Raw genomic sequence first — 57,671 nt, 5'->3', positions numbered from 1 at the left:
GACCTCCTTGGCACCAGAGCGCCCCGGCTCGGAGTGGTGTCCACGGCCGCGGCAGCTGGTACGCCAGGGTGTGCGCCATGCATACACAACTCGCCGCCATCGCCGCGTCCGGCGGAGCGTCGAACATCCCGGCGTTGATCACAGCCGCAGCGACGCTGGCCGCCTTCGCACTCGGCCAACTTTCCTCGGTGTGGCAGCAGAAACGCATTAGTCGGGGCGAGGCCCGCAAGCAAACGGAGGCCGTCACCGTCGAGCTGTTTGCTGCGGTGGATGATTTGCAGCGCGCGCTGCAGTTGATCGAGCCTCGGTGGACGTCACGGCGGTCGCGCAGCCTGGTTTTCGGAATGGCAGTGTTCGAGCTGTTGATCGGACGCGCCACCGGCGAAGTCGGACCGGCCGCACTGCGGGCGGTGCGCGGCGCCGCCGACTGGGATGACCGCGCCGGCCACGCGGTCGCCGGCGAACTCAGCGCCCCTGCGGCACGAGTTGCCACCGCCCTGTCCCGAGCCATGCTGCTGAGCGACCAAGACATCGTCAACGCCGCAGTTACGGTCGGTGAGAGGCTGCCTGCCCTCGCCGCCGCGTACAGCGACAACCAGTTGTTCCGGTCGCGGAAGAAACAGGCCGAGTTCCTCGCCGCCCGCGAGCGTGCCGATGCGGCCGTGCAAGAGGCGCTGGGCGACCTGATGACTGTGGCCCGACAGCGACTGCACGGGTCACCGCCGCGGAGGTGGCAGCGCACTCGGCCCAGCCGGCCGTCAGGCGAGCGATGAATGCAGTGCGGCCCCCAACCCGCGTCAGGTTGGGGGCCGCCGAACGCGGGTCGAACTGAGCTCAGCGTACCGGCTTCGCCCAGCACCAGAACCGCCCTGAGACCCGCTGGCAGTGCCTTGGGTAACGCGCCCTGCCGAAGATGCGGCTCAGCGGCCGTCCTCGGCGCCGGTGACCCGGGCCGCCCGCTCGTCATGCTCTCGGCACAACTCGACCGTTTCCCCCGCGATCCACCGCTCTCCGAAGATTCTCCCGGATCGGGCGACCTGCCACGCCGCTACCGGCACTCTGACGCAGCCGGCGACATCGCAGGAGGCATGTGGGCCGGGCCGACGGCCGGCGGTGAGGGTGATGACCGGGAGAGGCATACGCGGCAGGACTTCCAGCAACGGGGAGTTGGTCCTCCGAGGATACGAACCGACTTCACGGATCCCGGTGCAGATCCTTTGCCTGCTCCCGAGGCATGGAATGCCGTCCATGGCCGACTATAGGAACCAGGATCGCTGCACGCACCGAGCGCCCGCTGGCATCCAAACCCCGATCCTTCGCTACGCCGACATCGGCCAGTGCGTGATCCACCCGCAGCCGGCTAGCCTCGACCGCTGACGCCAATTCGCATTCGACAGCGATGAGGCTGTGTCGCGGCGTCGGATTGACCGGGGCGCGCGATAATTTCGGTGCCGTCCGATCGGGCGGGTGAGGGGAGGAGCCGGCTCATGCCGAAGAAGCGCACACCTCGTCAGCGACGCGCCGCTCAGCAGCGGACCCGTCTGCAGCAGCGGTTGGAGGTTGCCCGGCAGGAGCGGTTCCATGAGCAGCACGCCAGTCTTGTTCTCGACCGATCGGGAGACCCTCGGTTCGTGCAGCGAGTCACCGGCCCGGACGGCACAGTCAGTCTGACGTGGGATGCCGCGTCAGAAGCCGGCACGCAACTGCGTGACGGCTTTCAGGCCCAGTCCGAGGCGTTCCGGGCGAAGTTCGGCCGTGAACCCGGGCCGACAGACCCGGTGTTCTTCGACCCGGATGCTGACGAGCCGACGCCGCTGGGCCAGCACAACCTCGACGAGATGATGATCCAGTTACTGCAAGCCGCAGAAGACAGCGGGGCTGACCCGGCCCCCATTCATGCATGGCGCGAGGTCGGCTACCTCGTGACGCAGGAGAACCAGCATCTGTTCAGCGCGGCCGACATTCAGGCGTACGTCGCCGCGGTCGCCCGACACCGCGGCGGAGCCGTCGACGAGGACGACGACCTCGACTTCGGCGCTACGGTCGACCTGTCGGCCGACGGGCTTCGAGACCTGATCGACGAAACGATCACGAGCGGGATGGAGGAGCCTGCCTGGCGACTGGCCGAGGCCCGCGACCACACCGGCGACTCCGATGAGGCCGGGCTCGCTGGCGCCGCTTTGGTCTCCATCCTGATGGCCTGGCTGATCGGCGCCAAGGAGGCAGCCGTATCTGACCTTGCCGGCCCCGCCATGCAGTGGATCCGTGAGCACCTGGACGACGAACCGGCCGACCAGGCGTTCCAGCTCGCCGGCCTGTTGGGCAGCCCGCTGGCGCCGAACCTGACGATGGAGGAGGCCTTCGACCGGCTGGGCGACGCGTTCCTGCCGGCGCTGGTGTGGCTCGTAGCCGGCATGGTGGCCACCGCGGCTGATGGAGACGTCGAATGGCTCGTGCAGTTCGACCTCGATCTTGACGCGGCGGACTGACGGCCCGTTAACGGAGCCTGCGCCGTCCGCCCACCTGCTGCAACACACCGCAGGGCCCGCACGCGGCCCCCCTCACTCGCCAACAGCCGGCGACCCACCGCCAGAACTGTCGCTGGCCATCCGCGCGATCACCCCTGGCCCCGGCGACCCCGGCCACGGCCGCATTCGACAGCTTCAACACTGCCAGATCGCTTCGCTAGTACCGGGTTCTTGCGGCGGTCCTCGGTGAGGCTGCGGTGCCAGGCTTTGCGATCCTCGTCGTTGCCGGGTGGGGGCCCGAGGGCGACGACCGGGTCCTTCACCGCGTAGATGATGCGGTACATCAGCAACGACGCTGCTGTGTCGAGCCAGCGCTGGGTGCCGGTGGCGGGTGGCTGGTGGCCGAGCACGATCGTGAACCATGACGGTAGAAGCGCTGCGTCGGCGATCGCCGTGGACAGGCGTTCCCGCAGCTTGCCCTGCAGCGTGGCGCGGGCCGCATCGCCGGTCATCACGTTCGGCCCGTGTACTGCCCGCCGCTCGTCGTCGTTCTGCAGCGCTTGACCCGCCTGCTCGGCGGCTTCGGTCGTGGCGGTCAGCTGCGCGCTGGCCGTGGTCCACCCTTGGTGAGCGGCGCGGAAGGCGGCCCCGGCCTGGCGGTGCTCAGCGCTGTTGCGTGCGGTTGTGGCCAGCGTCGCGCTGTGTCGCAACGCGTCCTCGCCACTGGAACGGATGCGCTGCCTGAGCCGCCCGAGTGCCTCGACCTGGCGTTCGTAGATCGCTCTTTCGTGGGGCGAAAGAAGGACCGATGCGGATTGCCGGCCGCGCAGCGCGCGCTCGGCGAGGCCGCCACCAGCAGCGGCAGCAGCGCCAACAGCCAGATCGCCGACACCACCCGAAGCACCGCGACGACCACCAACGCGGCACCGGCCACCATGATGAGCGCGCCGACGGCCCGACTACGGTGCCCAAGGCGCTCAGCGCGCGGCTCGCTTAGCGTGATGACACCGGCCAGCAGACCCACCACGACGACCGGCACCAGGTACCAACGGCTGGACCGGCCATCCACGACGAGCCCACCCATGACGAGCATCGCCGCAAGCGCAACTGCGCCACCGACGTAGACGACGCGGCTACTGATCCGCCTGCGCCGCTCGTCGATCAACACCGGGATCCGCGCCTCGAAGTCCAGCAGTTGCGTCGTGGCGGCGAAAACTTCCGCCCGCTGCGTGCGGTAGCGGTCGTCCCGGACTCCGTCGCAGCAAGCTCTTCGTGGGTCGTACGCAGCGGCTGCTGGAGTCGCCCCGCTTCCCCATGATGATCCAGATCCGGTCTGCCCACGGGCTGCACCACCTTCGTCGATCACCGCCAAGGCCGGACGGGCGCCATTGGTCGATGTCACTCCAGGCAGTTACTCCGACACCTATCGACATGTTGATCAACGATCTGCTGCTGCCACCCCGTCGACCGTCGCCGAACCCAGCCAGCGGGACCTGATCGACCGTTCCCGGTGCCGGTGGTTCGGCTAAGAGCGCCGTCCGGACTCGGAGCTGGACGGCAGCGGGGGTGAGGAGATGCGGAGCCGTCGTGGTCTGTCGTCGGATGGTGGGGTGTAGCTCGGAGTGACGGATCGTGAAGGGCGCGGCAGTGTGGCGCTCGCAGCTCGCGGGGCCGCGATGGGGCTCGGCTCAGCGAGTGGCGCCAGCAGGTTGGTTGCCTCGGGAACGCTGGTAGGACCACTGCACGGCCCACCATGGACCGAAGACCGCTCGGAGCTCGTTCTTGTCTCACGATTCACGATAAGAAAATTGCTCGCAGCGCCGGACGAGCCTCCAGTTCTCGGGATGGCCGAGAGCCACGGATACCTCATTCGCTGTTTCTCCTCGCTTGAGCGCCGCGCCTCCTAAAATTGCGCCGTTGCTACGACACGGGGGTAGGCATGAGCGAGGCGTACGACAGCATCAGGGTCGGCAAGTTGTTGGAAGAGGTTCGCCAGGGGGTGTATGACGTCCCACAGTTCCAGCGAATGTTTTCGCGGCACCGGAGATGGGTGGAAGCCCTCATGGGAACGCTATGGAGCAGTGGGCGTATCGGCGCTACCCTCATCTGGCGGCCGACGGATGGCAGCGAGCGAATCGCCGGACGCTATCGCCGTGCGCCGAACTCGGCGCTGTGGATCGTGGATGGACAGCAACGCATCACTGCAGTCGCCGCTGCCTTTGGGGTGCAGCCTCCATGGATGTCAACGGAGCAGTGGGAGAGGTGCGGGGGGCCTTTGCTGCAGATGGGTATCACCAACGATCGCGACGGCAAGCCAGCCTTAGCGCGGCCACGCCAGCACGGACCCTACGTGTCGTTGGGGACAGTCTACGGGGCTTCCGAGAAGGAGATTGAGGGTGTCCTGGCTGCGGGCAACCTTCCGACCGAAACGGGTTTCGCACTGCAAGTTCAGGAGAAGGTGCGCCATATCCTCGATGTCGAGGTGCTGCGCGAGTGGCTGGACGGCGATCTTGAAGAGGCGTACAAGCACTTCATCAACCGCAACAAGAAGTCCACTCAGATCGGGCTTCGTCCCGAGGAACTCGCGCTGTCAATTCTTGCCCATTCTTTCGAACCGCTGCTGCCTGACTATATTGACCCGATGATCGAGTTCGCAGCGAAACATGACCTGAGTGTCACGGTAACGCTGCATCGGCTCAATCACATGCTCCAGCGGATGCTTCCCCAGACGGGGAGCGGTAAGGCCGCATTGTCTGTGGAACCGGCGGTCGTGGAGGACGCTGCGGACCGATTGAAGAGAGCAACGGATGCTGCGCTTCGGTACTTGGCGGCCCGTGGTCTCGACAGAGACGGACTGATCTCGTCACCCGCCGTCCTCAACGTGCTCGTCGCGCTCTTTGATCGCTTCCAGCATTCCCAGGTTGACGACTTCGCGTTCCGGTGGATCGTGCACACCATCGCCGGAGGACTGCAATTCAGTCGGCCGAGTCTTGTTTCGAGCGCCCTTGTAGCGGTCACCCAAGGCGGCTCGTACGAGGACGCCTGCTCCCGCTTGGCGGCCCTTTCGCCGCCCGGGCGGCCGTCGCCTTTCCCGGAGCCACGTATACACGTCGTCTCACGCTCAAAGCGGGGATGGGGGGCCGTGGGTTGTCTCTACGCCATGGCGAGCGCCACTGGTACGGCGGGCACCGTGCGGGACCTCCGCGACCCAGACATCGCCTTCCCTGACAGGAGGATGTCGCTGCTGCCCCTCTGCGAGAACGCAGTGCGAGGACGGCTGATCCATCACGCCTTCATGTCTGACGCCACCGCCGAGGTGATCGCAGCCCACCACGGCTGGACACGGGACGCCTACGACGAATTAGCGCCCGACAACGCGGCACGCGCGGCTCACCAGCTACCTATCCCTCCCAAGGGCATTAAACCCGACGAGGTCGCTGACTGGCTTGCCAAGGAACGCGGACCTCTGCTCGCCCGCACCATCGACGCTCTTCTGCAGGACATCGGCCCACTGTGGGATGAGAATCCACTCCCCCCAACGGGCCGTCACTGAACGGTAACGACATGCAGACGAACGAGCGGTGGCTGTTGCTGGTCAACGAAGACCAGCAACGCATCGTCGACGGCCTGGTCGAAGCCCTCTCGAAGGAGGTCGACAGCCGCGAACCGGTCACCATTGTCACCGCGCGCATGACCCTGCGTGGACTACTCCAACTTCTTCCCGCGTTCCGGCGACTTGCGCAATCAGGCACCGAACTACGGGTGCTCCTCGGAGTCGTCCAAGACGAGAGCGCCGCCGTCACGGCGCCGTTCGATCCGACCCAGACGCCAAACGACGTGGGTCCTCTGCTCGCGGCGGCTGACCGGACGATCCGAGCCGAGATCAACGAGATGCCACTGTCCAAGGCCGTAGCCCTCGCGATGATCGAATTGCTGGGCTTCCTTGATGCCGGACGGGTTCGATGTCGCCGTGAGGAACATCGGGTTCTCGACGCTACTGGTGTCGTGCTGCCGCACCAGAACACGGGGATGATCGGATCGGCGCGGCTAACCACCGCGGCGTTGACCAGCAACCGAGGCTGGCTCGGTGCTCTGACCTCAGCGGCGCAGCCCGAGATGGTTCATTGGGCTGACCAGTGGTGGACTCAAGCCGCCGAGTACGCCTTGGCCGACCAAATCAGGGTCAAGTTCCTGCCCCATCAGCCACAGCTCATCTACTTGCGCATGCTGCAACTGGCCTTCGGCGACCAGGTCAATGCCCCCTCATGGAGCTACCTGCGCGACGACCAGTGCGATGGGGTCGCCAAGGCACTATCCATCCTCGCCCGGATCAACGGTGCGCTGCTCTGCGACGACGTCGGCCTCGGCAAAACCGATCAGGCACTCGCCATCGCTCGACACGTCACCAATACCTATCCTGGGCGGGTCCTCCTGGTCTGCCCCGCCAGCCTCAAGCGCTGGTGGGAAGAGGGCGGTCAACGGTGGATGCTGCCCATCGACGTCATCAGCTACGAGAGCCTCACCCGCATAGTGGAAGCCGAAGCCGGTGAGTTCCACCATTACGCGCTGATCATCTGCGACGAGGCCCACCGGCTACGCAATCCCAAAGTCAAGAGGATCGCCGCCATACGCACAGTGATCTCTGCGCAGCCCGAGCCGCCCCGGCTCCTGCTGCTCACCGCCACCCCGGTCAACAACACCGGCCTCGACCTGTTCGAACTGCTGAGCCTCGCCGACCAGACGCTCGAGCCGCAGTGGAAGCCCGTCAAAGCCACCGCGCCGCAGCGAGCCCACGCTCGTAGCTCTGTCGCACGGCCTCTACTGAACGGGTGCCGAGACGCCCACACCTGGGCACCCGACTCAGGCAAGGTCCGCGGATTCCACGACGAACTCGACCGGCGGATGGTTCGCCGGACCCGGTGGCTGATTCAGCGCGAGTACCCGGGGTCGGCAAAATCCTTTCCCGAGCGACAACACCTCCGGGTCGAGTACACCCTCACGCCACGCCTACGCAGCCTCACCGCGGACGTCATGGACGCACTCGGCGCAGCGACCCTCTTGGCGCCCGAAACGGCACGCCAACTCCGGGAGTTGCGCGGCCCGAAACCACAAACTCGGCCACTCAACCTCGCCGCGTACCTGCCGCAGCAGTACGCCAACGAGCACATGCCGGCCATGCCGCTCGGCCCCATGGCAGCTCTCATCAAGATCATGCTGCTCAAGCGGTTGGAATCCTCACCCGCGGCCCTGGCAACCACCGCCCGGCGTATGGCCGCCCGCGTCGAACTCGCCCTATACGACCTAGACAACGGACGTGTCTGCCTGCCGCATCCCAGCCTCGCCCGCCGACTCCTAGCCGCGCTCGGGACCGGCCTACCCATCGACGAAGACGTAGAGCACAGCCTGCCCTACGCCGAGGACGACGACATCGATGGCCTGCTGCTCAACAATCTGGTACCCCCTGCCGCCCAACACGCCCTGCCCGCCACCGACTTCGACGTTGTCGCGTTCCGAGCCGCCCTCACTCATGACCGCGAGATACTCCGCAGGCTGTCAGCCGACGCCAGCCTGGCCGCTCGCGAAGACCCAAAGTTCCTGGCGTTCGCCAACCAGCTAGCCCAACTTTCCCGCGACCGGCCGGGCGAGAAAATCCTCGTCCTCATCAGCTCTCGGCACACCGCCGTCGACCTATACCACCGTCTCCAGCGCGTCGTAGCTTTCGACCCACGGCTGCGCCACCTTCAGGACCACATCGCTAACGCAGCGCCCCTGCCACCACTGAGCACCAACGAACTACTCGACCTCGTCGCCCGCTTCGCTCCGCGTACGGCCGCCCGCCCGAGACGCAGCGTGCGCCAACATCACTCGCCCAACCTCTACGACATGTTGATCGGCACCGACGTTTTGAGCGAGGGCCACAACCTTCAGCAAGCGTCTATCGTGATCAACTACGACTTGCCCTGGAATCCGCAGGCGCTGGAACAACGCATTGGGCGAGTCGACCGGCACGGTGCCGAACGCCCGACCGTCGCCTGCGTAACCCTGCTACCCGACGCCGGCCTGGACATCCTTCTCAATCTCTTGAAGACCCTTCATGGCAAGATCGCCATTGCCGCAGCACTCGTCGGCGTGCCCTCGGCAATCCTCCCCGGCACCCACGCAACACCCCTGGACTTCGCAAGTGCCCTCGATAGGCTCGACCAACCTCGTCCGACCACCGTCACCGAACGAGAGCACCAACGGGCCATCCTCGGTAACGCCCTGCGCCTCCCCGGAACCATTGAGGCACTCAACGCGCTTCCACTGCCAGCCGGAGCCGTTCACCCCGGACGACACCACCAACAGGGCGCGATCTTCTGCTTTCGGATCCACGGCGACGACGATTCATCTGACATCGTTTACTGCCACCTCGAAGACCGGCCCGACGCCCAAGCGGACTTCGACCAAGACCGGTGCCTGCGCCGCGCCCACCTTGACCTAAGCGGATGGACACCACCTACGCCGCAGCAGCTACTCCAACCGGTCGAGGACCCGTTGCTCTTCCAGCAGCTACTGCTGCGCCTGACCGGCCGAGCCCGCCGGCAGACCGCAGCCCGCCTGAATATCCCAACTGACGAAGCCGAAACCCGAATCCAACTCCTGGTCTGGTTCGCCATGCTCCGCCAGCACGCCGACGCCGTGTAAAGGAGAACACCCGGGCAGTGCCGCTGGCTCCTTGCGCTTTACCGCCCAGTGCCATGCCTGAATCGAGCCGCCGCCCAAGAAGCCTCGGCCGCCGCCGTGAAAGGAGCAGCGAGTTCGTCGCCGCCCGCGAGCGCGCCGATGCGGCCCTGCAGGAGGCGCTGAGCGACGGTGTGCACACGGTGCTGTCGCCCTCAACCGCCCGCGCCGCATGGCTTGAGGGCGACGCCATGGCGACGCTGACTGTGAATACGCGGCATCTCGGGAAGCAGTCGGCCCGCCACTACGAGCGCCGTTGAGATGCCTCTTCTCCCAGCGTGTGGCTGACGGTTCGCCAGCGCACGAACGTCGTGTCGCAGGGTCAAGCCGGACTCAGTGTGGTTAGACTCGGCGCTCGAACAAATGTGCTATTTCTGGGGGTGTACGTGTCCAGTGGGCCTGTGAACTTGGTCTGGATCTTCCGGCCCGACCGTGCCGAGACCGACCACGATCGGCCAGATGAGCACGCCGGTAAGCCGGTCCACGCCGTGGGGAGGCAGCCCGACGACGTTGGTCGGGTCGAGGTCGTGCTCGGGGACGGCGCTCGTGTGCAGGCGTACCGCCACGAGGTCGTCCTCGGATGACTCGGTGGCACCACGTTCCGGCATTCCGGTGACCGCGGCGGACACGCTCTACCGTTGGTCGGCGGGCCGCTCGTCAGGCGTGGCCAGCCACCCGCCGACGACGTTGAGGTCGGCGGTGAGCCCCTGCACCAGGGTGCAGGGGGCCCCGCCGGCCCGGTGTGGCTCCCCACATGGGCAAGCCCAGATACCGTCCGTGAGCCGTTCGATTGCGCGCGTCAGTACGGTACGCGAGTACACCAGTGTTATCCCGCTGATGGCCACCGGCTTGCCGTTCTTGCTGGTTCTGATCTCCGCGCCAATGCCGACGATCGCATCGGCGGCGTCGGTGAGGACGCCGGCGGCGTCAGCGGGATCCTCGCCGATTCGCTCGGTGGCCAGCTTGCACGCCATGCCGAGCGCGGCGACCACGCGTCCCACCTCGGGTCTGTCAAACGAACGGTGTAACCCGGGTTGTTGAGGGTTACTTGCGGCCTGCGGTCAGGCGTCCTTCGGAAGGCCATCTCGAAGGCGTTCAGGGCGGGTTTCCAGCGCATGGTCCATCGCCGGCGACCCTGCCCGGTCGGGTCCAGGCTCATCACCGCGAGGTAGACGCATTTGAGGGCGGCGGCCTCGTTGGGGAAGTGGCCGCGGGTCCGGACGGCTCGGCGGATCCGCGCGTTGACGGACTCGATGGCGTTGGTGGAGCAGATGACGGTGCGGATCTCGGCGTCGAAGGCCAGGAACGGGACGAACTCCGCCCACGCCTGCTCCCACAGTCGGATGATCGCCGGATACTTCCCGCCCCACGCCTGTGCGAACTCGGCGAAACGTTCCCGGGCGGCGGCCTCGGTCGCTGCCGTGTAGACAGGCTTGAGGGCCTTGGCGATGGCGTCCCAGTGCTGCCGACCGGCATAGCGGAACGACGCCCGCAGCAAGTGGATGACGCAGGTCTGCACGACCGCTTCGGGCCAGGTCTGCCCGATCGCGTCGGGCAGACCCTTGAGCCCGTCGCAGACCACCATGCACGCGTCCGCGACACCCCGGTTCTTCAACTCGGTGAGCACGCTGAGCCAGAACTTCGCGCCCTCACCGCCGTCGCCGGCCCACAGTCCGAGGATGTCCCGGTTGCCGTCGACCGTGACGGCCAAGGCCACGTAGATGGGCCGGGTGGCGACCTTCCCGTCGCGGATCTTCACGTGCACCGCGTCGAGGAAGATCACCGGGTAGACCGGGTCGAGTGGCCGGTTCTGCCACTCGGTCATCCCGTCGACGACCTTGTCGGTGATCGTGGAGATCGTCTGCCGGGACACGTCCGCGCCATACACCTCGGCCAGGTGGGCCTGGATCTCCCCGGTCGTCAATCCCTTGGCCGACAACGAAATCACCATGTCCTCGACCCCGGACAACCGGCGTTGACGCTTGCGCACGATCTGCGGCTCGAACGTGCCGTCCCGATCCCGGGGCACCTCGATCTGCACCGGGCCGACCTCCGTCAGCACCGTCTTGCCCCGCACACCGTTGCGGGAGTTCTGACCGTTGTTCCCGGCCGGGTCGCCCTTGTCATAGCCCAGGTGATCGGTGATCTCACCGTCGAGAGCGGCTTCCAGGACCCGTTTGGTCAGCTGCTGAAGCAGCCCACCTTCACCGGTGAGCTGCAGACCCGCCGCGCGGGCCTGTTCCACCACCTGGGCGACGAGCTGCTCGTCGACCCCGTCTCCCACCGGCCGCGCCGGTCCACGCTTCGCCACCTGGTCAGTATCGACCTCGGTAATCACGACATCCGTCATCAGGTGCTGCTCCTTGATCAGGAGTTACACCGTTCGTTTTACAGTCCCCGCCAATCGCGAAAAGCGCTCGCGCAAAGGGCGGTGTCGCTCGACGGCTGCCTGGCGCCGAGCGGTCATGCTAGATGTCAAAAGACGGATTGAGGGGGCGTTCATGGCGCGTGCGAGGAGGCTGGCCGTCGGGTCGGGCACGGCGTTCGCTGTTGGCGCGACGGCGGGGGCGGTGGGTAACAACCTCGGCAATGGGCCATGGTCTTGGGTGGGCTTCATGGCGTTGACCGTGGCGGGAGCCGGGCTGTCGGCGTGGTTGACCTACCGTGGCGCCACCAGCAGCACCTCGCCCGCAAGTACTCATCTGGGCGACAACACGGTCGGCAAGATCATGGGAGGTAGATCCGGGCCGGTGATCGGGGTGAATTACGGTGAGGCCCGTGGCGGAGACACTACGCGGGGCGCAAAGTGACGAGACCGTCTTATCGTCAAGCGTCCATTCAGGTCGGCTCGGTAGCGGGTGACGGGCCGACGGTCGGAGTCAACTACGGGACGGTCGCGGGCACGATCCTGGCCGGAAACGTCACCGGCCTGGCCGACGTGGTTCTTAATCCATCGTTGGTACCGCTGGAACTTGGCCTAACTTCCGGTGATGATCCGGTCGGAGGGTTCACCGGCCGCAGCTGGCTCGTGGAGACAATCGACGCACGGATCGCGCAGATTGCCGCCCGCCCGACGGGTGGATACGTACTGGTAGAGGCAGAGGCGGGACTCGGCAAGAGCGCCTTGGCGACGTACCTAGCCTTCTCTCCAACGCGGCAATGGCCCGCGCACTTCTCACGTGAGTCGGTCAGCCCGGAAGCGGCGCGAGCGAACCTCGCCGCTCAGATCACCTATCTACACGCGCCTCCCGACTCTCCAGATAGGTCCGGCTGGCTGCCGGGCAACTACAGCGACCCAGCGTGGTTCGCTCAAAGGCTGACGACGATTCAGGCGCAGCGACGCGCGGACGGTGAGGTCTCGCCTCTGGTAATCCTCGTAGACGGGTTCGACGAGGCGCCGACACCGTCGGCGGGCGAAGTCGCGTTCGGGCTTCCTCGAACGCTGCCGCCGGGAGTGGTAGTCGTGGCTACTACCCGTCCCGGGCATCCCTTACCAACTGGGGCGAGGGTCGCGCGGATCGATGTGACTGGGGAGGCAAACCTGGGCGATCTGCGCGAGCATGTCACCTTTCGGACGCGTAACGACGACGTGCTAGTACGCAGACTGGCTGCCAGTGATGTCACGCCTGAGGCTTTTATCTCGATGCTGCTGTCCGCCGCCGGTGGAGTGTGGATTTACGCACTGTCGGTGATGGATCAGGTCCGCGATGGCGACCTGCCCGCCGACCGCCTCGACGCTCTGCCTGCCGGGTTGGCCGGTTACTACAGCCAGAACCTACGGCGAATCCGGGAGCTAAACCCAAACCAGTGGGACGAAATTGTAGTACCGATTCTGGGTACGCTGGCTGCGGTCACCGAGCCGATAACGGCTAGCACGATCGCGGTTTGGTCGGGTAATTTGCCCCTAGGGCCAGCCCAGGACGTACTCGACGGCCCAATACGTCCGTTCCTCGCCCACCTAAGCGGCGATCGAGACGCAGTTGATCCGACTGGTTGGTATCGCTTGCGGCACCAGAGCCTACGCGACTTTCTGACTGGACAGGACACCAGCCACGAAGACCACACGGTGGTACAGCATTCAATGCGCTTCGCTCACACGACCCGGCAGGCCCACGCGAAGATCGCGGCTTACATCACACCTGTCCGCGACGAGACGGGCGTCCGCCGGTGGGAGGACGCCGACAAGTACGCCCTGGCACACCTGACCGAACACGCCGCCGCGGCGCAAGAACTTGATCGGCTGACCCTGGACCCCGGCTACCTCCTGTGGACCCCGCTGCCGCCGCTGCTGCGAGCCAGGAACACGGTCACCGACCCGCACGCCCGACGGGCGATCGCCGCGCGAGAATTGATGGGCGACACGAATGTCCTGAACCCGGGCGAGCATCTGCATTGGTTGCACGTGTGGGCGCTCAAGTACCGCAGCACCGCCCTCGCCGCTGCCTGCGCCATCGAACTCCCCCGCGATGCTCCGCGCGCTTACGGCGCGATCTGGCGAGGAGTCACCCATACCCCCCTGCACGGCAGTACCGGCGCGGTGCACGCGGTGGGCACCTGGATCCAACCCGACGGCACGACTCTGCTCGTCGCCGCCGGCAACGACCGGGTGGTACGGCTGTGGCACCCCGACAGCCTGCAACCCGCTGGCGAGCTCCACGGCCACGACGGCGCGGTGCGCGCGGTAGGAACCTGGACCCAGCCGGACGGCACGACTCTGCTCGTCACCGCCGGCAACGACCGGGTGGTACGGCTGTGGCACCCCGACAGCCTGCAACCGGCCCGCGCTCTTCACGGCCACAGCGGCGCGGTGCATGCAATAGCAACCTGGACCCAGCCGGACGGCACCACCGTGCTCGTCACCGCCGGTGAAGGAAACATGGTGCGGTTGTGGAACCCACACACTCTCCAACCCGCTGGCGAACTCCACCACGCAGGCAATGCGGTGCATGCAATAGCAACCTGGACCCAGCCGGACGGCACCACCGTGCTCGTCACCGCCGGTGAAGGAAACATGGTGCGGTTGTGGAACCCACACACTCTCCAACCCGCTGGCGAACTCCACCACGCAGGCAATGCAGTGCATGCAATAGCAACCTGGACCCAGCCGGACGGCACCACCGTGCTCGTCGCCGCCGGTGAAGGAGACGTGGTGCGGCTGTGGGACCCACAAACCCTGCAATCCGCCAACCGGCTTTACGGCCGCACCGACTGGGTGAACGCAGCGTGCACCTGGACCAGGCCGGACGGCACCACCCTGCTCGTCACCGCCGGTAACGACCGCGTGGTACAGCTGTGTCACCCCGACAGCTTGCAACCCACCGCCGAACTCCACGGCCACACCAGCTGGGTGAACGCAGCGGGCACCTGGACCAGGCCGGACGGCACCACCCTGCTCGTCACCGCCGGCAACGACCGCGTGGTACGGCTGTGGCACCTTGACGGCCTGCAAGACGTCGGCGAACACCGCGGCCATATAAGCCCCGTGCGCGCTGTGGGGACTTGGACCCGGCCGGACGGCACGACTGTACTCGTCAGCGCAGGCGAAGAGGCAGTGGTGCGGTTGTGGCACCCCGACAGCCTGCAAACCGCCGGCGAACTCCATAGCGACACCAACTGGAGGCGCACCAACTGGGTGTCTGCGGTGGAGACCTGGACCTGGCCGGACGGCACTGCTGTGCTCGTCACCGCAGGAAACAAAGAAGTCGTGGAGTTGTGGGATCCGACCACCCTGCAACTCGCTGGTGAACTCCAAGGCCACACCGACATGGTGAACGCGCTAGCAACCTGGTCCCGGTCCGATGGGACCACCTTGCTCGTCACCGCCGGCAACGACCGCGTCGTACGGCTTTGGCACCCCGACAGCCTGCAACCCGCCGCCGAACTCCACGGCCACACCAGCTGGGTGAATGCAGTGGACACCTGGACCAGGCCGGACGACATCACCGTGCTCGTCAGCGCCGACTTTGGTGGGGTCGTGCGGCTGTGGGATCCTCGCACCCTGGAATCCGCTGGCGAGCTTGTGGGCCAGAACGGCGTGTTGTTTGCGGTGGCAACCTGGACCCAGCCAGACGGCACCATCCTGCTCGTCACCGCGGGCAACGACCGCGTGGTGCGGCTTTGGCACCCCGACAGCCTGCAACCCGCCGGCGAACTCCAAGGCCATAACGGCGCAGTGCGCGCGGTAGGAACCTGGACCCAGCCAGACGGCACCACCCTGCTCGTCACCGCCGGCAACGACCGCGTGGTACGGCTCTGGCACCCCGACAGCCTGCAACCCGCCGCCGAACTTCACGGCCACGACGGCGCAGTGCGCGCGGTAGGAAGCTGGACCCAACCAGACGGCACCACTCTGCTCGTCACCACTGGCGAGGATGCGTGCATCCTGACGTGGACGATCGCGTCCAACGACGGCTCACCCGGAACATTGAAGCGACAGCAGCCGCCCGGCAGTCGCCCAGCGGTAATCGGGCCTGTACTTCGATGACGCGCATGCCGCCCCGGTCCGCTGCCACCGTCTGAACAGTCCATACACGGTCTGCCACGGCCCGTACTCCGCAGGCAGATCACGCCAGGGCGACCCGCTCCGGATCCGCCACCGGATCCCGTCGATCAGCAATCGACGAGCCACACCACCGGACGGCCACGAGCTGCCACGGCCGGCAACACCGGCTCCAACACCGCCCACTGCTCGTCCGTCAGATCACCGCGACCCACACGGCCAATCCTCGACCACCATCTACATCTAGATCAACTTATGAAACACGCCCTAGCTTGATCTTTAACCTGTCGGGCGGTGGCATCGACCCCGGCTGATCATGGGGACAGCCCTTGATCGATCATTCCTCTTGTCTAGGGAAGAAGATCGCAAACCAAGGGCTGTCTGGTGATCAGTGTGCACGATGCTGGAGCGTTCGACGCGGTCGGGCGGCTGGCCGCGTTCCGGCGCGAGTTCCACGCCTGTCTGACCGCTCGTGGGGATGCGTTGTTCGAGTTGGCAGACGCGTTGTTGTGCGGGGATGCGCCGGTGCGGTCGCTGGTGGAGTTGTCGCTGGTGGGTGAGCATCGCCGCGGTCACGGTTCGCTGTATGCGGCGTTGAATCGCGGCCGGATCGACGTCGAGCGGCTGCGGACCGCGGTGGCGGCGGTGCCCTTGCCGCGGGCCGCGGACGGGCGGATCGTCCTGGCGGTGGACGTGACGTGCTGGTTGCGGCCGGAGGCGCACACCTGCCCGCAGCGGGTGCTGTGTCACACCTACGGGCGCGGCAAGGACACCCACGTTGGGGTTCCGGGCTGGCCGTACTCGTTCGTCACCGCCTTGGAGGCCGGGCGCACCTCGTGGACCGCGCCGTTGGATGCCCGCCGGCTGGCGCCCGGCGATGACGCTGCCACGGTCACCGCCGGCCAGTTGCGCGACGTGGTGCGGCGGCTGATCGCTGCCGGGCAGTGGCAGCCCGGTGATCCGGACGTGTGGATCGTGGCGGACGCCGGCTACGACGGGCCCCGGCTGGCGTTCCTACTGACCGATCTGCCGGTTCGGGTTCTGGTGCGGATGCGCTCGGACCGGGTGCTGCGCCGGCCCGCGCCACCCCGGCTGCCGGCCACCACCGGCCGCCCACGACGGCATGGCGGCGAGTTCATCTTCGGCGACCCGGGCAGCTGGGGCGAGCCGGACGTCGCCACGAGCACCGACACCCGTCTCTACGGCACCGCGACCGCACGGGCCTGGCACCGACTGCACCCCAGGCTGACCCACCGCACCGCCTGGACCGCCCAACACGGCCCGCTGCCGATCATCGAGGGCACCGTGATCCTGCTGACCGTCGACCGGCTGCCATCAGGTGCTACCGCGAAACCGGTCTGGCTGTGGTGGTCGCAAGCAACCGCCACAGACGCCGAGGTTGACCTGCTCTGGCAGGCGTTCCTGCGCCGCTTCGACATCGAGCACACCTTCCGCATGCTCAAGCAAACCCTCGGCTGGACCAACCCGAAGCTACGAGACCCACACGCCGCCGACCGCTGGACCTGGCTCGTGCTGGCCGCCTACACCCAGCTACGCCTCGCCCGAGGCGCCGTCGCCGACCTGCGCCGGCCCTGGGAACGACCAGCACCACCCGAACGACTCACACCCGCCCGCGTCCGCCGAGGCTTTCGGCACCTACGCACCAAAGCCGGCAACCCCGCCCGCGCACCGAAACCCTCCCGGCCAGGGCCCGGCCGACCACCCGGACTACGCAACCGCCACCCGGCACCCCGCCACGACGTCCACATCGTCACCGCCGCCACCAGCACAAAAGCAAAAGGCGCCACGAAGAAAACGAAGACCCCGAACAACTCAAGGCCACGCCGCACAGGTTAAAGATCAAGCTAGTGGGGCGTGGCTCGGGAGACGGCCTAGGAGTTGACCATCCCACAGCTCGCCGCTGCGACAACGACACCCTGTTCGGCGCAGAGCGGCACACCTGACGTTCGGGCGACCTACCTTCGGACGAACCTTGACCTGCGATGCGCTCCCCGCGACGCCGGCGCGAGAATGAACAGGCTGGCGACGAGGATAGCCGTTGTCCCGCTGAGCAGAAAGATCATCGCGGTCTCTGCATCGATCTGACCTAAATAGACTGCCACACCGCCGCCAACGACTCCACCCGCGAATCCAACGCAGGCCACAGCGACGGCGTAACTCCCCAGGCCTGCCCCGCTGAGCGAACGCAGTACGCGTTCCCTCAGCGGGATGAAGATTCTGGGCGTGGCTCTCTTTGTCGCACCAACACAGAACTGGATCGCTGTCAGCAGTTTGAACAGCTTCCCCGGCCGCTCGTCGATGATCGCGGCCCACTCCTCGGCGTACCCGGCAGCGACATCCGGGTCGCTGGTCCATTGGTAGGCCGCCCAGCGAACCAGGCGGCGGGCTGCCCACGGTGATAGGTCGGTCATCTCGTTGACCAGCAGGCCGAGGATGACGCCGACAACTAGTTCCCAACGGTTCACGCCTCGCACCAGCCGAAGGCAAGCCGGGTGCGCACCGTCGGTGCGGGCTTCGGCTGCCGGGCGGCGATCAGCGCGTGGGCGCGGGTCACGCCGTGTGGGGTGAGCTTGTAGTACCGGCGGCGGGGCTTGCCCGGTTCGGTGTTGGCGTCGTCCTCCCAGCGGTAGGTCACCCACCGGGACTCGGCGAGCCGTTCGAGGATCTTGTAAATGGTGGGGCCGCTCTTCCCAGTCGCCTTCATGATCGCCCACCCGTGCAGTTCCTTGTCGTCTGCGTCGAGGAGGGCGTTGAGAACGGCCAGGAGGGGCCCGGTGATGCGCACGGGTCCATCCGACATGAGCCTGATCTTACTAGGTGAAATAAGAGCTATCCACCCGCCCTCACCCGCCCTCACCAGGGTGAGCGGATGGTCCGGATCTTGTGGAACCACAGCGAAGAAGGGCGGCGACTGCACTCTGAAACCGGGCCGTTCGGCCGCAGTCGAACCGCGTCTTGCCGGAGGCTGGCGTGCCGGTCCGTCACCTGAGTCACGTGTAGAGCCAGCCGGGCCACGACGCTGCGTGTCTAGACCCGTCGCGCGGCGTAAGGCGACTTCTGGCCGAGGCGGTCGACATGCGAGCCGATCGATCGGGCGCCCGGTGCCGCCCTGGCTGACGTCAACCGGGGCGGCGGTTGATCCGTGGCTGCTCGGTGGCTGCTCGGGCGACGGGGGACGGGCGTGGATTTACCGGGACGCAGCCGGATTTCATCAGCTATCACGAGCTCGCGCGCTAATCGACGGCCAGCGATGGCTATCGCCCGCAGCGCTTCAACGCGCCCTCAGCATGTGAGTGTCGCGGGTCCCCATGAGCGGGCAATGAGGCGTGGCGTGCGAGGTGGGCTCGCGGATGGGCCATTATTGATCTTGGCGATGTGGTCGCCGTGTGGTCTCCAGCGGAAGTCAGGCCGGGTCAATCCGCGCCACTTCAGGTTAACCGGGGTCAACGATCATGGTCGCTGACCCGCCTGGTGTGATCCGCGGGTGGTCGTCGGTCGGGGCGGTTCGCCGGGTCAACGCAGGTCGACGAGGGCTACTCCCTGCCAACGCGGGTCAACCCGCAGGTCGTTACACTGACCACTCGCGCCCCCGTAGCTCAGGGGATAGAGCATCGGTTTCCTAAACGTCAACTAACTGCATTGTCGCAGGCCGATGACCTGCAATTTCCTGCTTTTGAAGATCAATATTTGGTCGCAGGACGGTACTGCTGTGATCGCTTGCTGAGGATTTGCGGGCGCGGCCTCTGTCCTGTTCAGAGTGCGGAGGTGCGATAACGTCCAGCGACTGTAGCGGCTCCCGTTCCCAGGGCAACGCGTGTTTCTGACTGCATCGTTGGGCCGCAACATCTGGCGTGCGCTGCGGCCTACTCGATTCAACAGGAGAAGCAGCGAGTAGGCCGGCTGGACGGCACTCTTGCCGACTCGGCAGCGTGGCGCCGTTCGGGTGTCCCACGCTGGGCGGGATCAAGATCCTCGCAGTCAACCCGCCGGTGCCTGTCCAGGTGTCGTGGTCGCGGGGATCTTCGACGAAGACCAGAAACGACCGACCGAACCACGTGATCCCGTCCAGCCTGGCGTGATGGACGAAGTACTCGTGATCGCTGTTGTACCCGGCTTGGCTGAGTGCGCCGACGTCGAGCAGGCCCTCGTCCCTAAGGCGCTCGCACTGTTCTCAAGGAGGACCGGACCTCCGCGTCGCCGCTGTCATCGCCCGGAGACTGCGCCTGGCGGGTCGTTTGTTCCGTCGTCGCGAGGGACGTCAGGCCTCGGATCGATCCTGATGCGCCTGCCCGTCAACCGTTGGACCACCGCGCCTCCCGCGGTCTTGATGACGTCGTAGGCGCCGCTCGCGATGAGGGCGAGTGCTAGCTCCTCAATAACCGATCCACGATCCCGATCGGGTGGGGTCCAATCCACCGTGACGCCGGCCGAACGCAATGCTCGTACCAGTTCGTACGCGCCTTCATGGTCGCCGACGTACTCAACGGAGTACTGCATCTGCCTCTCCTTTAGGTTTGCGGTCGCCGGGCAGCATGTACCAAACGAAGCCCGCCCAGTATCGCGGTTCACCGAATGGCCTGGTTCCGCCGGGAAGTCGGAGAACCTCGTCTACATAAGGGTCGTCTTGGAGCAGCGTCCCGCCGAAGGTCGAGAGATGCTCGCCGAGCGCGCTGACCGTCATGTCGCGGATCCGGATCTTTGCCTGTCGTAGGGCCTCCGGGCTCAACTGTCCCTGTTGCCCGGCGGCGGTGTCGTACAGCAGCCGCATGAGCACGGCTGTGGCTAGGTCAGGCACGTCCCAGAGCGCCAGAATCGCGGCCTCCGCCCCGGTGATCCCCAGCGCCGATCGTAGGTCGACGACGCCCCGGTACCGGCTTGACGTGCCCGAGCCGGTACGACAGCCGGATAGCACGACTACCTTGGTGCCGCGCAGGTCAAGCCAAGCTATGTCCCGTGCGGTCACCAGGCCCCGGCCGCGTTCGGCATCCGGTGCGGCTCCGGCCAACCAGTCGTTCACACCCGAGACAGCGATGCCAGTGGCAAGCAGTGGATCGGTGACCCGCATCGCCAACGATCTACCAACGATGCTTTGCGACGGCGTCAGCAGCGGCAGCCAGCCGCCGTTGTCGTCCGGGCTCCGCCACTCGATGTGGCCCATGTAGTACCCATGCGAAGCGATGTGGAGAATGCCGGGCCGAGTGGAAGCGGCGGTCACGACCAGCGTCTCGGTGACCGATTTTCCGGTGATCGGGGCAATACCGAGCGCCTGGCCGATCCAGTGACACTCTGCCTTGGCACCCGGCAGCGGTGCGTACGGCCGGGTGTCCAGGAGGATGGCACTGGGTGGCCGGAAGTCCGGAGCCCCGATGACGGTCGCCGGCCGCCCTGTTGTGGGCGAAGGAGTCCGGCCAACGAGGTCTGCGGCGGTGCCGAGGTACACCACGGTGGTTACATCGGCGACGCAACGGCCGTCGGCCAAGGCCAGACTGTCGATGCTCAGCTCGCGGAACGGGCCGTCAGGAATCACCAGCAGACGGCCAACTCGATCCGGCGGTAGTTCGACCCTGAGTACGTCTGCCAAGCGGTCCAGGACACCGTCTGTAACGGTGTAGGTGTCCCTGCCGAAGGCAGCCTTGGCTGCGGCGCTGACCCCGAGCTCGACGATCCGGGTCGGCTGGTTGCGACGAATCACGAACCCGACGAGGGTCGCGCACTGGGGGCCGCTCGCTGGTGAGCACTTGACGATGTCGAGCAGTACGTCGTCCGCCCGTAACTGGCGACGTACGTCCTCCGGCGACATCGCGAGTCGTCGCCTCGCGGCCCGTGTCAGCGGGACTACGCCGCTCAGCCCGGCCTCAAGTTTGCTACGGCGGCTGTACAGCGGCCTGAGTCGATCAAAGAACGCCGCCGCGCTGGTCCCGAGGCCAGCTTCGTGCCGATCGAGGTCGCCTGGGCCGTCGAGTTCGAGCGCGCCAATCCCCGCGCAGCATGCAAAGTACTCGTCCAGTAGCTGTCCCTGCGCGGAGCCGGCGTGCTCGGTGCGGGTGATTTGAACGACCGCCTCGAACCATGCCGACTCAATCTCGCGGTACCGAAACACGGCCTGCCATAGTTCGTCCGCATGGCTGGCCGGCACGTCGCCGGCGCTGAGAGCGTCGAGGAGCGCCCGGTCGGTAAATGACTCGACCTGCTCGTAGTAGCGGACTCGGTCAGCGTGGTCGGTACCAGCCGGCAGGGTCGCGAGGGTGTCGGTCAGCATCGTGACGGCCTGCAGTTCGTGTGCGGACGCGTCGAGATGGTCACGCCGGGACCGGCTGACCGAGGCAAGGATCGTCAAGGCGCGCAGGCGCTCGAAATCGTAAGTCGGATCGTCCTCCGCATTCTCGAGGACGCGTCGGACTGTGTTCTCGGCACCGGTCAGGTCGCCGGCCGCATGCAGTCGACTCGACTCAGCCAGCAGGTCCATCATGTTCGTGCGCGTCGTGGATGCCGCCCTTCCGAATGGTTCGGCGGATGAGCCACGTATGGCCAGAAGGGCGTCGAGGTTCGCCCTGACCTGGGTGGCATTCTCCGCTAGATTCGGGTCATGTGCGCTGATATTGAAGGCCTCACGTAACAGCTGCTCGGCGTATTCCGAATGCCCATCGCGGAATTCGACCAGGCCGAGCGCGTTGTACAGTTCGACCCGGATGTCTTTTGGAGCCGCTTCGCTTTCCGGAAACAGTGCCAGCACCTGGTACACATGGTCTCGGGCGGTCGTCAGTTTGTTGCATCGGTAGGCCATCCGGGCGCACGCGAGGTGTAGTCGCGCCTGACAGGCGTCGGGCACGTAAGCGTTCATGTCTGCCAAATGCTCGCCGAGGACAAGCGCCTGCCTGGCTGGAATGGTCGGTAGCTGTTTGGTGATGAAACCGACAAGGCTCTCGCGGATGCCGTCGTCGAGTTCGGACAGGGCGACGTCTTCGATCATGTGCGAGAGAACGCTAAAACGAACGTCCGCCTCGCGGGCTGCCGTTCTCTCGATCAGGGCGACGGCGATCGCGAGCCGCGAGCTTGGCTTCCATCGGGACCGCTGGGCGAGCCAGAGAGCTTGGAGGAAGTGACCGCTGGACGGGGCGGGGCTCTCCAATTTAGCAAGTGACAGTGCATATGCCTGCGTGATCAGTCCGAAGGGCGCACCGGCGAGGTCGAGCAGACGGGCGATGCCAGATACGTCCTGTTTGCCAGGGGTGATCGCGATTCCGTTACTCAGCCCGACCAGCACCGCTGTGGCCAGACTCCGCTGCGCCGGATCGTTTTGATCGCGGACGAGTCGGTCGAGCATGTGGCCGAGACCGTCGAACGTCGCGGCGGCGTACCCATCAAGGCCGGTAGCCGATGCAATGGCGGCGAACCTTGCTGCATCCTGGATCAATGACTCGTTGACGAGGCCGAGGCGCGTCGCGAGCAGGATGGCGATCGAGTACGTAATCGGCTCGCGGTTCGTGAAGGTGATCCGTTCGACGGCTGCCAGGATCTGCCACGCGGTTCCGACGTCTTGATCGGTCAGTCCGGCCTCGTCGGCGTTCATCATGAGGGCCTTGACCGTTGGCGGGTCGACGGGCTGCTCCGCGACGTGTGCCAGCAGGAGCGTCAGGAATCTCGATCCGGTCGCCGATTTCGGCGTCTGGCTCGGTCCGTCCACGCAAGAAAGCGTAGACGGCAGCGGCAAGTCCACCTCCGGCGACAACACTGCCGCCGACAGCTTTCAACCACGTCATCGGCATCTTGAGTGTGTCCTGGATGAACTTCGACCGCCGGTCGGCATCATCGGCGGGCCGCCACACCTCAATCAGAAGGCCGCGGTCGATGCCGTACTTCTCGGATTCGGTGTCGCCCCCCTCGTAGGTCGGGCGGAGGCGCGGAACGTGTAGCCGTTCGGGCGGGCCGCGCAGATCGTGGGGGCCGTTGTCCTCGTCCTGCACCACGCCATGTGGCGTCGAGTTTCGCGCCGGTCAGCTCCGCCAGCACCGCCTTCGCGTCCATCGGCGGGGCTGGCCCCGGTGCCTACCCGGCCGCGCCTGTGGCCGCACCATGTCGCCCATCGAGGCGGGGAACGCGTCGACCGGGATCGGCGGCGGGGCGGTGTCCGGCCCGGTCAGGGGCATTGGAACATCCCACTGCGGCACGCGGCGGCCCGGCGGCACTTCGGTGGCGTCGGGTTGGTCGGTGACCAGGTGCAGCGGTGCTGGTGTCATGGGGTCTCCTGCTCTCGTGGCGGTGGACGATGACAGGCGGCACCTCGGCCGTCTGGTTACCCGTCAGCGCTGCACTCGTTAACCCGGAACAGGCCAAGGCCGCGATTACCGAGGCTGAGGACACCTGGTTCCGAATACGCCCCGACGACATGGACGAGATCGGCGGCAGTTGCACCTTCAACCAGCCTGCACTTCCTACTACGCCAGCGACCTCCTCGCCTGGCTGCCCGGGGGAGGCCGACGCCACCGAGCGCTACGCCCTGCGTGCCGTCTAGGCGTACTCCGACCGCTACGACCCGGCGTGGGCATTCGACGATCAGGCCGGGACGCCGTGGGGCGAATCGTTAGGCGCGTCGATGCGGGCGCACCGGCCGAGCGGTGACGGAGGATCGCCTGTGGCACCGCTGCCAGCAGGCCCACGCCCACTGCGGCTACATGACCATCTGTGGGCAGATGGCTGACGGCCCCGCGCTGGAGCGGTGCTACCGCAACCCTGTACGTAAACGGGTCGCACGGTGATCGGCTCGTCCCCGGCGGTGTCGCGCGTGGCGTAGCGCGCTCGGCGATCTCCCGCTGGATTGCCCGGCTTGATTCGTCGTGCCTTCGCGTCTCTATCTCCGGCCGAGGGCAACTTGCAGCCTTGATCGTTTAGCGTCCAGTTCGTCGGTGTTCTTTAGTTCAGCCAACAGGCTAGCGGCACGTGTTGACCAAACGGGGTGACCCGACTCGGCGGCCCGCTGTAGGTCGTTGATTACGTCCTGCTGCCGGAAGTAGGGATCACCTGATGGGTCTCGCATCTGTCGAAGGAAAAGGATCAGTTCTGCTCGGCCGACAGCGGCGGCCGGGCCAAACTCCGGGTGCTCGGACGCCACCACCAGTTCATAAATCTCGCAGGTAGCCCTAGCTCGCATAGTTGCCCGTGGGCTAAAGCTGGAGCGTCTGGAGTGCGCCCGGGGGATCTTGGCATCCATCCTGCTTTCGTCTCGAACGTCCATTTGGCGTGCGACTTCAAATGCGGCGGGCGCAAACTGTTCCGGCCGCATCCGCCCGGCGGCGAAGGCGAGCGCTCGCGCCGCGTTGTCAGGCGAGTGACCCGCAACCGTTACTGCGTAATCGACGAGGCGCTCCGGTCGCAGGTCGGTGCTGGGCAGAGCTCCTGCCGTATACCTGGCAGGAACCCCGCTCAGGTCGAGCTGGGCGAAGTATTCCAGTAGTAACCGGTGGTGAAATAGGTATCCACCGCCAAGGCGGTGCACGATCATGGCGGTACTTGCGAAATTGAGAAATGTCAATAGGCGGAGCGGGCCGAGCCCAGAGTGAGCCAGCATGAGCCGGACCACCCAATACAGTACGAACGCCTGGCCGCTGGTCAAATATGCGGCAGTCGCGCCAAGCAGGAGGCCAGCCATTGCGCCGGGCCTTCCGTGCCAGGCGCCGAGCGCGATTGCCGAAGGCAGTCCAACGCAGATCGCCAACGCAAGGGTAGACCAGACCGCCACGTTGATGCTGGCACCCGGCGGGAGATGCTCCGATACCTTGCGGCCGAATGGTTTGACGACGAGGGACGCGACCAGCAAACCGAGTGTTGCACCTATTGCTCCACCGATGCCGGCGCTGAGCCACAGCACCTCTGAGAATCGGTGATTGGAGGCCGTAGCGATAATCGCGCCAGGTGCTAGGCCGATGCAGCACGACAGTAATCCGAGAATCGTTCCGAGTGCCGCGGCAGTAGCCCACCACTGACCGATTAGGATCCTGATATGCCCGCTGCGGGTAGGTCGATCCACGCCTGGTAGGTGTGTTCCCTCGCCGGCGGCCATGATGCCGCCGAATCCGATTCCGAGCAGAGCCCCAATCGCCCAACCAATCGCACGGCCAAAGAGTAGCTCAATCATGAGGCCGCTCGTGGTGCAGACCAGCACTCCCGCCGGGATCGCTGACGCTGCCACGGCCGTTCGGCGCATGACTTTCGTTGGCAACCAGGATGGATTGACGGCCTCCAGCGAAAACACTTGTTCAAAACGTTGCCCAAGGTCTCGAGCTATGTAGCTCAGCCAGCGCACCGCTCGATCCGGCGTCGGCGCCTTGCGCAATTTCGACTTCCGGCGCAACGCCCGACTGATGAACGCCTCGAACAACCTTTTGCGGCGATCATCGCGGGAGTTCCCAGTTGCCAGATCGCTCGCCGCGAGTCCCTCATACGTCGAGATCGTCAAGCTGAGCATAAACGGATTCTGTAGGAGTTCCCACAGTGATGGGTCGATGCGCAGCGCTTCACGTACCCCCGCAAGCGGCAAGCCGAACTGGTCCAAATATGCTTCAACCTGCGCCCGGCTGAGTGGCTGAACTAGCACAGTCACTGGCAGTTCAAGCCCAAACCCGAGGACGTCGTAATCGGCCGCCCGGCTAGTGACAACGAGGGGCAGCAGCCGGTGGTCGGCATGGAACGCCTGGATAGCCCGTGCACACGCGGCTCGGTGAACATGCACCACCTCGTCTAGCCCATCGAGCATCGGCAAAATACGATCTTCGGCAATCAACGCCTCGGCGATGTCTCGGCGCAGTCCATACCAGTTCCCAGTCAGCTCATCGACGAGCCACTCGATTAGGGGCTTTCGGCTCGCCGCCCATGACGCCAACTGAAAAACGACGGGTGCAGGCCTTGCCTTGTCTACGTCCGCACTCTCAAGCAGTCGCTTCGCCAACTCTAGAAGCATGGTGGTCTTGCCAGCACCAGGTGCGCCGAGGATAAGCAACGATCCGTAGTCCTCAAGTAACGCGGCGAGGTCGGCGCCTGCTTTCAGCGTCGCAGGCCGGTGGTCGATGCGTTCGACCAGAACATCCCACGGGTACTCTCGTGCGTCGAGGCGCTGTTGCAGGCCGAGTTCGATGAGTGTTTGGCGGTACAGTGAGCGATCCAACACACCGCTAATCCAAATTCGTCGAACCTGCTTGCACATGGCGTCTCGGTGGTATCCCATTCGTTCGATAGAAATCGTCGTTGACGGCCTGGTCAGCCCATGAACATGGACAGCCAGAACGACCGCGCAAACAACCAAGACGCCGAGTATCGGCCATGCTAGCCACAGGTAGGGCTGCCACGATTCGGGCAGGACGCCAGTGGCAACGTTTGTGGCAGCGCCGACCAGTACAGCAAGAATGTTCGCGGTGACGGCCAAGAGTAGTAACCTGGTCGTCCGTTGCCCCGGTCGCATCCGGTTCCTTCCGATGGTTCGACAGCAGGTCGAGGTAGCCGACCACGCGCTGGCTCGGCCCATGAGTCGGGGTATCACACTCTGCAGCCGCAACGGGTTACCGACATCTCGGCAGGAGCTGAGAGCCGTTGTCTCTATGGCAGCGACGAAGTCACGTTCGAGGCGACTGCTTTCGGTAGGTTTAGCGGGGTAGTGTTTCGTCGATCCATTCTTGGGGGATGAGTTTTTCTCCGCCTCGCCAGTTGTGCGCCACGGAGTCCTGGAACCAAGCCTCGGGCAGGTTCGCGTGGTCGCAGACGATGACTTGCATGTTGGGTGTCAGCTCGACGATCACGTCGTAGATCAGTCGGAAGAGGCGACCGACTGCTTCCCGGTCGGTGTCCTGGCCGGGTGTGCCCGATTTTGGGTCGACCTCGGATCGATACCACACCTGGGTGGGTTGGTCGAGCATGAGCAGGCGGGGGACTGGTCTGTGCTGTCGTACGAAGTAGCGGTGCAGCGCGAGGTGGGTGATGAGGTGGTAGCCAACCCAGTTCTCACCGCTACCGATTCGGAATAGGGGTGCCGGGCCTTGCTCGGTGTCGGTGACGACGGTGAGGCGGTTCAGGTCGAGACGGACGCTCCCACCGCGGTGTTCCAACTGGAGGCGGTCGGCCCACCGGGTCATGTCCTGGCTGATGGACACCAGGCGTGAGGTGAGTTGTTCGCGTTCCTCGGCCGGGTCGAGCTCCGCTTCGAGCGCTTGCACCTGCCCGAGGGTGGTCTCGTATTGACGGCGGAGTCGCGCCAGCTCGGCGTCCGAGCTGCCAGGCAGCGCGGCGAGCGTCGCGTGGATACGGCCGCGGGTGAAGTCCCTGCGTGCGGTGTCGGGAAGTTGTTCGGTGACCGTCTGGCTTGCTGTGAGCGCCTGGATGACCCCCTCGGCCGCTCTGAGTTGGTTGCGCAGTGAGGTGGCCTGCTCGTCGAGCGCCTGCAGGGCGGCGCGCCGGGCGGGTCGTGCCGCGTCTATGCCGTTGAGCTGGCTGTTGAGCTGTACCAGACTTTGCCGTAGTTGCTCTGGTGAGGGGTCTGGTTCGGTGAGCTGCGAGCCGCACAGCGGGCAGGGCGGTGCATCATCGATGGTGTCGGTGGCAGTTGCTGTGTTGCCGTTGGTGGGCAGTCCGAGCAGGTTGAGGCTTGCCAGCCTCGCGGACTGGAGGCGGACCGCCCCGGCGAAGTCGGTCTCGGTGTCGTTCTGCTGTAGGAGCACGTCTCGTTCCGCGTTGAGGGCGCGTAGCTGGTCACGGAGTTGGTCGCGCTCCCGCTGCAGCCCGGCTATGCGGTTGGCGGTCTCGGAGTCGAGTGTTTCCGGGGCGCTGACCGCTGCGGTGACGGCGGTGTGCAGAATGCCGACTGTGGTGGAGCGGTCCGCCGGTTGTGGGGTGTCGACCATGCCGAGGGCGTATGCCTCGCGCCAGAGTGTCGCTAGGCCCGCGTCGGCGGCCTCACTTGCCCGAAGTGTTTGCCGGTAGGTTGTTTCCGTGCGCCGCAGCTCGCGACGGGCGGCGGCGAGCTGGGCGCGCTTGAGTGCCTGGTCGCGCGGTACGGCGCCGATGAAGTACGGGATGGTGTCTTTGAGGGTCTGCGCCATGCCTTGGTCGCCTTGGCGGTGAAACAGCGAGTCGCGGGCGGCGATTTCGCCTTGCCGCTGCAGGCACAGCAACGCGGCGTGACCGATGTGCGCCTCAAACGGGTACCGGGCCGACCCTACCGGCGGCTCGTGCAGATTCTCCTCGATGCCAATGCGGCGCCCGAGTTGCTCCCGAACAGCATCCGAATCGGCGTTCACGACGAGGTCATCGAACTCTAGCGGGGCCAGGTCGCTACCGAACTCCAACATCGCGCGCTGGGTAGATGCCTTGCCTACATCAGGTGCGGGTCGCGCGACGAACGCTCGACCGCTGTCCAGCTCGAACAACGCCGCGTACCAGGACACGGTGCTGGTGATCGGGCCAATCGGCATCTGCAACGTATCGCGACCCAGGCAGTACTCGACGATGTCGAGCAGAGCACTCTTTCCCGTCTTGGACTCCCCGGTGACGATGTTGAGCGCGCCGGTGGTGAAGTTGAGGACGCGCCGACGTCCGTGGGTGCTGTAGAGGATGATCGCGAGCAGCTGCACAGTGGTCAGGGTGTCACGCCGAGTACGGCAAATACTGTCGCGGTGTTGTCAATCTTGGCCAACCAACGGCCAACAAAGCTCGCCCTGCGGAGGATGTCCGCAAGTTCGTCGGGCATCTGAAACCCCTTTGGTCGACGCGTCCTACCTCGTAACGCGTTCCCCTCGAGGGTGAGGGCACCGTGGGTGAGACCGAACCGCACCCCCTCCCTCACCGGCTCAACAAGACCCTGGGCGCGGGGCGGGAATCCGGCGCGCAACACTGGATTGCGGGAGGTCCACGTCGCGAGGTGAGTTCTGACCGAGGTAGGCAGCGCTTGGCGGGTGCCGCGGTGCAGGACTAACGGGACGATGATGAAGGCCATCGGCCACGGCATCGCCCGGTCGGACTCCTTGCGGTACCCGTCAGCGGCGGTAGCAAGGATCGACGCGATCAGCGCGGGGTTCAGCATCGCCGCCGTGATTGGCGGCCGGTCAATCCACGCCGTCACAGATCCCCCGGGGCGTCGCTCTGCGTGAAGACGGTGATGTGCCCGCTCATGCGGCGACCTGCAGCAGCCTCTCGATACGGCTCTCGAAGTCGGGGTGCCAGCCGATCCGGCCGGCATCAGCTAGGACGTGGCGCTTGCCGCGAACGAAGAACGGCTCGTTGTAACGCGCACGGACGCTGATGCCCGTCTGCGCGAGAAGTTGCCGCAGCATCTGCTTGCCAGCCTCTTGCTTGGCGGCCTCGTCCGCGTCGTCATCGAGCGTGTCAAGCATCCAGTCGAACTCACGATCCCACTCATCGACCAGCTCGGCCTCGAATCTGTTTAGCTCAGCCACACCGATGAGGTCCTCGTCGAGCCACCGCACCGTTTGGACGTAAGCGCGGTAGTAGTCCACGATCGCCTTCTGCAGGTTCCGCGGCGGATAGGCAACCCACTGCATCTGCTGCACAAACGTATGGGTCCGGTACTCCGCGGCGACCGTCTCGCCATCGACGTCCAGCAACTCGACCAGGGTCGGCAGGCTCTCGCTGGTGAACTGGTCGCGGATGTCGGCGATCGCCGAACGCGCCACGCCGACATCGAGGCTCGAGAGCCTGCCCTGCAACATGGCCAGTGCCTGCTCGTCCCACCAGCGCCAGATCATCGCTAAGAACAACTCCTCGTGCCCCGTCGGCAGCGCCCAGTGAAGGTGCGTGCGAACCAGCGCGGGCACGTCATGGATGTGCGGCGATCCATCGATCACGCGCATCCTCGTGAGGAAGGCTCGGCGGTCTGCCGGACTCAGATCGAGGAACTGCTCCCGTGCCGCCTTGGTTTGTTGTGAGGTCGTGTCTCTAGCCACAGCTTCCAGCCCGATGAGGGCGGTCTTCTCGTCGAGCGTCTCCGGCCGCAGGGCGGCGATCGCTGTTCCAGCAGCCGCTGTCTGGGTCGTGATCAGGAGCAGCTGCGGCCCGGACGCGTCGCCCGGCGTCGCGGTATCCATCCATACTTTCAACGTTCGCCAAACGTCCGGCGAGGTATCGGTCAGTGCCCGGTGTGTCAGCTGGTGATGCTTGACTTGGAGCAGATGAGTCGGGTTGTTGTCCGCTTCCCAGGCGACGTCGTCATGCAACTCAAGACTGATGGACGCGTCCGGTCTGTCAGCCCCGGAGCCCAGAAGCTCCACCAACGCCCACCAGGTCTGATGCTGATACCCGACCGCGTTAGGCGCTGCACTGTGCGAACCCGGAGCCATTGTGTGAGTTTCCACCCCTGCTAACGATCATGTCTAGCCGACAAACAGGGCATTGACGAGGCACCGTCTGGCGCCAACATGAAGCGGATCCGGGAGTTGGGGCGGTCTCGCTGGCTGACGCAGACCCGCAGGGCCGAATGACTGTCTGAGCGCGTGTCGCCGATGTTGCGGCAGGCATGGAGCGGGCGGCCCACCCCCGTGCTGCCGCAGCCTCCGGGCAACACGGCTGAGCCACACAAGATGTCCGCTTCCGCTGGTGCGCCCGACAGGACACTGCTCACCGCGCGTGATGCGAGAAGCCGTGCCGTGGAAGGAGCCCACCACCCCAATGGCCCTACACCCGAACGCCTCCCAAAGCGCCGCCCCAGCTGCCGCCGACGGCCCATGGCGGCCCCGGCTCGGACAGCCGTCTGAGCTCGGCAGAGGTCCGGCCGTTCTACCCGTTGCGAAGAGTCGTGATGATCCGGTCGGTGTCCCCGGACGCGATAGCGTCGAGGATCCCGGTGATCCTGGCATCCTTTTCGGCCGCCTTAATGACCTTCGTCAAGTTCGCGCGGTCGGTGTAAAGGGAACGGGCGAGTTCGGCGATCGGCAACTCCTCACTCGGCATCCGCGAGTACCCCGCTAAGCCGAACTTCAGGGAGTGGCGGGCTTGCTGGAGCTGTGCCTCGCCCGCCTCGCGCATCAGCCATGCGCTCACGACCGATCGCGCCATGCCGGGCGGTCGGGGTGTGTCAGAAGCAATTGCCTCGTCACCGCTTCCGTACTCCAGGGCAAGGTCGGTGACCCATCGGGCGTAGGTGCCGTAGGCATCAAGAACGTTGTACGTGTGCACGACCTCAATACCCCCGCCTGGCATGGTGCGAATGATCTTCGACTCCTTGGGGCCGACTTCCTCGGGCACGATTGCCACAACCCGGTCCCGCCATCCACAGAACTGGCTGGCGGCTCCGGTGCGCAGACTTTGGGCCAGGAAGACGCGGGCGGCGTCGTCGAATACGTCCTCCGGACGAGTGCCGGCTGTCAAGATCCACATTCGGGTCGGGGTTCCGGGCTCCCAGTCACCGTCGGCGTCCAGCGTGATGTCGCTCTCGTATAGGACGGTCTCACCCGATTTCACCGTTTCACCGAGCACCCGGCCGGCTTGTGAGATGAAGCCGGCGATGCACTCGGATGTGTCGGTGTCGACCAGGCCGGCAAGACGGTTCAGTTCGGCCGGGTCGTCGACCGTGGCGGCGTGGCATGGGGTGAGGAAGCTCGCGAGGTGCCGGAAGTCAACGCGTGTCATGGGTACACACTACCCACCCCTTTATCGTCTCGGTCAAGAGCCACACCTGACGGTCACTTCGATTGCGTTTCGACGGTCTGACATGAGCGCTACCGGCGCTCCAGTGGCTGAGCCGCCGATCAGTCAAGCCAGCAGATCACCGCGGCGCCATCCCTGGCGGCTGCAGCGACGAAGGTCTGGACGCCTGGCAGATAGTGGGCCACCCAGGCCCAGCCGAGGTCAGTTCTCGCCTGCTCCAGTTCGTCCGACGAAACGCGCAGCCAGTTGCCGTTCATGCTCACCGTGCGAGCCTAAGCGCTGGTTACGACAGTCCCATCGACAGTGGGCGAACGTCTCCGGCAACCTGGCGGCGCGCTGTTTCCCCGATGACAAGGCGCGGCGATCGTGAGCGTGCTTGACTGCTGCGGCTGCGGGAGCCAGCGCTGGTGCCAACCAAAGCACTGGGCCGGCATCTCACGATCGGTCGGCGGCCCGGTGCGAGCCTGTTTAGGGGGAGCAGGTTGGAGCAGCAGGTTGCCCTGAACGGCCTTGAACTGCGTCCAACGGCGCCCGTGGCAACCTGGCCTACCGCCGGGGTCGCCATCGGACTCGCGCCCTCGGTCGGCGGCGGACCTTGGGGGTCTCCGAAGCCGAAGCCGCGGGCGCGGTTGAGGAGGCAGGGTGGACATCTTATGGAGCGCTTCGTCCCCGACGTCTGGGACGTTCGTTTCGACTGAGCGCTCGGGTTTCGCTGACCTTGTAGAGCGGTTCAGTGAGTTGCGTGCCCAGGGGCAGGGTTACCTTGAGGTCCGGGGAGATGCCAAGTTTTCCGTATGCGCGCTGGGTTTCCTGGGGTCTGCGGCGGTCATCCATCTAATGTCGGGTACGGGTGTCATATCGCTGCTGGTCGCGGATGAGCCCGGGGACTCGAGTGCGGAAGTCCTGGTGATGGACGATCTGGTTGAGTTCACCGCCGACTTCGTGCTTGATGTCGATCGCGCCTGGCAGGTGGTCGAGGAGTTTGTTCGCACCGGTGATCCTGCTCGCGCGGGAGATTGGTTCGAGCTGTAGCGATACGCGGCGTGGCTCCGCCGTGCCGACTGTCTGGCGGCGGCCGAGCGGATCGGTTCGGAACCCAGGGAGGGGGAGCGGTTTGGCAGTAGCGAGTTGCCCTGAACGGCCTTGACCTGCGTCCAACGGCACCAAACCCCTCAACTGCACCCACTCCTACCTGCGGCTCCACGTTTCCGTAGGTCAGAGTCAGTTCGGCGTCCTGTTTCCCGCGGAGTGCTCCGCGGTTCTGCCCAGCAGTCGACAACGCCCTATGTTGTCTGGCAGCGAAGTGTGCGCAGGTCAAGGCGGTAAGGAGCCGTTGGTTGGCCCGACCTTGCAACTGAGAGCAGATTGGGTGCAGGTTGGCGAAGAGGTCGCCGCGACCGAAGTGCTCACCGACGCTGGCTACATCCGCCCCTCGAGAGTGTCAGATCCTGCCGATATCGTGACGCCTTGTCGTCAGCCGGCTTCAACCGCGGCGGTGATGATGATGGCTTCTGGCGCCGAGACGGCGAGGAGAATCGGTGGCGTACTGGTTGATGGCGGTGGACCACGGGTCGAGGGCCTACGAGGCACCGCCACGGCCGATCCCGGGCGATTGGGAGACATCGCATTGCACCGGCCGAGATGACCACCATGTGGCCGAGGTCGCAGAGGGCGACGCCGTCGCCCTGATCCGCGTGGGCCGCCATGGCGGCGTCGTCGCGCACGGTCACACCACGGCTGTAGTCGCCGACCACACCTTCAATGAGGGGCGCTTCTATTTGCGGTGCGACCCGCGAAGAATCGCCGTCCGGTTCGACGAGACCTACCTGAGCGCACCCGCCCCGCTGCGGTTGCTATCGGGCATCGCCGCCAGCGCGAAGGCTCGGTACGCACGCAGGGCTCAATCCCGGCCGGTGCCGCTACTCGAGATCTCTGACGAGGCATGGCAGACGCTGATGCGAGCGGTTGAAACGCCTGGTCGCCTCGAATGGCCGGTCGCCTGGAATCTCGAGCCCGGCGCAGTGGTCAGCCGCAGGGACGTGCACGACACCTACGGCGGCCAGCGTCAGGGCGCGATCGTGCGCTGCGGCACGACACCCAATACCTTCGTATTCCTCGGGGCAGGCTCCAATGGTGCACCGTTCACCTTTCGGTGGGCCGATGACGGTGCGCTGACCTTCGTCGGAAAGCCGGAGGAGATTACCAACACCGCCCCCACCGCGGAGCCGGTTAGCTCTGAGAACCGGCTCGTTCTGGGACACCTGCGCTCCGGAATCCCATTGCGGATCTTTCACAGCAGCGGCAGGAAGCCGGTCATCTATCTCGGCGAGGCGGTTGTTGACCAGGAGCGCCCGGTCGAAGGCTGGATCGACGTCGCGACGCCTCCGCCGATAATGACTCCACGCCGCCGCACCTGGCAACCCGCCCACGAGCAGCGGCGTTTCCGGGCACCGCTGTTGCGTGTGCATCCAGTTACCGAACTCGCTCCATTCTTGGCGCCGGAAGAGCAACCCCGGCGCCGGCGCCAGACGTTACGGCTCGCTGTAACCCGCTCCGTCAACGACGCCGGGCCGTCCACCCAGCCGCCGGCCGCTCGACTGTCAGACGCCGAGGCGATCCAGCATGCCACTGACCGGCTGCGCGCGGTGCCCGACGGCGCGATGCCGGAGCTGGCCGACGCCGCAGAACTCGCCGATCTGGTGATCCGCCGACATCGGACCGCTGCGCTGGGCGACCTGCGCCGTCTCATCCGCGACCCGGACACCCGAGAACCGGCCATCCAGCGACTGCTCGAGCAACACACCTGGGTGTTCGGCGGCGAGTACATGGGTGCCGCGGCCCGGCGAGCGCTGTCGCTTAGTGACCAGCTGGACATCCCGCTCATCCGCGGGGACGGAACCCTGCACGGCGTCGAGATCAAACAGGCGAACATCCCGAAACTCGTGGTCGTCCACCGCGGCCGGCCCGTTGTCGGAGCACCGGTACACGAGGCTGTCGTGCAGGCAATGAACTACCTGCGCGGCCTGGACGAGCAACGCCATGCGCTGCTCGCCGAGTACGGCGTGGACTGCCGCCGCGCCTCGATGACCGTAGTCATCGGCGACCCAGCGTTTGTCCGAGAGCAGCTCACGGCCGAGGAAATTGCTGAGGCCATCCGCACCTACAATTCGCACCTGAGCCGGATCAAGGTGGTCACTTACTCCGAACTCCTCGACGGTGCCCACCGATCACTGCGCTTAGGCGGAGCGTCGACCCCAGTGCCCCGACGCCAGTAGCAGGCATCACCGGTGGTACCTGTCCTCTGAACTACCACGCGTCGACGAGCTGACGGCCGCCGGACCGTAGGACGGCTCAGTACAGTGGCGCGGTGAGCCAGGTCCCACCACAACCCTGAGGTTCACCCGGTCTCTGTCGATGACATCAGCGCCGCCCATGATGGTCCGTCAGCCGGCGGGACAGCCTTTCACGCCGACGTGCGGCGCGTTCTCACGCCCGCATTTCTCGGTTGCGCCCGGGGTTCCAACCATTGAAAGTAATGCCGTGACCCTGATTCAGATGCCCGACCCCACCCTGCTAGACGTCGCAGAAGTTGTCCAAGCGGGTGCTTCGGCCTTCGTTAGCAAGCGAATCTCCGCTACCCCATCAGGGGAGTGGGAGGCTCCTATAGAGGCGTGGAATCTAGCAAGCCTTGCGGTTCGATCAGTTGAAGGCGTGTGCCTCATGGCGCGAACCGACATGGGTTTGGCTAATGCGGCAACGCAATGCGCGCGCGCGGCGCTGGAGCACACCGTGCGCGCGATCTGGCTGCTCCAGCCAACAGATCGCTTCATGGGCGAGGTGCGCTGGCTAGCACTTTTGCACGAATGGGAGCGGTTTGAGGAGTCGGCCACTAAGGAGATCGGCGATACCGCGATTCGCGATAAGCACCTGCGAAGGGCCTGCGCTATTAAGGATTTCAGGACAGGGGTTGAGGCGCGCCTGCCAGTTGGTTATTCGTCCTTGCGTCGGCTTCCAAGCATGCGGGACATGATGGTCGAAATAGGCATTGGCTCCTTCTACCAGTACTATCGCAAACTCTCGCAGCCAGTTCACGGGACCATGGAGGCGACTGAGACCTACAGACGTAACCTAGGCGATAAGAAATTGTGCGGCGACTTCGGGGGACTGTTCGACTGGATTCTACCCATGCGCCTTTCGTGGGTTTGTATCCGCAACCTCCATGAGATGGTGTTATTTCGTTGCGGGCCGGAGCCGGTCGAGCTACCCCTTCTGACACCAGGCGAGACCGATGTCGACGGGATCTTTGCCACCATGGCTCATCGGGCGGCCGAGTTGCTTCCCGACGGTCGGGAAGGATAGCACCAAGGCTTGCCGTCGATTCGGCCTGTCAGTGGCGCTTAAGAGCTAAGGCAGGTTCTGACCGTCAGGTGGTGGCGCCGACGCGGGTTGCGAGATCGCGAAGCCCTGCCGGGGTTGCTGTCGGGGCGTACAGCAGCGATGACACGAGGTCGCGGACCGAGGGGCGGTTGACCTCTTCGGGGGCGTGCCGTTCCGCGGAGAGTAGGGCCTGAACGGCGCGGTCGGGTTTGCCGTGGTGGGTCCAAGCGCGGGCGGTGTCCACGCAGAAGCGGCCGTACCGTTCGGTGCTGGGCAACTCTGCCGGTCGTACGGTTTCGGCGCTACGCAGTGCGGTGCCGGTATCGCCGAGTGCGGTGTAGACGCCGATCTTGTATATGGCGACGGTGGCCGGACTCAGCGGCACGACGGTGCCGGGCACAGTGGTCCCGCCGAGCCGGCCGGCGGCTGCGGCGGCTTCGTCGATGAATGCGGCGGCGGCCGGGGCGTTGCCCGCTTGGGCGCTGCTGTACGCGGCGGTGCACAGCAGGTTCCCGTACGCCGCGATGAGGGCCGCGTCGGCTCCGCCGGAGTCGGCGCCCAGGCCCTCGGCGGTGGTGGTGAGCAGATGCAGGGCGCCGTCGTGGTGGCCCTCGCGGCGCATGGCGATCGCGACGGTGTGGGTGGCGGCGGCCATCACCACCCCGTTGCCGGTTTCCCGGGAGGCGGTCAGGGCGCGGTCGGCGAGTACCCAGGCGATGGCGTCGTCGCCGAGCTTCGTGCTGACCGACGAGGCGAGCACGTACGCCCGGGCGAGGTGGCCGGCGAGCGCTTCGCGCTGGCGGCCGGTCGCCTGGTCGCGGGCAATGTGTAGACCGGACAGCAGGCTGGGAAGCCCGCGGGTGAGTTCTGCAAAGCGGCTGTCGGCGTAGGCACGGCTCGCCGCAGCGAGTCCGGTGGTGAGCGCGTCAGGTGCCATCGGCGGAGCTATGGAGCCGCCGGTGAGCAGCAGCGCTTCGAGACTGGTCGCCGGGACCGGCCCGGAGCCAGCGGTGAGGCCGGCGACCGCAGTCACTGCTGCGCCTGCCAGGAAGGTCCGTCGTCGCATGAAGTCGCCGCCTTCGCCGTCGCCTGATCGGCGGAGCCTATCGGCCTCGGGGTTGCTCGCGGCCGAGGTGTGGGCGGCACGGCCGTCGTGTCGCCGGAGGTCATCCGAGAGCCCGAGCATCACCGCGGGGATGGACAGGGCGTGGGCCAGTCGGCGGCGGACGTCGATGTCGTGCAGTGGGGCGCGTTCGAGGCGCGAGATCGTCGAGCCGGAGTATCCGCACAGGTGCCCGAGTTCGCTCTGAGTCAGACCGGCGGCTTGACGCACGAGGCGGATGACGGCTCCGGCGTCGTCGCGGGCGACGGCAGCGCGTAGTTCCGGGGACTGCCACATCGGGTGGGTCGGTGCTGGTCTGCGCTCGCTGGCATCCACCTTCGTCACGGTAACCGACTGTCATGGCGAGGTGGCGGGTCGCGTTGTGCGGGTTATGCAAACGCGTTGCGGGCCCTGCACAGCAGCTACCGGCAGGCGGTGGCAATGGGCGGTGATGGATGCACCAACCACAAGCGGGGCCGGCAGGCAGCGGCTCGGGAAGAGGTCGTCATGTTGTTCGCAGATCCGGTGCGGGTCGTCGTGCCGAGCGCGTTGGCGCGTCGGTTGGCGCAGGTGTGCACGTTGGAGATGGAGGGGCACCGGTGGGCCGCGGCGAACGTGGTCGCGGCACGCCAGGTGCTCGAGGCACCGGATGCCAGGGCGGTGCTCGATGCGCTCCGGCGGCGGCTGGCCCGGGCCGTACCGACCGCGCCGGGCTGGGCGGTGGTCGCGCTGCCGGAGCGCCTCGGTGACGAGGATGTGAAACGGGCAGCCGCAGGGCTGCTCGCCACGCTGGGCCGACCCTTTTTCTCCATCGACCAGGGCGGTGGGCTGTGGATCGGCGGCGAGTCGTCGCCGGAGCATGATCAGGCGTCGTTCGGCGGTTTCGGGGCGCAGGCGCTGCACGTTGACGCACCGAATGTGCACCACGTGCCGGACTACACCAGTCTGCTGGTGCTGCGCCCGGATCCGGCCGGCGGCGGCGTCTCGCTGATCGGTGATCTGCAGGAGGCGCTGGCGCATCTGACCGACGCGGAGCAGGCTCTGCTGCGCCGGACTGAGGTCTTCGAGGGCCGGGCGGATGGCCTGCTCGGGGTGGGTGCCCCGTTGCTGCCGTTCCCGGTGGTGGCTGCCACCGAGGGTGGTGGCTGGCCGTGGATCCGGTGGGCCGGCAAGGTGCTCGACGACCCCCGCAACCACGAGCACCTGCCGGTGCTGCGTCGCTTCGCGCAGGCTCTGAGCGTCGAGACCCGGGCGGTCATGCTGGGCCGCGGGCAGTTGCTCATCGCCGATCAGCGGCGCATCGCTCACGGTCGTACCGCCCTGGGCGATCCCCGGTTCGCGGTCACGAGCGTCCGTCGGTGCCTCCTGCAGACCAAGGTCGCGTTCGAGGCGACGGCGATCGCGCAGCTCGTCACTGCCGAGGCCGGTGTCGGCGATGCCTGAGACCTACGACGTGGCGGTGGTCGGCGTCGGAGTGGTCGCGCTCGCTGTCGCGCAGGAACTGCTGGCCCGAGGGTTGACGGTGGCGGTCATCGGCCCGTACGGCGGGGACCACGCGGGGCAGGCGACTCGGGCCGCCGGGGCGATGCTGTCGACGTTCTCGGAGATCGAGCCGGGCCACCCGGCCGAGCGGGTCGCGGTGGAGACCGGTGAACGGCTCGCCGCTCACCAGGCGTACCCGGTCTGGTTGAGCCGCCTCGCCGCCAGTGGTGAACCGGCGGTGTCCACGGTGGCGGGCACCTGGGTACTGGCGCCGGCCGGGCGGCTGGCGCAGTTGGCACCGATCGCGGCTGCGGCGCGGGCGGCGGGGCACCCGGCGGAGGAGCATGACGCCGAGCAGATTCCGGGACTGCGTACGCCAGTCGACACGGCGGGCGCGTTGTGGCTGCCGACCGAGGCCCGCATCGACAGCGGCGCCCTGATGCAGGCCCTGTCCCGGATCGTCCGCCGCCACCCGCGGGCAGCCTGGCACGACACCACCGCGACCGCCGTCACGACCGGCATCGTGCGGTGTGCCGACGGCACGCGGGTCGAAGCCGGCGACGTCGTGCTGGCGGCCGGCGCTGCGACGGCGTCGCTGCTGGAGCAGGCCGGACGCCGGGTCGGGGTGCCGCCCATCCTGGCCGGCCGCGGCGCGAGCGTGCTCCTGCACGCCCCCGCGATCAGCGTGCCGCACGTGGTCCGGACCCCGAACGCGGCGTTCGCGTGCGGCGCGCACCTGGTCCCCCGCGCGGACGGCACCATGTATCTGGGGGCGACGAACCGGCTGACCACCAGCGCCGAGCGCACCCGCCCGGTCACGCTCGACGAACTGGCCGTGCTGGCCGCCGACGCGAGCACCCTGCTCGACCACCGCCTCGCCGGGGCGCAGCTGTGCAGCCACCGGGTCGGACTGCGCCCGTACACGGTGGACCACCTGCCGCTGCTGGGCCGGACCCGCGACCCGGGCCTGCTGGTGGCGACCGCCACCTACCGGTGCGGGGTCCTGCTCGCACCGCGCATCGCTGCCCTGATTGCTGACGAGATCACCGCACCCGGCGCGCTCGACGACCACCCGTACCGGGTCCTGCGCCCGATGCCGACCCCAACCGCCGGCGACGCGTTGGACGCCGGCGCCGCGCAGGCGCTGATCGAGCACCTGCTGCAGGGCGGCGCGAGCCTGCCGGCGGCTGCGGCCGAACAGTTCGCCGGTTTCGTCGAACTCGCTCTACGGGTGCTGCTCGACGACGCCTGCGCGCAGGGAGCGGCGCTGCGTCGTCTGTGGCGTTCCGCCCCGGTCGTCGAAGTCGTCCCTGCCCTGTTCGCCTTGCCTCGACGGATGAAAGGCACTCCCGATGCTCAGCGCTGACACCGCCACGCTGCGGACGGCTCTCCTGGCCGCAGTCACCACGGTTCGGCCCCAGCCCGGGCTCATCGCGGGCGACCGGTCCTTCGCTGATCTCGGCTTGGATTCCCTGGACCGCCTCGTGCTGGTCCACACCGTGGAGCAGGCCACCGGCGTCACGGTCCCCGACCATGTCCTGGCCGGCGCCCGGCACGTCGACGACCTGCTCTCCTACCTCGACACCGTGGGTCCGGCCGCTGACGAGGACCCCGCAGGGCCGGGAGCCGCTGAGACGCAGCTGGGTGTTGTCGATGACGGCGCCGTCGTCGGCGCCGGCAGCCGGCTCTGGCATCAGGCGCAGGTCGCCGCCGGCGCGCGCATCGGCGCGGACTGCACCCTGGGCAAAGGCGCCTACGTCGGCGCCGGCAGCCAGCTCGGCGACCGCGTCAAACTCGGCAACTACGCGTGCGTGTTCGGCGCGACCATCGCCGATGACGCGATGATCAGCCCTCACGCCGCGCTGTTGGAAGACCCCGCGCCGCGGGCCACCACGCCGGACGGGCGCCGCAAGGAGCACACCGACTTCGACCAGTGCCCGGTCACCGTCGGCCGGCGGGCCACCATCGGCGCGGGCGCCATGATCGCGCCGGGGGTCACGGTCGGGCATGACGCCCTGGTCGCGATCGGCGCGGTCGTCGTGCGCGACGTCCTGCCCTACGCCCTGGTCGCGGGCAACCCGGCCCGCCAATGCGGCTGGGTGTGTACCTGCGGGCGCACCCTCGCCGACACGTTGCGGTGCCCGCGCTGCTCGCGCGGATACATCCGCCACGGCGACGAGCTGCACCTGCTCGGCGACCCCGCGGACGCCTGCGATGGGTGACGGCCCGCCCGGTCACCCATTCGGGGTACGCGGGGTGGCAGGAGTGCGCCTGCCCCCATGGTTGGCTAGCGTCGCCCGGCATGAGTCGAGTCCCGCTACCTCCTGCCGAATACTACGCCAGCCTGCCGAAAAGCATCACCGGTGCCGGTGCCATCCTGCACGACGAGCACGGCCGGATCCTGCTCGTGCGGCCCAGCTACCGCACCGACACCTGGGAAATTCCCGGCGGAGGGCTGGAGCACGGCGAATACCCCTGGCAGGCAGCCTGCCGGGAGATCAAGGAAGAACTCGGCCTGGACCTGGAACCCGGCCGGCTCCTGGTCCTCGACTGGGTTCCCCCGCAACCCGACGGCAGGCCCGCGCTGGCGAACTTCCTGTTCGACGGCGGCCGCATCACCCAAAACCAGGCCGAACAGCGCGTGAGCCTGCAGACCGACGAGCTCAGCGAATGGCGCCTGACCGGGCCGCAGCAGTGGGACGAACTCATGGCCCCGCACATGGCCCGCCGGCTACGCGCCTGCGCTGACGCGCTACGCACCCAGAGCACCGCCTACCTGCACCACGGGTGGGATCCCGCCAACCCCGCACACTGACCGCCCGGCCTTTCCTGCCCGGGCGGCGCCCGGCAGGAAAGGACACCCCCATGATCGACGTGATCCCGGTGGCCAGCCCTCACCTCGACGAGGACGACATCACCGCAGCCGTCCGGGTACTGCGCTCCGGAGCACTGGTCCAAGGCCGCGAAGTCGCCGCGTTCGAGGACGAGTTCTCCGACCTCGTCGACGGCCGGCACTGCATCGCCGTCAACTCCGGCACCACCGCCCTGTGGCTGCCCCTGCTCGGCCTGGGCATCGGCCCCGGCGACGAGGTCATCATCCCGGCGTTCACCTTCGCCGCCACCGCCGCGGCGGTCCGCCTCACCGGTGCGACACCCGTCTTCGCCGACATCGACCCGGTCTCGTTCTGCCTCGACCCCACCGCGGCCGCCGAAGCCGTCACCAGCCGCACCGCGGCGATTATCCCGGTGCACCTGTTCGGCCACCCCGCCGACCTCGGCGCCCTGCTCACGCTGGCCAGACGGCACGGAATCGCGCTGATCGAGGACGCCGCCCAGGCCCACGCCGCGACCCTGCACGCACGCCCCGTCGGCACATTCGGCACCGCTGCGGCGTTCAGCTTCTACCCCACCAAGAACATGCAGTCCGTCGAAGGCGGAATGATCACCACCGCCGATCCGGGCCTGGCCCGCACGCTGCGGCTACTACGCAACGTCGGCATGGAAACCCGCTACTGCCACGAGATCGTCGGCACGAACGGGCGCCTCAACGACGTCTTCGCCGCGATCGGCCGCACCCAACTGCGCAAGCTCCCCGCTCGCACCGCGGCCCGCCGGGCCCACGCCGCGCACCTCGACGCCGCACTGGCCGGTGTCGCCGGCATATCCCCACCGACCACCGGCATCGGCGCCGGACACGTGTACCACCAGTACACGATCCGCGTCGACGACGGCCGTGACGCCTTCGCCCAGGCCCTGCTCGAGGACCGGGTCGGCTGCTCCGTGCACTACCCGGTCCCGCTGCACCGCAGCCCGGCCTACCGCACCGCCGCCCACCTGCCCCACACCGATACCGCCGCCGCCCAGGTGCTGTCGCTGCCCGTGCATCCCGGGCTCGCCCGCGCCGACCTTGACCGGATTGTCACCACCGTTCTCCGGCACGCCCGCCGAGAGCAGCTGGCGGCATGACCGGCCGAGGGCTACGCGCCGGCCTCGTCGGACTCGGGCACATGGGCAGGCACCACGCCCGAGCACTGCGCGCGCTCGATGGCGTCGACCTGGTCGCCGCCGTCGACCCGGCCGGTGACCCCCACCGCATCGCCGACGGCATCGCCCTGTTCACCGACCTCGACGACATGCTGCGCCACGGCATCGACTACGCCGTCCTGGCAGCACCCACCTCACGGCATACCGAACTCGGTCTGCGTCTCGCCGCCGCCGGCGTTCCGACGCTCATCGAGAAGCCTCTGGCTCCCGACCCGGAATCGGCCCGCCGCCTGGTCGACGCCTACCGAACGGCCGGCTTGCCGGCCGCGGTCGGATACACCGAGCGTTTCAACCCGGCGATCACCGGACTGCGCGCCCGACTGAAGAACGGACTACTCGGCGACGTCTTCGACATCAACACCCGCCGCACCGGCATTTACCCCGCCCGGATCGCCGACGTCGGCGTCATCCACGACCTGGCCACCCACGACATCGACTTGACCGCCGACCTGACCGGTCAGCGATACACCTCGATCACCGCCCGCACCGCGCACCGCAGCGGCCGGCCCCACGAGGACCTACTCGCCGCGATCGCCCAGCTCGCCGACGGCACCATTGCCCAGCACCGCGTCAACTGGCTGACCCCGGCACCCGAACGCATCATCGTCGTGACCGGGGAACATGGCAGCCTCATCGCCGACACCATCGCCGCATCACTGACATGGTGCAGCAACGGCGCCTCCGCACCCGCGGCTGACCATCCGGCCTACCGGGGCGTAGCTCCCGGCGACATCATCCGCTTCGCGCTGCAGCCGGCGGACCCACTGCTTGGCGAACACCGCGCATTCCACGCAGCGCTGTTAGGTCAAGGCAACGAAGGTGCCTGCCTGGAGGCCGGACTGCACGCCGTCCTCGTCGCCCATACAGCGGCAGCCTCAGCAAGCACCGCACACACCATGCCCGTTGCACTGGCGTAGACCGACAAGCCGCGAGGCCCGAAGGGTCGGTGATGTCTGCTCACCGAGATCAATTGGAGTCACATGGCGGGGATGGTTACGCGGCCTGACGCCGGTCTCGGATCCTCTTGGCTACCGCGTCGGCGGCTTGCTGGTGGAGTTGCTTGTTGACGCTTTGGTAGGTGTCGCGGGTGAGGGTGGTGGTGGAGTGGCCAAGTTGTTCGGAGACGACTTTGATGTCGACGCCGGCGTTGAGGGCGATGGTGGCGGCGCTGTGGCGTAGGTCGTGGAGTCGGATGGGTGGTAGTCCGGCTTTGCGGACGTGTCGGCTGAAGCGTTGGGTGACGGAGTCGGGGTGCCAGGCATGGCCGTCTTGGCGGACGAAGAACAGGCCGGTGTTGGGCCAGGCGGGGCCGGCGGCGCGCTGCCACTTGGCGCGCAGCTCCTTGTAGGCGATGAGGATATTGACGGTGTCGTCGTCGAGGGCGACATCTCGGTTGCCGGCCTTGCTTTTCGGGGGTTTCTCGACGGGGGTGTAGCCGTGGGTGGTGATTTGGTGGTTGATGGTGGTTTCTTGGCGGTGGAGGCGGACCTCGCTGTCGCGTAGTCCGCAGGCCTCGCCGCGGCGGGGTCCGCGAAAGGCCATGTAGTGCCACATTGGATGCAGGTCGGGGCAGTGGATCGCGGCGTAGGCGAGGAACTGGATGACCTGCTCGTCGGTCCACACCATCACTGGTCCTGGGATTTTCCCGTCCTCCTTCCACTGCTGAACTCGCTCGTCTTCCCACACGATGGGCTTGGGTCGGTCGCCGCGAATCTTGACCAGGGCGGCCGGGTTGTAGCCGGGCAGTAGTTCGTCGGCGCGAGCGTCGTTGAGGGCCTTGCGTAGGCAGGCGCGGATGTTCAGGCAGGTGTTGGGGCCGGTCGGTCGCCTGCCAGCGACGGATTTTTGGACGGCCGAGTCGGGACTAGCCTTCGCGGCGAGGAGCTCTTCGTTGCGCTGCTCGATCGCGGTGAACATTGCTCTGACGTGACTGACGCGTAGCTTGTCGAGGGGGATGTCGCCGAGGTGCGGGATCAGGTGTACCCGGATGATGGACTCGTAGCCGCCCCTGGTGTTCGCGTCGACGTTGTGATGGGTCAGCCAGTCGGTGAGGTATTCGGCGACGGTGGGAATATCGGCGAGGTGAGTGTCGCCGCGCAGTCGTCGGCGGATGCGGTCGATCTCGGGCAGCGGCTCCTTCGCCCGGACGGCGGCCTGGAGGGCATCGGCGATGTCGCGGCGCGACCGCTTGTCCCATGCCGGGGCGAGGGCGAGCAGTTCGCGAGCGTGGTTGCGTTCGTCGGCGGCGGCCCGCCGGGTGGGCAGGCCGGAGCGGCGGAGTTGCCGTCGGCGGCCGTCGATGGTGGGCGGAAGTTCAAGGTGATAGGCCCAGTAGCCATGGTCGGAGCTCCACGCGTGGTTAGGCCGGCGGAGCTTTGGGCAATTGTTTCCCATTTGTTTTCCGGTTTCGAGGTAGCGGCAGCCGCAGCGCTTAAAGATGTTTTCGGCGGGCATGGCAGGTCCTGCTCCTTGCTTGTCAAAGGCTGTATTGGCATTCTTGATCGGAATCTGCGGGGATCTCTGGATCTGATGGTCGACGGGGTTGTTTGGTGGGCGGGGGTTGGTGGCATCAGGAGTGGGGATTAGGGGTTCGGTCCTGCCTCGGCGCGGGAGTCGGCTGTGGAGGAGGTATCTGTCGCGGCCGACTTCTGTTTAGGGCTCGGGAAGGTCGAGGTGCAGGGCGGCCAGCAGTGGCGCGGTGGGTATTCGGTAGTGGGTGCCGACGCGGAAATGCGGCACGGGGAACGCGTCGCGGCGGATCAGCTTGTAGGCCGTGGACCGGGACATGTCGAGCACTGAGGCTGCGGTGGCCAGGTCGGTGCTGGGCCCGAGGCCGCGGATTCGCTTTGCTGTCCATATAGGTGTGGGGTCCCCGGACAGGGGATCATGGGGGTACCGTGACTTTGTCGAGTGACCACGTTCAGGTGATCGCATGGCATCTCCTTAAAGTTTAGACACGAGCGGGCGACGTCAAGGCAAATATGCTGCCTGCCGGGAATGAGTCAGAGGAATTTCGGCATTCGGACAGCCTCTTCCCGGGGCCGTCATGCGAAGGAGGCAGACTGCGTCGGCTTCGTGCAGGCTTCCGAGTAACTGAATGATTTCCGGCTGCACGCGACAATCGCGCCGTTTGGTGGTCACGCTCCGGCCTTCCGTGCGCCCTGTCCTTGCCCTTCCGGCGTAGGTACACCTTGACCAGAGGGCTGCCGGCAAGCGCCGTATTCCGGGTAATGTTGCTGATATGTGCACATATGCTTGAGAGTGCTAATGACTTTGCCCAGAGAGACGCCGCGGTCCAGGACCGCGGGCTGGCTCGAGCGAAGAGCGTGTGCTCCCCTGCTACTGAGAGCGGCATCGCCGCAGCGGACAGTCCGGACGCTGGCGCAACCACCTCGAAGACTGGTGGCCGAGCGATCCTCGACGAGCTCGAGTCGGTGGGATCCTGGTTGCGCTGGGGCGGCCAGAGCAACACCAAGCGAAAGCTGGCCCTGCAGCTGTCTCGCGCGCCCAGCTCCCTCTTTAGATCCTGGGCACATGGCCCGTCTGGCAGGTGGTCTCGCGCGCCTACCCCGTGCGCTCGACGGCTGTCTATGCCGGAGTGGGTGGGTCAATGGTCGCTGCGGAGACCACAGCCGCGGCTCGCGCGTACTCGGTCCGGATGCGCGAGTCGAATGTTGGCTCGACGCTCCCGACGGGTGCTCCGGTGATGTCAGGGCGTCCGGCGAGGCGTAGCGCGCTGACGGCGAGGTCGCGGGCCAGCCGCGGCGAGGTCACACACCAGATGTTGATCTCATCTGATGTGTGCACGATGTGTGTTCTCCAGCGGAAGCTAACCGGTGCTAACCGGTGCCACGGCGGGTCAGTCGGGGTGAATGACCAAGGTTGCCGGCCCACGCCGTGTGGTGAGGGATGTGCCGTTGGCTGGGTGGGTTGGCAGGGCCAACGCAGGTCAACGTGGGTCACTCCCTGCCAACGCGGGTCGACGCGCAGGTCGTTACACTGACCACTCGCGCCCCCGTAGCTCAGGGGATAGAGCATCGGTTTCCTAAACCGTGTGTCGCAGGTTCGAATCCTGCCGGGGGCACCTCGAAGATCTGCAAATGCGCCGGGTCACTCCGCCGGTAGTTGCTCCGCCCGGCTGAGCACGCGGTCGATCAGGCCGTACTCCCGGGCCTGCTCGGCGGTGAACCAGCGGTCCCGGTCCCAGTCCTGCTGGATCTCGTCGAGCGTCCGCCCGCTGTGCTCGGCGATCAGCTCCTGCATGGTCCGCTTCACGTGCAGCATGTTCTCCGCCTGGATGGTGATGTCCGAGGCGGTGCCACCCATGCCGCCGGAGGGCTGGTGCATCATGATCCGCGAGTGCGGCAGCGCGTACCGCTTGCCGGCCGCGCCGGCGCAGAGCAGGAACTGCCCCATCGACCCGGCGAACCCCAGCGCCAGCGTCGCCACGTCGTTGCGGACGTACCGCATCGTGTCGTAGACGGCCATGCCGGCGCTCACCGAGCCACCCGGTGAGTTGATGTAGAGGTAGATGTCCCGCTCGGCGTCCTCGGCGGCGAGCAGCAGGATCTGCGCACAGATCTGGTTGGCCGACTCCTCGGTCACCTCGGTGCCGAGAAAGACGATCCGCTCCCGCAGCAGCCGTTCGAACACCTGGTCGCCGAAGGACGGCTGCCCGCCGTCCAGCATCCGCACGCCGTACCCGATCATGTGCCGCCGCCTTCCCACCGTGCCGGCGGGCGGCGGACCGCCCGGTGGACCGGCTCCTTCAGCGTGCGTGCGGCGGCGGCGTCCGGCCCAGGGATTCTGCCGCCGGCAGATCCGCCGACGGCAGAACCGGCGCGGCCTACGCGGCGGTCAGCCGCCGCAGGCCCGACTGGGCCTGCGCGCCGCCAACAACTGCGGGGGTACGCGGACCGGGGCGTGCGCCACCGACGGAATCCATCGCGTCGACGCCCAGGGGCGGGCCGCCCGCATCCGCCACGTGGGCCAGGATCAGCCCGCCGCTGCGCGGGCCCACCAGCAGCGTGGCGTTGCCGGTGTCGTGTCGGGCCACCTCGACCCGCTCCAGCCGGGTCAGCACCGCCCGCGGCCCGGCCGGCAGGCGCGGCTCGACCCGCCGCATGTCGTCGCGGGCCTCCCCGAGCAGGTCGGAGAGGCTGATGCCGAGCGCCCGGCAGATCGCCGCGAGCACCTCCGAAGAGGCTTCCTTGCGCCCCCGCTCCACCTCGGACAGGTAGGGCACGGAGACGTCGGCGCACTCGGCCACCTCGCGCAGCGTGCGGCCCTGACGCTGGCGGTGGCGGCGCAGCACCCCGCCGATCACTCGTCGCAGCAACGACATGCGGGCCTCACTCTCGCGGTCGTCCGAGGGACACACCCCATCATGCCCGTTTGCGGCCGATCGGACCGACCCGTACGGGCCCGCGCCACCGGCGCGCCGCGGGCCCGATGCCTCTCGGGCGCAGGTGGGTGTGCCAGCCGGCCGGATCCCGCACCGGCGTGATGTGCCGGAGCAGGGCCCGGGTGCCGCCGTTGTCACCAGGTAGTCGGGCGCGGGACCGGGTCCGGTTGTCCGTTCGCGACCGGGGCGTGCGGCGGACGCGGTACCCGCTATGTTGTGGGCGTGCAGGCGACGGTGGGGGAGCAGGTTCGACGGTGATCCATTTTCCCGCGCAGCGCCGAGGCCCGCTGAGCGCGCTGAGCCTACGGCTGGCCGCAGCGCTCGGCCTGGTCTTCGCCGTGGTCACCGCCGTCTACCTGGACCGGGACGGCTACCGCGACGTCAACGAGGACGGCCTCACCCTGCTCGACTGCTTTTATTACGCGGTCGTCTCGCTCTCCACGACCGGCTACGGCGACATCACGCCGGCCGCCCAGTCGGCCCGACTGGTCAACGTCCTCTTCGTCACCCCGGCCCGGGTGCTCTTCCTGATCATCCTGGTTGGCACCACCCTGGAAGTCCTGACCGAGCAGTACCGGACCGGCCGTCGCCTGTCGCGGTGGAGGAGAACCGTGAAGGACCACGTCATCATCTGTGGCTACGGCACCAAGGGCCGTAGCGCGGTCTCCGCCCTGCTGGAGAACGGTCTGGACCGATCGAGGATCGTGGTGGTGGAGCGCAGCAGCGCCGCCCTGCGGCAGGCCACCTCGGCCGGGCTGGTCGCCATCGAGGGCTCGGCGACCCGCTCGTCGGTGCTGAACGAGGCGCACGTCCGCAACGCCAAGGCCGTGATCATCGCGACCGACAGCGATGACGCCTCCGTGCTGGTGGCGCTGACCGTACGACAGCTCACCGCCGGGCAGGTCCGGATCATCGCGGCGGCTCGCGAGGCGGAGAACGCCCCGCTGCTCAAGCAGAGCGGCGCGCACCACGTGATCGTCTCCTCGGCCACCGCCGGTCGGCTGCTCGGCCTGTCCACCTCGGCACCGCCGCTGATCGACGTGGTGGAGGACCTGCTCACGCCGGGTCAGGGGATGGCGCTGGCGATGCGGTCGGCGGAGCGGGACGAGGTGGGTCGTTCGCCTCGTGAGCTGGAGTCCTTGGTGATCGCCCTGGTTCGCCGGGGCAAGGTGGTCACCCTGGCCGACCGGGCCGGCGCGGTGATCGAGACCGGCGACATGCTGGTGCACGTCCGCGACGACCGTCCGTCGTCCGCGCCGGTGGCCTGACGGCGGCCGGCCGTCCGGCCGGGGTCAGCAGGACTCGTTGGCCAGCGGGGGTTCCGGGCAGATCATCTCGCTACAGGTGGCCGCCGTGCCGGTGGTGGCCCGGCGGAGCAGTTCGTAGAGCGACTCCCGCTCGGTGGGATCCAGTGCCGCCAGCACCTCGTCCTCGGCGTTCTTCAGGGCGCACTCGGCCTCGTTGAGGCGTTTTGCCCCGGTATCGGTGATTTCCACGACGTGTCGTCTGCGATCGGTGGCTGAGCGACGCCGTTCGATCAGGCCGCCTGCTTCCAGGTGGTTGAGCAGCCCGACGATGTTGGTCGCGTCCATCTCCAGGGTGCTGGCGAGTGCCTGTTGGCTGATGCCGCCCTCCGCGCGCAGCACGGTGAGTGCGACGAGGTGTCGGGGGCGCAGGGCGAACGGCGTCAGTACGGACTCGGCGCGCAGCCGCATCCGCCGGGCCAGGTGATCCAGCATCGGGCCGGCGCGGTGCTCCGCCGGTTCGACCGGCTGGACAGACATGTGAGCCAGTCTACCGAGCGATCGGAACATCTGCCTGCTATAAATGGTTAGCGCTACACAGACGATTCCTGGAGGGGAAGCCATGCACCTGCTGCATATTGACTCGAGCATCCGCGGCGACTGGTCGGTCAGCCGTCAGCTCACCGCGCGCGCCGCCGCGGTCTGGCGAGCGGCGCATCCGGACGGCACGGTGACCTACCGCGACCTGGGCGCCGAGCCGGTGCCGCACCTGGACTCGGCCGGCGGTCTGGCCCGGATGACGCCGCTGGACCAGCACACCCCGGCGCAGCGCGAATCCTGGGAGCTCAGCGAGCGGCTGGTCCGCGAGGTCAAGCAGGCCGACGTGGTGCTGCTCGGGCTGCCTCTCTACAACTACGGCGCTCCCAGCAGCGTCAAGTCCTGGGTCGACCACCTGATCCTGCCCGGCCTGGCGTACGACCCCGAGACGTCGGCCGGCCTGCTCGGCGACCGGGAGTTCGTGGTCCTCGCCAGCCGGGGCGGCGGATACGGCGAGGGCACGCCCCGCGACGGCTGGGCGCACGCCGAGCCGTGGCTCCCGCACGGCCTGTCGCAGACCGGCCTGGAGCCGCGTTTCATCACGGCCGAGCTGACCCTCGCCCCCGTGGTTCCGGCGATGGCCGAGCTGGTCCCGCTGCACGAGGCGAGCCTGGACGCCGCCCAGAAGGAGATCGACAACCTCTGGCTGCCGGCCGCCGCCCAGCGCTGAGCGACCTCCGCCCAGCTTCCGGGTGCCGATACGACGAGAGCGGCCGCCCCACCACGGGGCGGCCGCTCTCGTCATGCCGTACGGGTCAGAGGATCGTCCAGGTGTCGCCGCTGCCGAGCAGGCCCGCGAGCTGCTGCTCGGGCGTCTCGGTGACCGTCGCCTTGGCGGCCTCCAGCTGGCTCTGCACCACGCTGTCGTAGGACGGCCGGTCCACCGAGCGGAACACCCCGATCGGGGTGTTGCGCAGGTCCAGACCGGGCAACCGGGACAGCGCGAAGGCGTACGCCGGGTCGGCCACCGTCGCGTCGTGCACGACGATCTCCTCCGGCCGGACCGAGGCGGTCTCCCGTACCTCCAGGCCGAAGCCGCCCGGCGGGTGCACCACGCAGAACCGCCCGTCGGCACCGAAGGTGATCGGCTGCCCGTGCTCCAGGCGGATCAGATAGTCGTCCCGGGTGGACGGGTCCTTGAGCTGGTCGAACGCCCCGTCGTTGAAGATGTTGCAGTTCTGGTAGATCTCCACGAACGCCGAACCCTGGTGCTCGGCGGCGGCCCGCAGCACGGACTGGAGGTGCTTGCGGTCCGAGTCGATGGTCCGGCCGACGAAGCTCGCCTCCGCGCCGAGGGCCAGCGAGAGCGGGTTGAAAGGGGCGTCCGCCGAACCGGCCGGCGTCGACTTCGTGATCTTGCCAACCTCGGAGGTGGGCGAGTACTGCCCCTTTGTCAGGCCGTAGATCCGGTTGTTGAACAGCAGGATCTTGAGGTTGACGTTGCGCCGCAGGGCGTGGATCAGGTGGTTGCCGCCGATGGAGAGCGCGTCGCCATCGCCGGTGACCACCCAGACCGACAGGTCGGGACGGGACACCGACAGGCCGGTCGCGATCGCCGGGGCGCGGCCGTGGATTGAGTGCATCCCGTACGTGTTCATGTAGTACGGGAAGCGCGACGAGCAGCCGATCCCGGAGACGAAGACCGTACGCTCCCGGGGGATGTTCAGCTCGGGCATGAACTGCTGGATGGCCGCCAGGATCGCGTAGTCACCGCAGCCGGGGCACCAGCGCACCTCCTGGTCGGACTTGAAGTCCTTGGCGGTGAGCTTGAGGGCGACGGACTCAGACATTCTTCAGGACCTCTTCCAGCGTCGTCTCCAGCTCGGTGGCCGTGAACGGCAGGCCGCGGACCTGGTTGTAGCTGATCGCGTCGACCAGGTAGCGGGCCCGGATGACGTGGGCGAGCTGGCCCAGGTTCATCTCCGGAATGACCACCCGGTCGTAGGAGCGCAGCACCTCACCCAGGTTGGCCGGCATCGGCGCCAGGTGCCGCAGGTGCGCCTGGGCGATGGACAGGCCCCGCTGGCGAAGCCCGCGGCACGCCGCGCCGATCGGCCCGTACGTCGAGCCCCAGCCCAGCACCAGCACCCGGGCGTCGCCGTCCGGATCCTCCACCTCCAGGTCCGGCACGGGAATGGTCTCGATCCGGGCCGCCCGGGTGCGCACCATGAAGTCGTGGTTGGCCGGGTCGTAGGAGATGTCGCCGGTCTTGTCGGCCTTCTCCAGCCCACCGATCCGGTGCTCCAACCCCGCCGTGCCCGGGATCGCCCACGGTCGGGCCAGGGTCTCCGGGTCGCGCAGGTAGGGCAGGAAGGTCGTGCCGTCCTCGCCGTTGGGCTTGGTGGCGAACTCCACCCGCAGGTCCGGCAGCGACTCCACGTCCGGCAGCAGCCACGGCTCCGAGCCGTTGGCGACGTAGTTGTCGGACAGCAGGATCACCGGGGTGCGGTAGGTCAGCGCGATCCGGGCCGCCTCCAGCGCGGCGAAGAAGCAGTCCGCCGGCGACTTGGGCGCGATCACCGCGACCGGCGCCTCGCCGTGCCGGCCGTAGAGCGCCATGTTGAGGTCGGCCTGCTCGGTCTTGGTCGGCATACCGGTCGACGGGCCGGCGCGCTGCACGTCCACGATCACCAGCGGCAGCTCCAGCGCCACCGCGAGGGAGATCGTCTCGCTCTTCAGCGCCACACCCGGGCCGCTGGTGGTGGTGACCCCGAGCGAACCGCCGTACGACGCGCCGAGCGCGGCGCCGACCGCCGCGATCTCGTCCTCCGCCTGCATGGTGAGCACGCCGAAGCGCTTGTGCTTGCTCAGCTCGTGCAGGATGTCCGACGCCGGCGTGATCGGGTACGCGCCGAGGAAGACCGGCAGCCCGGAGCGGACCCCGGCGGCGACCAGGCCCAGCGACAGTGCCGCGTTGCCGGTGATGTTGCGGTAGGTGCCCGGCTTCATCTTGGCCGGCTTGACCTCGTAGCGGACCGCGAAATCCTCGGTGGTCTCGCCGAAGTTCCAGCCGGCCTTGAAGGCGGCCACGTTCGCCGCGACCAGCTCCGGTCGAGCCGCGAACTTGCGCTCCAGGAAGCGCAGCGTCGACTCGTACGGGCGCGAGTACATCCAGGAGAGCAGGCCCAGGGCGAACATGTTCTTCGACCGCTCGGCGTCCTTCTTGGACACCTCGTGGACGGCGAGCGCGCCGACCGTCATCGAGGTCAGCGCCACCGGGTGTACCACGTACCCGGCGAGCGACTCGTCGTCGAGCGGGTTGCTCTGGTAGCCCACCTTGGCCAGGTTGCGCTTGGTGAACTCGTCGGTGTTGACGATGATGTCCGCGCCGCGCGGCAGATCGGCCAGGTTGGCCTTGAGCGCCGCCGGGTTCATCGCCACCAGCACGTTCGGGGCGTCGCCCGGGGTGAGGATGTCGTAGTCGGCGAAGTGCACCTGGAAGCTCGACACGCCGGGCAGGGTGCCGGCAGGAGCCCGGATCTCGGCGGGGAAGTTGGGCAGCGTGGAGATGTCGTTGCCGAGTTGCGCCGTCTCCGAGGTGAACCGGTCGCCGGTCAGCTGCATGCCGTCGCCGGAGTCACCGGCGAACCGGATGACCACCCCGTCGAGTTGACGGATCTGCTTGGTCACTGTGCCACCTTCGTTCGCGACTGCGGGGCTCGCAAAACCGGCTCACTCCTCGCGCTCACGCCTGCACCTCGCTTCGCTGCGCGCGAGCGCGCGGGCGGCTGAACATGATGGTGACCTCGTCTTGCCCGGCCACGGGACCTCCTTGACGCAACGCTGCACCGCACCGCCCCAGGGTGGTCCGGCCCGCTGTCGTTCCTCACCTGAGAGCCTACGTCGAATGGCCCCTCGACCTTCCCAGGAGGTCCGGCGACTGGGACCGGATCCGGCCGAAAAATGCCCCGAATCGCGGCCTTTCGACCGGCCCGCCGTAATCCAGATCACCGTCGAGGTCCCGACACCACCCACCGGCCAGCCCTGCGGGGGTGTCGAGAGTCAGTCGGTGGTGGCCGTGGTCGGCTCGGTCGGCCGGTCGGTGAGCCGTCGCCGCAGCGAACTGGTGGCCAGGACCAGGGCCAGCACCACCAGCAGCGTGGAGACCGCGATCAGGATGACCGCCGTGCGCTGCACCGAGGTCATCCCGCGGTGGTCGGTGGCGGAACCGGCAGGGAGTACGCCCTGGGAGCCGGTCGGCGCGGGCGGCGAGGCCACCGGCGTGGCCAGCGCGGCCGCCGCGGTGATCCGGAAGCTCATCTGCACCTGTCGGGTAGGGCCGCTGCGCGGGTCGAGCTGGCCGATCACCGCGCCGGACAGCGGCGCCTCCCGCTGGGCCTGCGGTGTCGCCTCCACCGGCAGCCGCACCTCGGCGGTCTCGCCCGCCGGTACCGCACCGGCGTCGCACCGGGTACGGGTCGGATCGAGCGCCACGCAGCCGGCCGGTGGGACCGGCACGCTCACCCCGGCGGGCAGGACCACCTCTACCCGGCCAGCGGCGTCCACCGTGCCGGTGTTGCCCAGCCGGACCGTGAGGGTGCTCGCCGCGCCGCTGATGTCGAAGCCCACCTCGTCGGCGGCGAGCGAGATCCCGGGCACCGGCGGACCGGGCGGGAAGAGCACCGCGAAGCCCTGGTCGTCGGTCGCCTCGCCGGCAACTCCCGGCGCGGACGCGGCGACCCGCACCGATCCGCTGAGCGGCATCTGCCGCCAGGCGGTGCCGGCGACCCGCACCCGGACCAGGCTGCTGAACCGTGCGCCCGCCTCGGCCGTCCAGGCCCCGCAGCGGTACGAGCCGCCACCGGCGGCGGTGCATCCCTTCGTGCCGTCGTCGACCAGCCCGGTGGGCAGCGTGTACGAGAGCCCGATCCGCTGGGCGACGGTGCCGGTGTTGGTCACCGTGACCCGTAGCGTGGTGGCCGCGCTGTCCTTGTTCCAGTACGCCCCGGTGAGAGTGACGTCCTCCGTGGTCACCTGCACGCCCAGCGGGCTCGGCGGCGGTGCGTCCGGGCCCGGTGCCGGCGGGTGCACCGGAGGCACCGGCGGCACCGGAGGGACCGGCGGAGCGGGTGGCCCCGGAGTGGGTGCCCGGGTGGTGACGCCCGGGGTGGGTGCGATCGTGGTCGGTGCCGGCGGCACCTCCGGCGCGGTGGTCACCGGGGCCGGCGGCGTCGTCTCCGGCGGCGGGGCGGTGGTCTCCGGGGCCGGATCGGTCGGCAGCGGATCGCCACCACCCGGCTCCTCGGTCGGGGTGGGCTCCGCCGAGCTGGTCTCCGGGTCCGGCTCGGGCTCGATCACCGGCTCGGACTCCACCGCGACCGCGGTCGGGTCCGGGTCTGCCGCGCTCGCCCAGGCCGGCCCCACGGCGAGTGCCGCGAGCAGGCCGAGCGCGAGCGAGGTCGCCAGCAGGGGCAGGGGACGCCACCCCGGCTCCCGGCGACCGGGCGATGCGTTCACGCGGGCCATGTGTCCTCCGGTGCCAGGGGTGAGGGGTCCAATGGTCGGCAACAATTGCCCCGGTGCACTAGTCCCATCTGGAAACAAATTCGTAACGTGTTTGGTACCACGATTTCGGGCGGACGGTAGGCTCTCGGACGTGAACGGTTACCTGGGCTCGTACGCGACGCTCGGGCTGCTGCTGCTCGCCAGCGTCCTGTTCTTTGTCACGGCGTTCTCCGCCAACCGGGTGTTACGTCCGGCCCGTCCGGCAGACCCGCCCGGCAAGCGGGCGAGCTACGAGTGTGGGCTCGATCCGGTCGGTGCGGACTGGGCGCAGATGCAGATCCGCTACTACGTCTACGCCTACCTGTACGTGCTGTTCGCGGTCGAGGCGGTGTTCCTCTTCCCCTGGGCGGTGATCTTCGACCGGCCGGGCTTCGGCATGGTCACGGTGGTGGAGATGGCGGTGTTCGTGGCGGTGCTCGCGCTCGGCATCCTCTATGCCTGGCGTAGGAACATCCTGCGCTGGACCTGACCGCCGCACCCTCCGGCGATCGTGCCGGTCCGCCCGGCCGTTCGCGGTCGGTCGCGGCGACGACCGGTCAGGCCAGGCCCCGCCGGGTCACCGTCGGCGGTCGGTCGCCACGGATCGAGGCCACCATGTCCAGCACCCGCCGGGTTGGTCCGACCTGGTGGGCCCGGAACACCCGGGCGCCCAGCCACGCGGAGACCGCCGTCGCCGCGAGCGTCCCCTCCAACCGCTCGACCACCGGCAGGTCCAGCGTCTCGCCGATGAAGTCCTTGTTGGAGAGCGCCACGAGCAACGGCCAGCCGGTCCCGGTCAGCTCGTCCAGCCGCCGGGTGATCTCCAAGGAGTGCCGGGTGTTCTTGCCGAAGTCGTGAGCCGGGTCGATCAGGATGCCGTCCGGACGTACCCCTTGCGCCACGGCGCGCTCGGCGAGCCCGGTCACCGTCGCGACCACGTCGGCGACCACGTCGTCGAAGGCGGCCCGGTGCGGACGGGTCCGGGGGACCAGCCCGCCGGCGTGCGAACAGACCAGGCCGGCCCCGGTCTGCGCGGCCACCCGGGCCAGTGCCGGGTCGGCACCCGACCAGGTGTCGTTGAGCAGGTCTGCGCCGGCCGCCACGGCCTCCACCGCCACTTCGGCACGCCAGGTGTCGATCGAGATCACCACCTCCGGAAAGGCGGCCCGGACGGCGGCGATGGTGTCCACCGTGCGCCGGATCTCCTCGCTCACGTCCACCTCGGCACCGGGGCCGGCCTTCACCCCGCCGATGTCGATGATCTCCGCGCCGTCGGTCACCGCCCGCTCCACCGCCCGCAGGGCGCTGTCGGCGGCGAAGGTGGCGCCCCGGTCGAAGAACGAGTCCGGCGTGCGGTTGACGATCGCCATCACCACCAGCTCACCGGAGGCGAACGTCCGCCCACCCAGCCGAAGCGCCCCGGCCATGCCCGCCTCCCGAGAGTCCGACCGGCGCCGCCGCGTCGGCCGGTCCCGACGCTAGCCGGTCGGTCGGCCGGTACGCCGAGCGGGCGTGTCGGACCCGATCGTGATCGAGGCGGGGTGGTGGGCTCGCTCGCGGCCAGCCGCCGTGCCACGATCAGTGCATG

The 57,671-nt window shown here is 67.5% G+C and carries 43 protein-coding genes, 1 tRNA gene and 2 pseudogenes (1 of these 46 only partly in view); 22 read left to right on the top strand and 24 right to left on the bottom strand.

Annotated features, from left to right (window positions below):
- Positions 1–77: 77 nt before the first annotated feature.
- A complete protein-coding gene (locus tag ACFQGL_RS10770; protein ID WP_377509229.1) occupies positions 78–773 on the top strand; it encodes a hypothetical protein in 696 nt (231 codons plus the stop codon).
- A 714-nt stretch (positions 774–1,487) separates the two neighbouring features.
- On the top strand, positions 1,488–2,489 hold the full coding sequence (locus ACFQGL_RS10765) for a hypothetical protein (RefSeq protein ID WP_377509226.1): 1,002 nt from the start codon (positions 1,488–1,490) through the stop codon (positions 2,487–2,489).
- A gap of 128 nt (positions 2,490–2,617) precedes the next feature.
- Here the strand turns inward: ACFQGL_RS10765 and ACFQGL_RS10760 are convergent, their stop codons facing one another.
- A complete protein-coding gene (locus ACFQGL_RS10760; RefSeq protein ID WP_377509223.1) occupies positions 2,618–3,178 on the bottom strand; it encodes a hypothetical protein in 561 nt (186 codons plus the stop codon).
- 1,229 nt (positions 3,179–4,407) lie between these two features.
- On the opposite strand from ACFQGL_RS10760, the gene ACFQGL_RS10755 reads away from it, so the two are divergent.
- The 4 genes from ACFQGL_RS10755 (at position 4,408) to ACFQGL_RS10740 (ending at position 9,772) form a co-directional block, all read left to right on the top strand.
- Positions 4,408–6,021 carry a hypothetical protein gene (locus tag ACFQGL_RS10755; protein ID WP_377509220.1) on the top strand — a complete coding sequence of 538 codons (1,614 nt, stop codon included), beginning with the start codon at positions 4,408–4,410 and terminating at the stop codon, positions 6,019–6,021.
- Positions 6,022–6,032: 11 nt separating this feature from the next.
- The gene (locus ACFQGL_RS10750) at positions 6,033–9,152 is read left to right on the top strand and encodes an SNF2-related protein (protein ID WP_377509216.1); all 3,120 of its coding nucleotides are present in this window, start codon (positions 6,033–6,035) and stop codon (positions 9,150–9,152) included.
- A gap of 53 nt (positions 9,153–9,205) precedes the next feature.
- Positions 9,206–9,448, top strand: coding sequence for a hypothetical protein (locus ACFQGL_RS10745; protein WP_377509213.1), 243 nt, complete (start codon positions 9,206–9,208; stop codon positions 9,446–9,448).
- 120 nt (positions 9,449–9,568) lie between these two features.
- Positions 9,569–9,772 (top strand): hypothetical protein, encoded by a 204-nt coding sequence (locus ACFQGL_RS10740; protein ID WP_377509590.1) that lies wholly within the window; start codon positions 9,569–9,571, stop codon positions 9,770–9,772.
- A 491-nt stretch (positions 9,773–10,263) separates the two neighbouring features.
- Here ACFQGL_RS10740 and ACFQGL_RS10735 read toward each other — a convergent pair.
- Positions 10,264–11,523 (bottom strand): annotated as a pseudogene (locus ACFQGL_RS10735) (IS256 family transposase); the annotation flags it as partial.
- A gap of 471 nt (positions 11,524–11,994) precedes the next feature.
- Between ACFQGL_RS10735 and ACFQGL_RS10730 the strand changes: the two are divergent.
- Entirely contained in the window at positions 11,995–15,672 is a 3,678-nt protein-coding gene (locus tag ACFQGL_RS10730; protein ID WP_377509210.1) for a hypothetical protein, read from the top strand.
- A 12-nt stretch (positions 15,673–15,684) separates the two neighbouring features.
- Here ACFQGL_RS10730 and ACFQGL_RS10725 read toward each other — a convergent pair.
- Positions 15,685–15,911, bottom strand: a pseudogene (locus tag ACFQGL_RS10725) (transposase); the annotation flags it as partial.
- 160 nt (positions 15,912–16,071) lie between these two features.
- Here ACFQGL_RS10725 and ACFQGL_RS10720 point away from each other — a divergent pair.
- Positions 16,072–17,544: an NF041680 family putative transposase gene (locus tag ACFQGL_RS10720; protein ID WP_377509207.1), complete on the top strand. Its 1,473-nt coding sequence runs from the start codon at positions 16,072–16,074 to the stop codon at positions 17,542–17,544.
- A gap of 119 nt (positions 17,545–17,663) precedes the next feature.
- Here ACFQGL_RS10720 and ACFQGL_RS10715 read toward each other — a convergent pair whose 3' ends face one another.
- From ACFQGL_RS10715 to ACFQGL_RS10665, 11 genes are all read right to left on the bottom strand, one after another.
- On the bottom strand, positions 17,664–18,173 hold the full coding sequence (locus ACFQGL_RS10715) for a hypothetical protein (protein WP_377509205.1): 510 nt from the start codon (positions 18,171–18,173) through the stop codon (positions 17,664–17,666).
- Positions 18,170–18,508 carry a PadR family transcriptional regulator gene (locus ACFQGL_RS10710; protein ID WP_377509202.1) on the bottom strand — a complete coding sequence of 113 codons (339 nt, stop codon included), beginning with the start codon at positions 18,506–18,508 and terminating at the stop codon, positions 18,170–18,172. Before ACFQGL_RS10710 ends, ACFQGL_RS10715 begins: the two co-directional genes overlap by 4 nt.
- Before the next feature lie 1,403 nt (positions 18,509–19,911).
- Positions 19,912–20,205, bottom strand: coding sequence for a hypothetical protein (locus tag ACFQGL_RS10705; protein ID WP_377509199.1), 294 nt, complete (start codon positions 20,203–20,205; stop codon positions 19,912–19,914).
- A complete protein-coding gene (locus ACFQGL_RS10700) occupies positions 20,189–23,392 on the bottom strand; it encodes a CHAT domain-containing protein (RefSeq protein ID WP_377509196.1) in 3,204 nt (1,067 codons plus the stop codon). Before ACFQGL_RS10700 ends, ACFQGL_RS10705 begins: the two co-directional genes overlap by 17 nt.
- Before the next feature lie 310 nt (positions 23,393–23,702).
- Entirely contained in the window at positions 23,703–23,945 is a 243-nt protein-coding gene (locus ACFQGL_RS10695; RefSeq protein ID WP_377509193.1) for a hypothetical protein, read from the bottom strand.
- 611 nt (positions 23,946–24,556) lie between these two features.
- Positions 24,557–27,124, bottom strand: a complete 2,568-nt coding sequence (locus ACFQGL_RS10690) for an NACHT domain-containing protein (RefSeq protein WP_377509190.1) — start codon at positions 27,122–27,124, stop codon at positions 24,557–24,559.
- A 217-nt stretch (positions 27,125–27,341) separates the two neighbouring features.
- Positions 27,342–29,321, bottom strand: a complete 1,980-nt coding sequence (locus ACFQGL_RS10685) for a DUF3732 domain-containing protein (protein WP_377509187.1) — start codon at positions 29,319–29,321, stop codon at positions 27,342–27,344.
- A 5-nt stretch (positions 29,322–29,326) separates the two neighbouring features.
- Complete coding sequence (locus tag ACFQGL_RS10680; protein WP_377509184.1) at positions 29,327–29,926, bottom strand: three component ABC system middle component; 600 nt, start codon at positions 29,924–29,926, stop codon at positions 29,327–29,329.
- Entirely contained in the window at positions 29,856–30,974 is a 1,119-nt protein-coding gene (locus tag ACFQGL_RS10675) for an ABC-three component system protein (RefSeq protein ID WP_377509181.1), read from the bottom strand. Before ACFQGL_RS10675 ends, ACFQGL_RS10680 begins: the two co-directional genes overlap by 71 nt.
- A 505-nt stretch (positions 30,975–31,479) precedes the next feature.
- Entirely contained in the window at positions 31,480–32,331 is an 852-nt protein-coding gene (locus ACFQGL_RS10670) for a hypothetical protein (protein WP_377509178.1), read from the bottom strand.
- 119 nt (positions 32,332–32,450) lie between these two features.
- The gene (locus tag ACFQGL_RS10665) at positions 32,451–32,612 is read right to left on the bottom strand and encodes a hypothetical protein (protein WP_377509176.1); all 162 of its coding nucleotides are present in this window, start codon (positions 32,610–32,612) and stop codon (positions 32,451–32,453) included.
- Positions 32,613–32,991: 379 nt separating this feature from the next.
- Between ACFQGL_RS10665 and ACFQGL_RS10660 the strand changes: the two genes are divergently transcribed.
- From ACFQGL_RS10660 to ACFQGL_RS10650, 3 genes are all read left to right on the top strand, one after another.
- Positions 32,992–33,381, top strand: coding sequence for a hypothetical protein (locus tag ACFQGL_RS10660; RefSeq protein ID WP_377509173.1), 390 nt, complete (start codon positions 32,992–32,994; stop codon positions 33,379–33,381).
- 506 nt (positions 33,382–33,887) lie between these two features.
- A complete protein-coding gene (locus tag ACFQGL_RS10655) occupies positions 33,888–35,624 on the top strand; it encodes a Shedu anti-phage system protein SduA domain-containing protein (RefSeq protein WP_377509170.1) in 1,737 nt (578 codons plus the stop codon).
- A 139-nt stretch (positions 35,625–35,763) separates the two neighbouring features.
- Entirely contained in the window at positions 35,764–36,708 is a 945-nt protein-coding gene (locus tag ACFQGL_RS10650) for a DUF5677 domain-containing protein (protein ID WP_377509167.1), read from the top strand.
- 64 nt (positions 36,709–36,772) lie between these two features.
- Here ACFQGL_RS10650 and ACFQGL_RS10645 read toward each other — a convergent pair whose 3' ends face one another.
- Positions 36,773–38,173, bottom strand: coding sequence for a helix-turn-helix domain-containing protein (locus tag ACFQGL_RS10645; protein WP_377509164.1), 1,401 nt, complete (start codon positions 38,171–38,173; stop codon positions 36,773–36,775).
- Positions 38,174–38,335: 162 nt separating this feature from the next.
- Here ACFQGL_RS10645 and ACFQGL_RS10640 point away from each other — a divergent pair, with 162 nt between their 5' ends.
- The 6 genes from ACFQGL_RS10640 (at position 38,336) to ACFQGL_RS10615 (ending at position 44,271) form a co-directional block, all read left to right on the top strand.
- The gene (locus ACFQGL_RS10640; protein WP_377509161.1) at positions 38,336–39,271 is read left to right on the top strand and encodes a TauD/TfdA family dioxygenase; all 936 of its coding nucleotides are present in this window, start codon (positions 38,336–38,338) and stop codon (positions 39,269–39,271) included.
- A complete protein-coding gene (locus tag ACFQGL_RS10635; protein ID WP_377509158.1) occupies positions 39,264–40,676 on the top strand; it encodes an FAD-dependent oxidoreductase in 1,413 nt (470 codons plus the stop codon). The genes ACFQGL_RS10640 and ACFQGL_RS10635 overlap by 8 nt, the downstream gene beginning before the upstream one ends.
- The gene (locus ACFQGL_RS10630) at positions 40,663–41,532 is read left to right on the top strand and encodes a DapH/DapD/GlmU-related protein (RefSeq protein WP_377509155.1); all 870 of its coding nucleotides are present in this window, start codon (positions 40,663–40,665) and stop codon (positions 41,530–41,532) included. The genes ACFQGL_RS10635 and ACFQGL_RS10630 overlap by 14 nt, the downstream gene beginning before the upstream one ends.
- Before the next feature lie 80 nt (positions 41,533–41,612).
- A complete protein-coding gene (locus ACFQGL_RS10625; RefSeq protein ID WP_377509152.1) occupies positions 41,613–42,125 on the top strand; it encodes an NUDIX domain-containing protein in 513 nt (170 codons plus the stop codon).
- 50 nt (positions 42,126–42,175) lie between these two features.
- Positions 42,176–43,276, top strand: a complete 1,101-nt coding sequence (locus ACFQGL_RS10620) for a DegT/DnrJ/EryC1/StrS family aminotransferase (RefSeq protein WP_377509150.1) — start codon at positions 42,176–42,178, stop codon at positions 43,274–43,276.
- A complete protein-coding gene (locus ACFQGL_RS10615; RefSeq protein ID WP_377509147.1) occupies positions 43,273–44,271 on the top strand; it encodes a Gfo/Idh/MocA family protein in 999 nt (332 codons plus the stop codon). Before ACFQGL_RS10620 ends, ACFQGL_RS10615 begins: the two co-directional genes overlap by 4 nt.
- Before the next feature lie 76 nt (positions 44,272–44,347).
- On the opposite strand, the gene ACFQGL_RS10610 is transcribed toward ACFQGL_RS10615, so the two are convergent.
- Together ACFQGL_RS10610 and ACFQGL_RS10605 are read right to left on the bottom strand one after the other, a co-directional pair.
- A complete protein-coding gene (locus tag ACFQGL_RS10610; protein WP_377509144.1) occupies positions 44,348–45,808 on the bottom strand; it encodes a tyrosine-type recombinase/integrase in 1,461 nt (486 codons plus the stop codon).
- 198 nt (positions 45,809–46,006) lie between these two features.
- Positions 46,007–46,288 carry a helix-turn-helix domain-containing protein gene (locus ACFQGL_RS10605; protein ID WP_377509142.1) on the bottom strand — a complete coding sequence of 94 codons (282 nt, stop codon included), beginning with the start codon at positions 46,286–46,288 and terminating at the stop codon, positions 46,007–46,009.
- Between the two features lie 1,077 nt (positions 46,289–47,365).
- On the opposite strand from ACFQGL_RS10605, the gene ACFQGL_RS10600 reads away from it, so the two are divergent.
- Positions 47,366–47,438, top strand: a tRNA-Arg gene (locus ACFQGL_RS10600).
- Positions 47,439–47,464: 26 nt separating this feature from the next.
- Here ACFQGL_RS10600 and ACFQGL_RS10595 read toward each other — a convergent pair.
- Both ACFQGL_RS10595 and ACFQGL_RS10590 read right to left on the bottom strand, forming a co-directional pair.
- Positions 47,465–48,064: a ClpP family protease gene (locus ACFQGL_RS10595; protein WP_377509139.1), complete on the bottom strand. Its 600-nt coding sequence runs from the start codon at positions 48,062–48,064 to the stop codon at positions 47,465–47,467.
- A 136-nt stretch (positions 48,065–48,200) separates the two neighbouring features.
- On the bottom strand, positions 48,201–48,698 hold the full coding sequence (locus tag ACFQGL_RS10590) for a helix-turn-helix domain-containing protein (RefSeq protein ID WP_377509137.1): 498 nt from the start codon (positions 48,696–48,698) through the stop codon (positions 48,201–48,203).
- 314 nt (positions 48,699–49,012) lie between these two features.
- Here ACFQGL_RS10590 and ACFQGL_RS10585 point away from each other — a divergent pair, with 314 nt between their 5' ends.
- The gene (locus ACFQGL_RS10585; RefSeq protein ID WP_377509134.1) at positions 49,013–50,026 is read left to right on the top strand and encodes a potassium channel family protein; all 1,014 of its coding nucleotides are present in this window, start codon (positions 49,013–49,015) and stop codon (positions 50,024–50,026) included.
- A 24-nt stretch (positions 50,027–50,050) separates the two neighbouring features.
- Here ACFQGL_RS10585 and ACFQGL_RS10580 read toward each other — a convergent pair whose 3' ends face one another.
- Complete coding sequence (locus ACFQGL_RS10580) at positions 50,051–50,542, bottom strand: MarR family winged helix-turn-helix transcriptional regulator (protein WP_377509131.1); 492 nt, start codon at positions 50,540–50,542, stop codon at positions 50,051–50,053.
- Positions 50,543–50,624: 82 nt separating this feature from the next.
- Between ACFQGL_RS10580 and ACFQGL_RS10575 the strand changes: the two genes are divergently transcribed.
- Positions 50,625–51,269, top strand: coding sequence for an FMN-dependent NADH-azoreductase (locus ACFQGL_RS10575; protein ID WP_377509128.1), 645 nt, complete (start codon positions 50,625–50,627; stop codon positions 51,267–51,269).
- Positions 51,270–51,354: 85 nt separating this feature from the next.
- Here the strand turns inward: ACFQGL_RS10575 and ACFQGL_RS10570 are convergent, their stop codons facing one another.
- The 3 genes from ACFQGL_RS10570 to ACFQGL_RS10560 all read right to left on the bottom strand — a co-directional run bounded on the left by ACFQGL_RS10570 (position 51,355) and on the right by ACFQGL_RS10560 (position 56,065).
- Positions 51,355–52,389 carry a 2-oxoacid:ferredoxin oxidoreductase subunit beta gene (locus ACFQGL_RS10570; RefSeq protein WP_377509125.1) on the bottom strand — a complete coding sequence of 345 codons (1,035 nt, stop codon included), beginning with the start codon at positions 52,387–52,389 and terminating at the stop codon, positions 51,355–51,357.
- A complete protein-coding gene (locus ACFQGL_RS10565; RefSeq protein WP_377509122.1) occupies positions 52,382–54,229 on the bottom strand; it encodes a 2-oxoacid:acceptor oxidoreductase subunit alpha in 1,848 nt (615 codons plus the stop codon). The genes ACFQGL_RS10570 and ACFQGL_RS10565 overlap by 8 nt, the downstream gene beginning before the upstream one ends.
- A 372-nt stretch (positions 54,230–54,601) precedes the next feature.
- On the bottom strand, positions 54,602–56,065 hold the full coding sequence (locus ACFQGL_RS10560) for a hypothetical protein (RefSeq protein ID WP_377509119.1): 1,464 nt from the start codon (positions 56,063–56,065) through the stop codon (positions 54,602–54,604).
- 130 nt (positions 56,066–56,195) lie between these two features.
- On the opposite strand from ACFQGL_RS10560, the gene ndhC reads away from it, so the two are divergent.
- A complete protein-coding gene (gene ndhC / locus ACFQGL_RS10555; RefSeq protein ID WP_377509116.1) occupies positions 56,196–56,573 on the top strand; it encodes an NADH-quinone oxidoreductase subunit A in 378 nt (125 codons plus the stop codon).
- A 67-nt stretch (positions 56,574–56,640) separates the two neighbouring features.
- Here ndhC and folP read toward each other — a convergent pair whose 3' ends face one another.
- Positions 56,641–57,510 (bottom strand): dihydropteroate synthase, encoded by an 870-nt coding sequence (folP, locus tag ACFQGL_RS10550; protein WP_377509113.1) that lies wholly within the window; start codon positions 57,508–57,510, stop codon positions 56,641–56,643.
- Between the two features lie 158 nt (positions 57,511–57,668).
- Between folP and ACFQGL_RS10545 the strand changes: the two genes are divergently transcribed.
- On the top strand, positions 57,669–57,671 hold the 5' portion of the coding sequence (locus ACFQGL_RS10545; protein ID WP_377509110.1) for a DivIVA domain-containing protein. 576 nt of this gene lie beyond the right edge of the window; 3 of the gene's 579 nt are visible here — the first part of the coding sequence; its start codon is at positions 57,669–57,671; its stop codon lies off the right edge, out of view.

It is taken from the genome of Micromonospora vulcania (assembly GCF_042658605.1).
In the GTDB taxonomy this organism is placed as follows: domain Bacteria; phylum Actinomycetota; class Actinomycetes; order Mycobacteriales; family Micromonosporaceae; genus Micromonospora; species Micromonospora vulcania.
The sequence above is the reverse complement of the archived record's forward strand: the minus strand, read 5'-3'. Positions and strand labels throughout refer to the sequence as shown.

Bases quoted from the DNA above. Each gene is read 5' to 3' on its own strand.
- ACFQGL_RS10590 (WP_377509137.1), bottom strand. From the start codon at position 48,698: ATGTCGTTGCTGCGACGAGTGATCGGCGGGGTGCTGCGCCGCCACCGC.
- ACFQGL_RS10605 (WP_377509142.1), bottom strand. From the start codon at position 46,288: ATGCGATCACCTGAACGTGGTCACTCGACAAAGTCACGGTACCCCCAT.
- ACFQGL_RS10580 (WP_377509131.1), bottom strand. From the start codon at position 50,542: ATGTCTGTCCAGCCGGTCGAACCGGCGGAGCACCGCGCCGGCCCGATG.
- ACFQGL_RS10765 (WP_377509226.1), top strand. From the start codon at position 1,488: ATGCCGAAGAAGCGCACACCTCGTCAGCGACGCGCCGCTCAGCAGCGG.
- ACFQGL_RS10705 (WP_377509199.1), bottom strand. From the start codon at position 20,205: ATGCAGTACTCCGTTGAGTACGTCGGCGACCATGAAGGCGCGTACGAA.
- ACFQGL_RS10750 (WP_377509216.1), top strand. From the start codon at position 6,033: ATGCAGACGAACGAGCGGTGGCTGTTGCTGGTCAACGAAGACCAGCAA.
- ACFQGL_RS10615 (WP_377509147.1), top strand. From the start codon at position 43,273: ATGACCGGCCGAGGGCTACGCGCCGGCCTCGTCGGACTCGGGCACATG.
- ACFQGL_RS10755 (WP_377509220.1), top strand. From the start codon at position 4,408: ATGAGCGAGGCGTACGACAGCATCAGGGTCGGCAAGTTGTTGGAAGAG.
- ACFQGL_RS10640 (WP_377509161.1), top strand. From the start codon at position 38,336: ATGTTGTTCGCAGATCCGGTGCGGGTCGTCGTGCCGAGCGCGTTGGCG.
- ACFQGL_RS10595 (WP_377509139.1), bottom strand. From the start codon at position 48,064: ATGATCGGGTACGGCGTGCGGATGCTGGACGGCGGGCAGCCGTCCTTC.
- ACFQGL_RS10575 (WP_377509128.1), top strand. From the start codon at position 50,625: ATGCACCTGCTGCATATTGACTCGAGCATCCGCGGCGACTGGTCGGTC.
- ACFQGL_RS10610 (WP_377509144.1), bottom strand. From the start codon at position 45,808: ATGCCCGCCGAAAACATCTTTAAGCGCTGCGGCTGCCGCTACCTCGAA.
- ACFQGL_RS10570 (WP_377509125.1), bottom strand. From the start codon at position 52,389: ATGTCTGAGTCCGTCGCCCTCAAGCTCACCGCCAAGGACTTCAAGTCC.
- ACFQGL_RS10770 (WP_377509229.1), top strand. From the start codon at position 78: ATGCATACACAACTCGCCGCCATCGCCGCGTCCGGCGGAGCGTCGAAC.
- ACFQGL_RS10625 (WP_377509152.1), top strand. From the start codon at position 41,613: ATGAGTCGAGTCCCGCTACCTCCTGCCGAATACTACGCCAGCCTGCCG.
- ACFQGL_RS10670 (WP_377509178.1), bottom strand. From the start codon at position 32,331: ATGACACGCGTTGACTTCCGGCACCTCGCGAGCTTCCTCACCCCATGC.
- ACFQGL_RS10710 (WP_377509202.1), bottom strand. From the start codon at position 18,508: ATGTCGGATGGACCCGTGCGCATCACCGGGCCCCTCCTGGCCGTTCTC.
- ACFQGL_RS10635 (WP_377509158.1), top strand. From the start codon at position 39,264: ATGCCTGAGACCTACGACGTGGCGGTGGTCGGCGTCGGAGTGGTCGCG.
- ACFQGL_RS10630 (WP_377509155.1), top strand. From the start codon at position 40,663: ATGCTCAGCGCTGACACCGCCACGCTGCGGACGGCTCTCCTGGCCGCA.
- ACFQGL_RS10680 (WP_377509184.1), bottom strand. From the start codon at position 29,926: ATGCCGGCCGGATCGGCTGGCACCCCGACTTCGAGAGCCGTATCGAGA.
- ACFQGL_RS10620 (WP_377509150.1), top strand. From the start codon at position 42,176: ATGATCGACGTGATCCCGGTGGCCAGCCCTCACCTCGACGAGGACGAC.
- ACFQGL_RS10695 (WP_377509193.1), bottom strand. From the start codon at position 23,945: ATGACACCAGCACCGCTGCACCTGGTCACCGACCAACCCGACGCCACC.
- folP (WP_377509113.1), bottom strand. From the start codon at position 57,510: ATGGCCGGGGCGCTTCGGCTGGGTGGGCGGACGTTCGCCTCCGGTGAG.
- ACFQGL_RS10650 (WP_377509167.1), top strand. From the start codon at position 35,764: ATGACATCAGCGCCGCCCATGATGGTCCGTCAGCCGGCGGGACAGCCT.
- ACFQGL_RS10560 (WP_377509119.1), bottom strand. From the start codon at position 56,065: ATGGCCCGCGTGAACGCATCGCCCGGTCGCCGGGAGCCGGGGTGGCGT.
- ACFQGL_RS10745 (WP_377509213.1), top strand. From the start codon at position 9,206: ATGCCTGAATCGAGCCGCCGCCCAAGAAGCCTCGGCCGCCGCCGTGAA.